Genomic DNA, 56416 nt, shown 5'->3' with positions numbered 1-56416 from the left:
CCGCCTCCTGCTGATGGCACCGCTTCAGCAGAGTCAGCCCTGCGCTGCCTCTACCCGGAGGACAACGGCCAGGTCGTCGACTTCAGTCAGCATGCAGGACTCTCTGCTGCATACATCGAGCTCAAAGCCGTGCGTCAGTCGATTGCTGAGAGGGAGAAGCGTGAGTCTGAGCTCAAGCAGATGCTGCAGCAGGCCATGGGCGATGCCAGTCGGGCAGAGTTCTCCAGCGGCTATGTCAGCTGGCGCAAGGCCAAGGACAGCATCGGTCTCGATGTCGTGCAGCTGCTCCAGGACAAGCCCTACCTGCAAGCCAAGTACCCAATGCTGAAACCGGGTGCACGTCGCTTCCTGGTCGGCTGAAACCCAGCTTTTCCAAACATTCCCTCCCCTTGGCCAGTCCATGCAGTTCGTACTGCATGGCTGGCCTTTTTTCATTTCCAGGAGACTCACCATGCTCAAAGGTCTGGCTATCACTCCGCCGGTACTCGGGCGGATTTCCATCGGCAAGGTCATCGAGAAGAACGGCAAGCGCCTGCCGGAAAAGGATGATCAGTTCACTATCACATCCCAGGTGCAAGGCAAGGACGGCTGGCTACTGCACCCGCTCAATGACGAGCTGCGTCAGGGCAAGGACGACAAGCTGCGTAGTATTCCGGTACGCCTGCTGTTCAACGAGCCGGAGCTTAATTTCCGGGCTGACTACACGCTGTTCGACCGGCATTCGGGGCGACCGGTTTGCGTCGGTAATGGCGAGACCTGCAAGCGGGTTACTCAGGACGGCATGCAGTCGATGCCATGCCCGTCACCGGATGCCTGCCCGCTGGCGAAAGGCGGTGCCTGCAAGCCCTATGGTCGACTGAATGTGGTGATTGGTGATGAGGATCCGCTGGGCAGCTTTGTGTTTCGCACCACCGGCTTCAACAGCATCCGCACCCTGGCTGCACGACTGCATTACTTCCAGGCCATCTCGGGTAACCGACTGGCCTGTCTGCCGCTGGAACTGCGCCTGCGTGGCAAGTCGACTCGGCAGAGCCATGGCACGCCGATCTTCTACGCCGACCTGACGGTACGCGGCGGCATGGACATGGCTGAAGCACTGGTGACAGCCAGTGAACTTGATTCGCGGCGGCAAGCTGCCGGCTTCAATCAGACCGCATTGGATGATGCGGCACGACGCGGATTCGGCAACGGTGCCTTCGAGGATAGCGAGGAGGATGTCGGCGCCATAGTTGAGGAGTTCTTCGCCAGCCCGGACCCGGCATCCGAGAGTCAGAGCGGCACCGCATCGCCTGCCCCCAGCTCACTGGCAGGCAAGCTGGAAGTACTCGCTACCCATACCCACTAACCCTGTGCCTGCCCACTCCGGGCAGGCCTTCGGAGAGCCCAAATGACACTACTGAGATTCTTGCTGTGCCTATTCACCTTCATCGGCGCGCTGGCTGCCGCAGGTGCGCTGGTTATCTGCGTTCTACTGATGCTGCGTTTTCCACCACTGCTGGTCGCTGTGGTCCTGGCCTGCTGGATCCTCTGCAAGCTGCTGAAAGCCTTTCGCAAGCCTGCCCAGCCAGAGCCGCCAGTCCTTCGGGACAGTGAAGCCTGACGCCGGGGGACTGCTAGAAACAGCCAGGCATGAGATTACTGATCGCTACTGGCGCTCATCGTGGCTCCCGAAGCAGCGAGCTAGGCTTTCATCAAGGCTGAAGGGTGGAGTCCATCCAAGCAGTGCGGTCGTGCTGCTCATGTCAACTTGCAGCGAACCGGTAAGACGTCTGGCCATGCTTTTTTTTCCTGCAAGACCAGCGACAGCACGCAACACCGTTGTAGGGACGGGAACAAGGCGGGCGGGTTTGCCCATCGCTCGTGCAACGCGGCGCAGCAAATCTGAAGTGGAAACATCCTCCCCATCGGAGGCCAGCAGTACCTTGCCTGCTGCACTGGGGTGATCGAGGCAAACCAAGATGAGGTCAACGAGGTTGTCGACGCTGATCAGTGATCGCCGGTTATCGACAGCCCCGAGGGGCAGAGGTATACCGCTGGAAATCCAGCCCACCATTCGGGCGAAATTGCCTGGAGCCTCCCGCCCGTAGATCAGCGGTGGGCGAATGATGACTAGCTCGATGTCACAAGCTTGGCATAGATTCTCCAGGCCACGCTCCGCTTCGATCTTGGAAATCGCGTATGGTTCCTCCGGTGCGGGGACGTCGTCTACGGTGAACGGCCGGTCGCTGGTAATGCCATGAACGCCAATTGAGCTGATGTAGATGAAGCGTTTCACCTGACGCTGAGCGCATTGCCGGGCCAGGTTGAGCGTGAAATCCACGTTGACCTTCCGGTACTCGGCCAGCGGATCGGCGGCGGTCTCATTCAAGATGTGGGCTCGGGCTGCGGTATGGACAACAACATCAACACCGCTGATAAGGTCGAAGAAATTCGCAGTAGAGAAGCACTGATTGAGGGTGCTGGAATCCAGAACGTCAGGGAGTTCCTTTTTCCTGGAGAGTGTGACGACCTGGAGTCCTTGCGTTGCGCGGAGCCTAGTCAACAACGAGCGGGCCATGAATCCTGATGCACCTGTTACCAATACCTTCACGACTACCCCTCATACCCTGTCATTGTTGGGGTGCTCAAGCCCCCTCAGCTTGCGCATGACTCTTCTCGCAGATTTGGCGATGTCTGGCGAGACTGCGGTCAACAAGATCGAGGCCAGTGCGATCCACCAGGCCACACGGCCGAAGTTGAAGACGTACTTGTTGAGCCAGATTTTTCGGTATCGGGCTTTCCTTGCAGCAGGACCAAGGCTCCCGGCAGCGGCTAATTCTGAAGCCTTGTAGATCGTCTTCAGTGAATAGCCGGTCCTGCGGAACCGCTCCGGAAAATCAATTTGACTTGCTTCCCAGTCGAGCACAGTGAAGTTTTCGGAGAGCAGGCGTTCAGATAGCGCCACAAGTTCAGGGGAAATATCCCCTGGCGTCTTTAGCGTGATGTCATAACCCTTCTTACGCATGAAGCCGAGCATCAAGCACTGCTCCGGAGTCATCCGCATTGCGCTGTACCCAACGAAATTCCCGATGGGATTTTTGTAGGGAGAAGGGGCGAAAACTTCTTCCTGGAGCCTAAGCTTCTGGTCCCAGAACCCAAGCATATCTTCGCGGGTGCCGAACTGAACCAAGTCTGAAAGGTGGAACAGAAGCGGAACCTTTACCGGGTTGCGGATGAAGAGCGTGGTGACGGTAATCGGCTGACAAAGCAGACGCGCAGTCGGCGGAATGCGCGGGTCATAGGATCCCATTACAGCGATATTGGAGCCTGTAAGGATGTGATCGGATCGGAGCTTGAGGATGTGCGAGCGTGAGGCTGCGCGAATACCGGCCAGTGTCGAAGCTAGCTGGCGATTGGTGTTGTGCCGGTTGCCGTTGAAGTCCCGAAGAACACCGGGATCAGCCGCTGTTATGACAACATCGGCATCGATCCCAGACAGATCCTCATCGGCCCAGCTTGAGACGATGACTTCCGCGTGTGACAGATGCCTGCGCACGGCCGCAACGCAAGCGTCAATTCCCCTGGCAGGGGCCAGTGCTCGATAGAGGGGGCCCTGGATAACAACGCTTATGTTGCGTGAATCCACCTTTGCCAGCCATTGATTCATCTCAGTCAACCGACGTTGTAAGTGATTCATTGGCCTCGGCATTAAGCTTCTCAGCCAGCATCAGGCTGGTGGCAACCACTGTGACGGTAGGGTTTCGTGACCCACAGCGAGGAAAAAGAGATGAGCCGGCGATACGTACATTGCTAGTGCCCTTGAGCTTGAAGTTCGCGTCAACGACAGCGCGGGGGCCATCCCCCATAGAAAGCATCCCGACCAGGTGGTGGGTGCCGAAAGCATTCATGTAATGCTTCTGTTCCGCATTGCGAAGGGGTTTTACTCCCAGCGCGTCCATCTTGCGGTAGATGGCATCGATCACGCCGTTATAGCGAACCTTGTTCTTGTGGTACCCGGCTGTGTCCATTGAGACTTTCCCGTCCGAGTACGAGAGCGAAATATCCCACTCTGGAGGTATCTCCAGCAGGACGTACAGGCTCAGCACTGAGCTCATGTCCTTAATCGCGCCTTCAAGATCCCATGCGTTAATTTGCCCCACGTCCAGCGCAGCGGCAACGGCCGATTCATTCGGTGGCGTCATCAAGGCCAGAGTCGTGAACTCAATTCCATCGACCTCACCGGAGAGCTCAGGAATAACAACTTGCGCAGCCGTGCTTACCTGCAGGAACGGGATTGCCGAGCCGGGCAGTTGGCACGCCAGCTCAGCCACTGCATGGTCTTGATAGTGGTGCCCCAGTAGATGGTCCGGGGTAGCGCTGGGGAGATTGCTCTTCCAGAGTATTTTCAGCGACTCGACGCCATGAGCGGCGATAATCACCCGGTTGAAACCGATCACCAACGGCCCATCTTCAGTGATGCAGATAGCTTCGACTGCCTTGCCTTCTTCAAAGCGCAGCCTATCGACCATTACGCCGTTGAGGACGCGGGTATTGGCCCTTACATGCAGCGACCGAGTTTTTGCATCCATCGGGCACAGCTCACAGTCGCCAGCGCCAAGACACTGGCCTTGGCCATCAGACGTATCGGCAGAAAGGTTGTGAGCCTGGGCGCCGATGTAGGCATCCGGGAAATACGGCCCAAGTGCTTGATGCCATTTCTCAACCCCTTTGATCGCAGCGCGGGAGGTTCGACCCTCTGGGTCTTTTGGGTCTGCACTGATGCGCAGCAGTGATTCGGCACGGCTGTAGTAAGGCTGTATGGCCTGATAGTTGAATGGCCAAGGGAAATCTCCCCCCTGATTTGCGAACACACCCTCGCTCAGGCGAAAGCTCAGGCCGCCCCAGTGGTTCGAGCACCCACCATCGACCAGGATGTATTCAGAGGCACAGTCCTTGGGCATTTGCTCCGGGACGTTGAATGCATGCCTGGACTCATAGGAGCGACGAATCAGCGCGTCATGGCGATTCGTCTTGTCCATATAAAGGAACCGCTGGCGGCGCTCGAAGATGTTGAACGTCTCGCCGCGCTCTACGATGAGGGACTCACCTTGCAGGGTGCTGGCGACTGTCCGGCCGGCAAAGCCGTTGCCGATGATCAGGGTGTCAATAAACATAGGTCAGCCAGCCACTCTGTAGAATCCGGGATTGCCGTGCTGCCGGTCATAGGCGTTGGCTACGAAAAGGTTTCGGTTGTGGTTTACGACCTCGCGAACAACGCGGTTCCGGTCATCTTCCGATACAGCCCGGGCGTACAGATCCAGAAGCAGCTCATGCGAGACGTACTGCAGGCGCACGCCGGCCATGGCCTCAGCAAAGTCGGCCGGGCTGGAAGCAGGAGCAGCGCCGAGATACAGCCGCTTAGTCGCCAGGTGCCCGGCTAAGGCGCCCCCGGCAACCAGCGCACCTGACAGGAAAATTCTTCGTTTCATTGATCCATTACCCCGATACGGCCGGCTGCTTAGGCTGATTTGACAAAGCGGTCGTAGACGAACATCAACAAGCGATTGAGCCTGATCAACGGCGCGGTCAGCAGCGGCAATCCAACGAACACACGCTCCACCTTAGTGGACAGCATCAACATCCCAACTTGGCCAGACTTGGCTACGGCCAAATCCCCAACCGCCAAGTTGTTAAAGGATTCATTGAGGGTGCGTGCGAAGTAGCCGAGGTACATGCTGGGCACAGAAAAGATGACGCACGTGTCGCGCAGGGTGGGCGTCATGTAGTTGTAACGGGCAAGCTTACGAACGAAGTCGATGCAGGTTTGTTGGTCGTTTTGCCCGAACTCAAACAGCACCCACTCTGTATCCAGAGAGGAAAGCTTGGTGGCGATCTGGTTGGCATCGACGAGCATGACGCCATCGGCAACGCTGCCTTTCTCGTGCAGGAAGTCGTCCAGGTGAAACGCCGTGTTTGGGATGTCCGCGTCTTTGACGAGCGCCTGGCTGAGCTCATAGCGCTCGTCTACTACAGCGACCGGCGTTGCCTTGGTGGTCTGCAGGTTGATGCGGGCCAACTGCTTAACCAGTTGATCGGCTGTATCACTGAAGTCATTGGAAGCGACGTAAATTCTCACTTGGACTTCTCCGTGTACGAGCCGAATGGCGTTGAGTTGTAGATCCCTTTAACGGCGCCCCATAGGCTCTCGAAATAGAAGATGTGACCGTTTCTCGCGTATTCGCGCACGGCTGAGATGAGGATGCCGGGCACCGATAGGAAATCGCGGTGGAAATAATCGCCCAGGTTCCGATAAAACCAGCTCTGGAAAGGCCGCTGGTACAGCATGTTGCGAATCTCGCTGCTGTTCGTGATCAGCGTTTGTTTGGCAGAGGCAGGATCGAGCAAAAAGGCATGCGTAATCCCCTCCTGCTGGGTATTCGGCAACTGATCGAGCAGAACAAATTTCTCGAAGTCGGCAATGTATCGGCGAACCGAACCGATGTCGTTGCCGAAGGTGGACTGTTGGACAACCATATTCACGAGCTCAACCCAGTCACGGGCCGGCATTTGCTTGGCACCGGTGGGGATGCTGAAACCCTCGTGATTAGCCACATACTTGTTGGCGAAGGTGCGCAGCTTGGCTAGGGCGGCGGGCGTTGAGATTTTGAACAGCGGCTTTTTAGGCAGCTGGGAGAAATAATACGGGCCGGTATAGCCAAGCTTCCCTGTAACCATCTCTACCGGCGAGCGAACGCCAAGCAAAGCACGCGAGGTCACAGACTGCGTGATGCCGAAGGGGTTTACGCGGGTAGGCACGCCGGCCTTGGCTGCCCGGATACCCTGCTCAATGTCCTCAAACTCAACCCAGAACAGCGACTCATCCAGCGGATAGGCGTTCCAGACCTCTTTGCGGCAGATGTAAAGACTGCCGGTGGGGTAGCTCATGTCCTTGCTGAAACGCATGGGGCTGCCAAAGCAGAAACCGGTGCGCTCAATCTCAGTGAAGATCGCCGGAGCAATGTGGGTGGCGTCATTGCGCGAGCGATGCAGACCCTGCAAGCCTTGGGCGATTTCGCCCATGGCCAACCCGTAGTCGGAGTAACGACGCGGGTGCAGGGAGACGCGGTTATCAAAAAACATGCTCTGCAGCGTCATCAGCGGATAGCGCGGCCCGAAGCGCCGTACCATTTCACCGAAGTGCTTGGGCAGGAAAACCCGGTCATGCAGGATCACCAGGTTGTTATGCGTGGCCTCTTCTGAGAGGCGATTCTTTTTCTTGCAAATCTGCACGGGCGGCGCGGTGATGTCCTCACCGATGATGCGTACCTGGTCGAAGTAGGCGAAGTTCTTGCCGGGCGTGCCGCACAGGATGATTTCCTTGTTCGGGATATCGATTTCAAGGATGCGCTTGACCACTGCGTTGAGCACGGTGGCATCTTCAGGGCCGACCGGAATGCCGAAGGTCCAGCTATCGAGATTGTCATCGCCCTCGGCCGGCAGCTTGGCCGTCTTCTCGTATACGATCTTGGTCGATGTGCGCTCAATGGCCACAAGGCCTGAGCGGAAATATTCTCTGTCGAGATAGCAGGCTTGCTGCGTATCTTCGATCACGGTCAGCTGCTGCCCAACCAGGAGGAAATGGGCGGCATCCCACATGAGCAGGGGCGCGAGCGGTGAATCGCTCTGCAGCCCGTAAAGAACGTAAGACCCTTCCCCGAACATGCTCAGGGGCCGCATGGCGGCGTGCACCCGCTTGATGACCTCAGTGGCCTTGGCTTTGCCGGCCCGGAAGGTGATCAGGTTGGATGTGTTGGCCGGCAGCTCAAGGTCTGCCGGCAGCTCTACGAGATCCTTGGTTTTTAGATAGCCCAAGGATTTGTGGTGCTTCAGAAGGGTCGTCTTCATCGGTTATTCGCCAACAACGTACTTATCATCAAGAGCGCCAGGCACCTTTACGACCACAGTCGTTGCATCGCTGATGGCCTCGAACGCCGTAATGTCACCCGGTTCGAGGACGATAATGTCTCCCTCGCTCCAGGTCTGGCCGCGCATAGACACAGTGCCCGACAGGACCAGCGTTATCTCTGTTGCGATCTTGTGATAATGGGCAGTTTCGTTGTCGCCTGCCTTATAGGCTTTGACACCAACCTCGCAGGCCTCCGTGCTGAACGCTGTTGGTTTGAAGCCTCCAACAAACCAGCCTTTGACCATATCGCCCAGCTTGGCAGAATTCATACGCGGCTCCCCTGTGTTTCATAGGCGTGGATTTGAGACTGGTTTTTGAGCGGCCGGTACTGGTTTGGCTCAACGCGATAGGAGCCGATTTTCTTGTGAAGAAGGATCAACTCATTGAGCGCCGGCGCGATGTAGAAGGAGTCGTTGACCTTGGCATCCTTACGGATCATGTTCTTCACCGACTCGACGAACATTGCACCGCTCTTAAACCAGTACATGCCGGCGACAGCATTCGGACTGATCGGATTCTTCTCGGCTGCCTCTACAACATCGCCTGCATCAGTGAGACGAACGAAGGCGTATCGTGGGTGCAGCGACTTGAAAATAACAACACCAGCGTCTCGGCTCTGAGTGCGGAATTGATTGACGATCGTCTCGAAGGAGACATCCAGAATCTCGTTGGCGCTTAGGATTACGAGCTCGCAATCTGAGTCGATAATTTCGCTGGCGAGCAGTGCTGTACAGGCAGCGCCTTTGGTGGCGTCATGAACCGGATGCGCAACAGCTGCAGGGTGCATCTGCGCAACCATGTTGCGCAGGTGATACTTGTCCATGTCTGCATTGGGCAGCATGCAGATGATTTTGGTGGGGTTGAGGTTGGCGCATTTTTCCACGAGCGACTGGATGAGCGGGACGCCATCGAACTCGCTCAAGTAATGCGGAAATTCGCTCTCCGGGCGAGCGTCGTCGGCCTTGGTCCCAGCCAGGATGATGATGTTACGGGTAGCGTTCACTGGACGATCTCCTTAGCGGCCTGCTGGGCGTTGATTTCGGCGATCTTGTTGAGGATGTTGTCGAGGTTGACATCAGATGTCTCCGCGACTTCCAGGACGTGGGCACCCGAAGCGCGGGCAGCACGAATGCCGTTCTCGTTGTCTTCGACAATCAGGCATTGGTGTGGCAGCAGGCCGAGATCCTGAATGGCCTTGATGTAGATATCCGGCGAGGGCTTGCCTTTGGCAACATCCTGGTTGGATAGCTTCAGATCCAGGTACTGATCCAGGCACGATTTCTCCATCATGACCTCAACCGTATTGCGGATGGAGTTGGAGGCCACGGCCAGCTTGTAGCCCTGGTTTTTCAGGGAGGACAGCGCGTACTGATGAACGAAAGTGGGCTTGCATTGGGCATATACGATTTCCATCGTGTAGGCCTGCTTCATCTCGTTGATGAAGGGGTGCAGTGCTTTCGGGAGGCCGCGCTCAACGCTCAGCATTTCCAGCTTGTGAGCAGTCGGCAAGCCGTCATAACTGGTCAGATGGTCATGGCGGCTGATGTTGTAGCCAAACAGATTCAGTGCCTTGTTAAGGGCGTCGTAGTGCCAGTCTTTGGCTTCGATGAGGACGCCATCCATATCGAAAATAACAGCTTTAATCATCGTTTAATCCCTTACGAATGGCCGCTTAACGAGCCTTATTGAAAAACGCATCCGCCTGCTCTGGCCTGTCGGTGCAAAGCGTAAGTCCAGGTAAATCATTGAGCAGATGTAGGGAATCCCAAGCGTGGGTCACATCGCGGCCATGCAGTTCAGGTGAAACCACGCAGACTTTTTTCCCTTGATTCAGGTGCTTCACGATTTCACGATTTGGGTGGTAACCCGACTCAAAATGATCAAGCCAGACACCGACGCACTGCTCCAACCACGCTGGCGAGGGCTCTACATCACTGTATCGCGTGTAGGTGCTGACGCCCTCAGCGAGATAGCTGCGCATGTCCGGCACTGCCATGTCGAAAACAAACCAGTTGGTATGGCCTCTTTCGGTGAACTTGGCTGCAATAGCCTTGGCCAGGCCGTCTGCCTTGATGTTGATCGCAAGCGGCAAATTCCGATCCCCCATGATGTCCAGGAGGTCATCCAGGGTCATTTCATCGCCTGTAGGCATGTCATGGGAGATCAGAAGGCGTCCAGCGCAGTCACGAACATCGGTTTCAGTACCAAACCCCAAGTCGAATGAACGATGGAAAGCGACGGGCTGATTCCGTTCATGCAGTTCAAGCCAGTAGCCCCGATGGCTAATGATTTCCATATCAGCAAGCCTTCCCAGCAGTTGCCTGCAGGCTGATAGGTTGAGCGAGGAAGTAATCGAGGTCTGCCGGGATGCCAAGGCCGTACATGCCATGACCTTCAGAACCTACGGTGTAGTGAATAACGCGGGCGCCTTGATCGATAATTTCGTTGTAGGCCGGGGCGACATAGAACTCGCCATTGACGCGCAACTCTTTCTCGAACATTCGCTCGATGGCCGAAATCAGCTGGCGACCTGAGCGAAAGTTGTAAATGCCAACGGTGGCTTCGTCGGAGATAACTTCTTTCTCGACTACGCGATTGATGGCGCCCATTTCATTGAAGCCGACGAAGGACCACTTAGGGTCATCTGCCTTCATCGTCATAATGATGCCGTCCGCGGCAGCAGCGTCCATGGCGGCAAGGTAGTCGTCGATATCAAGATCCACAAACTGGTCGCTATTGGCGATCATTACCGGATGCTCGTTGTCGATTAGAGACTTGGCTGCATGAACGGTGCGGGCTGCACCATCGGTCACGCCGTTGAGTTCTACGATCTCGCAGCCGGGGGCCCAGGTGCCGAGCTTCTCGCGCAGACCATATGCATCAACATGCGCCGCCTGACAGATGAAAATAAATTTGTGAGGACGTTGGGGGGTCAGATTGTCGATAACAACCTTTATCATCGGCACGCCATGCACCGGGATAAGCGGCTTGGGGTCTTTATAGCCTGCTACAGCGAAACGGCTGCCGGCTCCAGCCATAGGAACGATAATTTGGAGCATTGAGTCACCTCTAGTTGGTCTATGTGTTTGCCAGGTGCCGTGTCTGTGTCGCGTCGGTCGACTACTGAGCGCTAGAAGCGGCCCTCGTCGATAGCGCGCCCCTTTTCAAGATGCAGATACCGCTGGCAGAACCGCTGACCCTGCTCTTTCGAGTGGGTCACCAGAATCAAAGCCATGCCGTCTTCCTGCATATGGCGAATGCGCTGATAGCACTTGTCCTGGAAGTCCTGGTCGCCTACCGCCAGAACCTCATCAGCAAGCAGAATCTGTGGGGCAACATGTACGGCCACAGAGAAGCCCAGGCGCATGTACATGCCTGACGAGTAGTTTTTGACGGGCGTATCAATGAAGTCTCCAAGTCCGGAGAAATCAGCGATGTCGTTGAAGCGAGCGCGGGTTTCTTTGTTTCTCAAGCCATAGAGGCTGGCATTCAGGTAGATGTTTTCCTCTCCGGTCAGCTCCGGGTGGAAGCCAACCCCAAGCTCGATCAAGGGTGCGACTCGACCGAAGGCCTGAACAGAACCACTACTCGGCAGGAGAATCCCACTGACCAACTGGAGCAGCGTGCTTTTCCCGGAACCGTTGTGGCCAATAAGCGAAAGGGATTCGCCCTTGCATAGAGTGAAGGAGACATCGTTTACGGCGCGGAGTGTTTCGATGCGCTCCTGGAAGCGAGGATTAAATAGCCCGGCAAGCTTGTGCTTCATGCCGCCGTGGTTGTGGCGGATGGTGAAATCCTTGACCAGGCTTTCAACCTTGAGGATGACCTTGCTCATAAAAGTTCGACCACCTTGTCTGCACGCTTAAACACCAGTAGCCCGGCGATGACTGAGGCCAACCCGATCCCCCAGCACAGGGCGAGGTCTCGCAAGGACGGCTGCACGCTCTCGTGCAAAATCGCCGTGAAGCCATTGAAGAATGGTGCAAGCGGGTTGAATGAAACGATCTGAGCGATATCGTGCGGCAGTGCCGCGGTAACCCAAACGATGGGGGTGAGCCAGAACAGAAGAGGGACAAACACCTCGGTGAGGTGCTTGATATCGCGCCAAGTGATTTGCAAAACACTAATGGCCAGAGCAAGGCCCATAATCATTAGGACATATGGGATTAGCACCAGGGGATACCACAACAACGCACTACCCGGGTAGCCTCCGAGGAGAGTGTAGAGAGCTGCATAGACAGCAATAGCCACCAACCAGAACACGCCGACAGTCAGGGCCCCAGACAGTGGTAGCAGCCCCCGAGGAAAGCTTAGCTTGCGGATCAAGCCATTATTGCCGATTAGCCAATCACTACTTTGCAGGATGATCTGACTGAAGAGCATCCAGTGGACAACCCCGGTCACAAGATGCAAGGCGAACCTGTCCTGATTACTAGGCAGTATGTAGGTAAACACCATGTAGTACGTGAGAGTGACGACGAGTGGGTTACCCAGTGACCATGCAAAGCCCAGTGCAGCCCCCATATAGCGGATCTTGATTTCCTTCGCGACAAGATTGAACACGAGGTCTCGCCACTTGAGTAAATCAATAAATTTATGAATTGGCATAATGCGATAAGTCTTAAGAGCTCCCGGAAATAGCCGGCCGTTGAAAAAATGCGCTCCTGCAACTCTGTGCGTTACATGGCGACTTCACGAAATGGGGAATTTTTCAGACATTTACTAGCCGAGCCATATACAAGCGGCACGAATTTTAACTTCTAGGCCATTTTGCCAAATACACTGACGATGTAACCGAGGTATATTGCTGCGAGACGGGTCATACCTAAGCTCGATTGAGAGGCGCGTCACAAATTGCAGGGCGAAATCATACGTACCTGCAGTCGAAATTAGTATCTGGAGTGTGACTATTTGCTACTGGCAGCTGAAACCAGAGCCGGCCTCAGTTCTTGATCTCCAAGCTGGTTGAACTTGAAAGCGGAAAGCTCGCCCAGCAACATACAGACCACAACAGCTACACCACCCCACGACTGATCCATTCTAGACCTAGCTCCCGAGAGCGCGCTGAGCTGCTGCTTGCAATGGCAAAGCGTCATGCTCACCGATCCATTGACGGCCTAGCTTTGCCCGGACGCAATGATAACAGAGACTCCAGATGTAACCAGCCCCCGTGCAAAACCATAACCTCAAGCCTGATAAGCATAAGGTTCAGAGCGCAACACCACCAATGATAATCCATACACCCCACTAGGCAGAAGCAATTCATACTGGAGCTGATTCCCCGCATAGCAATCCTGCTGCTTGGTCTCACAACCATAGCAAACGCAGGTGCTGATACGTCCAGCCATTACGCCATCGCTGCAGCTGATGCTAGGACCTATTGCCTTACTCTCGCGCACAAAGGCCCTGGTCGTTATGCGATTCAAGACTCTGCGATGCGCAGCCATTGCCTGGCCGAGGTAAGGCAATCACTCAGGGTGACATCAGAGCGCTGCCGCTTGACCTGCAGAGCCTCGCCCTAGAGACAGAACAAACCGAGCAGGTGATTCTACGCAAAGCCCAGGAGCGTCTGGAGCAATTGCCTGAGACGCCATCCAGCGAAGCTGAAAGGCGTCTGCTTCGAGGCGTGATAAACCCGCGGAAGCGAAAAATCAGATCGAGTAGGCCTCCGCCAGGGCGCATGAATGCGCCATGCAATATGCAATAATAGATGTTCATTGCGCGCAGCCTTCCTGGCTCAGCCGCAACGAATCATCGCCTCCGAACACGCCCCAGAGCCCCCTTACGCAGGCAGCGTGCCCCTGGAGGCTTCAAGCGCAGGTGCTGATCGTCCTTGACCAGGTACTTCATTGCCTTGTGCACATGGGCCCGCTTCGACTGATCCTCCCGCTGGATCAGGCCGATACCGCACTCGTCACCGTACCGCTCCTTGTCATGGTTGCAGCTATGGGCATAGCCCTGACCACGCGTGACCTCCTCCCATAGCTCGCTGATCTCCATCGCCTTCCAGACATCACGGCAGACCTGGTTGCCATTGAAGTAGTAGGCTGCATGGATGTGGTAGCCCCTCCCGTCATTGCGATCTCCTTGCTCGACTGAATAGGTGTAGCCAATCAGATGCTCGAAAGTCCGGTGACGACTGTGTTTATCGATCAGATCATCCAGGTGATCAAAGACATGCTCGACGCGCAGTCTGGCCTGAGCTTCAGGGCGGTAGTAAAGGTTCAACCTGATGATCGTAGTGCGTGAGTAAAGGCTCCTCACTGCATCCGAATAGGCTGTGATCTCCTTCGCCTGCTGCTTGGCCAGTTCTCGGCGATCTCCAGGCCTACGTCGATACCACCGCTGACGAGTCAACTCACGGATCCGGTCGGCGAGGACGTTCATGCTCTCTGGATGACTGAGCCAGTACGACCCCCTGTCGTTCCGGCAGACAGGACCAGCAGGTGATGGTTCAAGACCAATGTCTTCCCAGGCCTCCCTGAACGCTTGCAGGTGCTCGCTGTAGTCGCACGGCACACGATCATCGAACAGGTTGTACATCTGCTGCATGTTAGTGAAGTATCTGGAGAGTCTGGTCTCTTCGACACGCATGTAGCCTGACCGTTTGTGTGTGATCCGGAATGCGGGTGTATCGCTGTGTTCGATAGCCTGGACGAGTGATTCGATCTGAAGGGCTATCGCGGACTGGGAGAGGTGGGTGTTGAGCTTGCGGTTGTTCATGGATGGGTACCTGGTTGGTTGTTCACATACCAGAACCCGGAGTAGTTCTTAGAAATGAACCCCCCATACATGAGTCGGGGTGGTAAGCGGTGTGTAGGTCTAGTGCTTGCTGGTGTAGGGTGGACTGGGTAGCAATGGGTGCTATTGGATAGGCAGAGCAGATGGTTGATAGCTATATAGCTATATCAATAGATGCAGCCCTGCCCACCACCAACCCTCGCGACCAGGCTTGGCAATGGGGAGCAACATTGCCAAGCCTGTCGAGAGATTTTCCGTACCGAGCGCTGGGGGAGTTAGCTGAGAGCAGAGCCCTACCAAAACGGCATAAGCGCCATGACCAGCCGAAGCCGATCATGGCGCAGGTGGCGATTCTAGCTGGCCATGCTCAGATGGCCGATGGGACGTGTGGACGCTCCCTCAGCTTGGTCACGCTCCTCGATCCGGGCTAGTATCCATTCGTGCACCTCGCTGTCGACCCAGCCGACGCAGCGGTCGCCCAGCGATACCGGTTTCGGGAAGGTGCCTTCCGAGATGTACTTGTACAGGGTCGACCTAGAAAGGCCAGTAGCAGTTATCACGTCTTGCAAGCGGAAAATTCGCATGAGCAGGCTCCTCTGTGGCTCAGAGGATCTGCAAGAGCAATATTTTTTTACTGGCTAGCTGCAGCCCTTGCCCTCCCCGGCGGCAATGCAAGCAGACCAAAACCTACGCGATCTTTAAGTGACAAATCGGATTCAGCCTTGACGCTCTGAAGCTCAACCTCACCAGGCCGACTCTCTAGGAGCACAGAACAACTGCCTAACTCTGGAGGGGCTGGTCGCAACATGATTGTGAGCACTTTGTAGCCAAGGTCATCCGCTGCGGGAAGGATACGAATCCGCGCCAGATCAAACCCCACCCAATTTGCCTGACCAAACCTTGTCCTGTACTCACGCGCCACCTCTGTAGCCTGCCGATAGAAATGATCGCAGACCAGTTCGAAGTCACTACAAGCGCCCCCATCAAGCTCATTGGCAACCTCGGAGCCAGGCCACCTAAAGTCAGCCCTGATCGACTTCCTCAACTCAGCATCGTCAATCGGATCCTGCGAGGCCAACTTATGCCAATAGCAGGAAAGCAGGCGAGAGGCATAGCGGTAGAGCAGGTGCTGAAACAGCATAACAACAGCCCTTCGCTGTTTCGCAAAGAAATGATGCACGGCAACACGAGCAGCCTCCGAGCTATAGCTCAGCAGGTCGCCCCGCCCCTTGATCTCCGCCCAAAGACTATCGGCGTGAGTGAATAACTTCGCCTCTCCGTAATAGGCCATGTGAACAGCAACTCCCCCTTCAGCCGCAAGAGCGTCCACGTTAAGAAAATAGGTACTGCTGACCCTCCCTTTCGCGAAAATTGAGCTCGAAAGGCCAGGCACATGACTCCGGATCAGCCCAACAGCCATCAGACGATGCAGCCGATTTTTTACCTGCTCCGGTCGCATCCCCGTGAGCTCCCCAAGCTCAGAAATGCTGATTTGAGTCTCCCCAAACAGGTCCGCACGGGACAGCAGCGCAGCAAAAAGCAGACGATTTCGGATGCTAAGCCGCCCACGGCCGCCAGGAGGTTGCCACTTGCCCTCCTTCTCCTTGACGACTTTAACCGCTGCTTGCTCATGCCAGATCACAGGAAAAGCCATGTCCTCCCCAGAAAAAAGGGCACGCAAGAAATCTGAATGATGAAGGCGTGAAAGCATCTCCATATCTGGTAGACGGCAAGCCTCGGAGCACAGCTTATAGCTGACAGCCGCTCGCCCTCCACGCCCCACACGCTGCTCAACAAAACGCTTCATCAGGCCTACAGCCACAAGCTCGTTGAGAGCATCGGATACGACGCACTCCTCTAAATGAAGACACTTCGCTAGCGTCTTAACACTGACCTCGCTCATGGGAGCGAATGCTTGCAAGGATCCTGTCGCAATGACTTCTAGCATGAAGCGCGCATCTGGGCCGCAGAGCGAATCAGCACCATGCAAGATCTCAATAAAAATAGGCATGCAGAAATCCATAAACTCCAACGCAAGGATTATACACCCTGTTTTTATCTTTATTTTGTTAACAGTAACATGCACACGTCACACTTTTATTAGGCTAGACTCTTTCCGAAAATACCGCAGCGAGAACTGCACCTAAATAAGTTGGAGTGATGCGATAGTGAGTGCCTCAAGCAAGCTACGCTGGCTCAGGAAGGAAGGCTCCGAGTGGCAATGGGCTTACGACTACATGGCCCGCAATGCAGACGAAGGAATAGGAATAAGAATTGGTTATGCTCAAAAAAACAGACAGCCAAACCATGATGTACTAACAGAAATAATCAATTACCTGATGCAAACCGAAGACGGTCGTGAGTTCGTAAAGAAACTCAGAAACAGCCTCCGACGGCGCAGACAGCGCTACTCAGACAAAGACAGAAAAGTCTGCACATTTACCTTGCCCGCGAAGACCAAGGAGCAACTCAGCTGCAGCGCTGAAAAACTGAAAATCAGTGAGAGCAGCATCGTTGTAGCAGCCCTAGGCCAGGCTGAAAAACTGATCGAGGAGTACCGCAAGCGGGAACAGAAAATTGAAAATGCGCGTGAGATTGAACGCAATGAAGCGAAGCAACGCATCGACCTATTGAGAGCGAAGCATCATGAGGCTATGAGACAAATTCAGAAGCTAGCCACACGCCTTTCCATCTGGGAACTCGCTCTGGAAGCCGAACACCCTGGCATCGTTGTCGATCAAGCACTACTAGATAGCACGGCAAAAGCAAAAACCAAAGCCATCTCGAAAGCAATAAAACTGGCGACCGCGCAGTGGGCATCCCTTCTACCAAGAATCTGATTGCCTGCGGCCAACCGTTTCGTCATGAAACCGCCCCGCCGCCAAGCTAGCCTGCCCAGGCATTGAAAGCACGAATAGAACACACATCGCCATAACCGGGTACGAAACCGGGTATGAAAATTACGAAATTCACCAAGACACCTTTGATAGCTGGGCCTAAGCAGATAATTTACCAGCTAACGTCTAAGCGTTTGAAAGCGCGCAGATTTTTCGCAGACGGGGTTGACACGAAAAACCGATGCGGGGAAAATGCGCGCCATCGATGGCAACGTAGCTCAGTTGGTTAGAGCACGGCATTCATAATGCTGGGGTCGGTGGTTCAAGTCCACTCGTTGCTACCATACAAAACAAAGGCTTACCTTCGGGTAGGCCTTTGTGCTTTCTGGGGTAGTGACTACGAAGTGACTACACCCTGCCTACAGCCCCACCCGAAATGAAAACGGCCTCTTTCGAGGCCGCCATGCGTTACTACCGCAGCTATCAAGCTTGTTCCAACTCTGGGCGTTCGACAGCCTCATGCACCAGCTTAGGCTCTGAATCACAGCCGAACACTGGCCATTCGTGAGGTGCATTTAATCGAGCACTCAGCGTTTCCGCATATTGAATGGCTTCTTGCTCAGTCCCGAAAGGAACGCAAATACTGCAGGTGCAGACAAGCCAGGACTGCTTGCCTTGATCTTCATGCCTCAGAACTTCCACTTTCACGGCTTATTCCTCCACTCAATCAAGATCCCAAAGCAGCTACAGCGATATGCCACAAGGGCATTTCGAAGCAAAAAAAAAGCCGACGCAGGGGGCGCGATCGGCCTAGGAGAGTAGTTGGTGTAGTCAGTGTCTCGGAGACGCCGTGACAAATCTGTCTTACGCCAACCTCATTACAGCCTTGTGACAGCCTACACGACCTTGTAAAAACAGACATTGGGCCAGATCAACGGCACGACCTTATGCCCGCTTCAGCCCCTCAAACGAAGAATCACGAACAGAACGAAGCGCCTGGGCATCCAGATTCATCTGCTGGATGACGCGATGCAGCTTCTGGCGCAAGAGTTCATCCCCAGTTCGCTCTGCAGCATTCATGACTGCTATGGCCGCCATTTCATTATTTGAGGCCACCTGATCAAGGGTCTTACGCAACAACTTCTGACTGCTCACTTTCACATACTCCGGTTCAGACGGCGTGAAAGGTACGGCCAGAGCGTTACGGTCCCGTGACAATTGAATTGGGCCGACAAGCGGCGAAATGAAGATCAAAAAGCTGAAGACTCAGCTCAGTGGCGAAGGCCTTTGTGATTTCTGGGGTAGCAACTACGAAGAGACTACACCCTGCCTACCAGCGGAAAAGCGGGCACGATCAGCCTCGATCTTATCTGCCAACCAAGTAAAACCCTCTCGGCGCAAACCAGTATCCAAGTCAGCCTGCATTCGCTCCTTCCAGGCAGGATCACCCGTGAGGCCTCGCCAAAGAATATCCTCAGGATGCCAAGGCTTAAACAGCTCCCCTCGCCATAGATCAGGGATGAAGCCGACACCCTGATCAAGCCGAATGAGGCACGCAGGCTTCATAGTGCGCCCCCAGACTTTGATCCCGTAGTGATGAGCAAACGCTACCACGTGCATCAAATTCAGCATGCAGTGAAAAGGGCCAAACTCTAAGCCCTCTGAAAGGTAGTAGAACCGCTGATACGGAACATCGTCGACCTCTTCACAGGTCTCTTCTAGAACGATGACCATAGGGCCTTCGCTACGATCAAACGGCAGAGCATCCTGCTTAAAGACATGAATGGAAAATCTATTCATGTCAGCTGACTCGTGCTCCTTCTGCTGCAAGAACTCGGCAAGGGTAAGCAAGTCCTTATACGAGCAAACTCGCTTATGCGGGACATTACTACGCCCCTTTAACCAAGCCGGCTCTAAGCACAGGGTCGCCTGAGCCCATGGGGATACCTTAGCCAGATGCCTCTTTAGAGACTGAGCGTTCTCGAACTCGGAGGGATCATCGAGCATTCCTTCTGGAAGGATGCGCATGACTTCATTGGGCGGAATATCGTGAGCATTGAAAGCATCGATAATTCGCTGTGCCTCCTTACGGAAAGAGTCAGCTTGATCTCGACGAATTTCCTGCACATCACGGCGAAGCTTGATTAGCGAGTTGATCCATTCAATTGGATTTACCATCGGGTGAAGTCCTTTCACACACCAAAATTTAGACTTAGCCGACTGCTCGCAGTGGCTCAATTTCGTGCTCGATCTCTTCACCAGCCTCGGCATAGGTAGTCGCGAGGGCATACTCAGTCTGCAGGTTCATCCAGAACTGGGCCGAGGTATCGAAGTAACGCCCCAGCCGAATAGCCGTATCTGCAGTGATACCACGACGCTCGCGAACGAGGTCGTTAATGGTCGGAGCCGACACATGCAGGGCGCGAGCAAGCGCAGTCGGGGTAATGCCCAGCGGCTCTAAGAACTCTTCACGCAGCACTTCACCGGGGTGAACGGGGCGCATGCCGTTTGTTGCCATGGTGCCACCTCCTCAGTGGTAATCGACGATTTCAACGTTAGTGGGGCCCGCCTCTGTCCAAACGAAGCAGACACGCCACTGATCATTGATCCTGATGCTGTGTTGCCCTGCCCTATCGCCATGAAGCTGCTCCAGGCGATTACCCGGCGGAGAGCGTAGGTCTCGCAGCTCTACCGCTGCATTGAGCATCGCCAGCTTGCGCGTTGCCACGTTCAGAACGTTAGCCCAGCGTCTGGAACTACCCGACTCAAACAGAGCCTGGGTTTCTTCACATCTGAAACTCAGGATCACGCTTTAATCCTTAACGTTAAGCGTTAAAATCATAATATGCCATTCGGTACGGGAGTCAATCACTCGTTGCCCCCTGCACTGAAAGCGCCGGTCTGGGCCAAAGGGGAAAGCCTTAGTGCCGACTCCAGATGCTCCGGTGACAGGTGCGAATAGCGCATGGTCATGGTGATGGAGGAATGCCCGAGGATGCGCTGCAGGGTGAGAATGTCGCCGCCGCCCATCATGTAGTGACTGGCAAACGAGTGCCGCAGGATATGGGTCAGTTGGCCTGGGGTATTGAAGCCGCAGCGCTCATAGGCTTTGCGGAATGCCGCCTTGCAGGACACGAACAGCCGCCCATTCCCCGGCATGGCCACCTCCAGCGCGGCCTTTTCTACCTCTGGCGGGATCGGCACCGATCTCGACTTCCCGTTTTTGGTGCGATGGAAATGCACCTTGCCGCCGAACAGCGATGCCCGTGGCAGCGACTCCGCTTCATTCCAGCGCGCTCCCGTGGCAAGGCAGATCAGTGCCACCGGGTAGGTATGGTTGTTCGTCGACTTGCGGCACTGTTCAAGCAGCTGCTCGATCTGCGCCAGAGTCAGGAATGACAGCTCGGTCTGATCGGTCTTGATCTGGCGAACCTGGGCCAAGGGGTTCTTACCCGACCAGGCGCCGAGGCGTATCAGCTCAGAAAAGACCGCCGACAGATAGCGCTGCTCATGGTTGACCGTGTGCGGCGTAACGTCTTTGAGGCGGGTTTGCCGATAGCGAGCCCAGGCCAAGGCATCAAACTCGCTGGCGCGTGGATTGCCCAGGCGTTCAACTACGGCTAGGGTGCGAGCCAGCCGGTGCTTGGAGTCCTTGAGTGAACAGCCATGCAGGGAATGCCAGACGTTCACCAGATCAGACAGGCGATCATCCAGCGGGCGGCCAGTCTGATCGAGAGAGGCGAAAAAGTCTGACTCATAGCGCTGGGCTGCAGCCTTGGTGAGAAAGCCTTTCTTGCGGATGCGCCGACCGCTTCGGCCGTTTTCGTAGAAGTCAGCCGTCCACGTCTTGCCGTCTTTGCGCGCAGTCATACTGCCCTACCCCACCGGACATTACGTTCTTCGAGCAGTGCCTTGATGTGCTTGTAGAGCGCCCTTTCGTTCATATCCTTGGCGGCGTAATGGTCGCGAATCACTGGCCAGCACTCCCACTGGCGCAGCCGATCAAATGCGGTTTGTGCGCCTACCCGCTCCCTTGCCAGCAGGCTTACGAAGTTTCCCAGGAACAGTTCCACATTCTTGCCGGAGAAGCCTTTGCTGGTCTTGTAGTAGCGCTTGTACTCAGTCTCATCGAGCAGGGAATCAGCCGCCACATCGACGCGAACATCATCGTGAATCAGCGTCCACAGCGGGTCGAAGTAACCCGGCCTCGCCTGCAGGCGGAACTGTTCCAGGCCATAGCGCCACAGGCCGTCGAGGTGCGCGGAGAAGTCAGCAAACGAGCGGGTTTCAATCGCGGCGCCGGTCTGGGTGCAGCAGGAGCCGCTGGCGAATTGCTGAATGACTGAGTGGTGATAGCGCAGCTCGATACGCCAGACGTCCTGATCGGCGCTGTAGTTGTCCGGGTCTTGATCGTCGAACGAGTCGCGACGCTTCCAGACGCTTTGCCAGTAGTCGAGCTTGTCCGTGGCGCGGGCTTGTTCGGTCTTGTTGTAAATGGCCAGCTGAATGCCCGAGGCAGAGCCGAACATGGACGTTTCGCCACGACCGTAGATGCTGGCCTTAGTGGCCCAGTTGATTTCGTTGATGCCGGAAATGTCGCGATGGGTTCGCGCACGGCAATGCATGCGCGCCACCAGATCGGCGGGCGGCGCCCAGCCCTGCAGATCCAGCGCGATATGGACGGCACACTGGTTCAGCTCCAGATGGGTCAGGACTTCGCTGGCGTAATAGTCCAGGCGCGCCTGCAGGCGCTCTGGTGACAGGTTGTCGATTGCATGAGGCGACACCTCGATTTTCAGGTGGGGGCCAATGCTGTCGATTTTGGCGTTGAAGTTTTTGATCAGGAGGATGAAGCCCAGATCGGCGTTTTGCAGTTTGTACTGGTAGCCCGAATCGCGCCCTACCCGTCCCGAATGCCAGCGCTGGCCGGCGAAATCGACGATGACGCCTGGCGTTTCGAATAACGCCATGATTTCCGGTTTGATCATGCCCCGGTAAAGCTGGCGCACGGTGTCCACGCTGCACTGGAGCAGACGAACCGATGACAGATCGACAAAGCCAATCTGCCCCGGATCGACGAACAGACGACTGTTCAGACTCGCTGCACCAGTCAGCGGATCAATTCGATGGAAGTTCTTTGTGTTTGCCATGTTTCACCCATTAATGAGGTTTAACGAGGTTTCTAAAAGCGGGTTATCTGACGTGTTACAGGGACGTCACCTGCGCGCCGGCTTTGCCGCACGGCTCGATGCTCGCCGCGCGTGCAAAGCCGGCCGAACGTAGGCGCAGGGTCACCACAAGAAGCGTTCCTTCTGGTAATCGACGACCGTGACGCGGCTGCCGGTGGGTGGCTGGCCGTTGCTCTCAGGTGGGCTGTTCTGTTGCTGCAGGCGGGGATTCATGCGGGCATTCGGGTCGGCCTCACGGTCGGCAATGGCCGGATCGAAGGCGCCGTGCTCGACCATGTTTTTGCAAAAGCCAAAGGTGGTTTTGTGCCAGGTGCCCTGCTGGGTAAAACACTCGCAGATGAACGAGCGTTCTCCGGCCTCGATGACCCGGTAGCGCCGTCTGTTCCGCTCGATGTAGTTGCCATCGCTGCTCATCACGCAGGACAGGCGTGGGTAAGTCTTGGGCTCGGTCAGCTGGTCATACAGAGGTGCTGAGCTGGGTATGTCAGGGACTCGCGGTTGCCGGAGTGCCAGATACTGTTCAGAGCTGAGTGGGGCTTTGCTGGCTTGATTGGCAGCAGGATTGATCAGGCTGCCGACGGTGCTTTTGACCTGATCCACCACCCCGGCTTCGGCTTGGGGCGCACTGCTGGCGGCCTGGGTTTCCAGCTTGCCCTGCTCGTAGCGTTCATAGGCGCGATAGACCATGAAGGACGCAGCCAAGATGACGCCAAGGGCCAAGAGAAACTTGGTCGGCACTTTGGTCTGAAAGTGGTGCTTGGCGTTCGTGCTGGTGTAGACGCCGAAGTACTTCTTATCGAGGCGCAGGGTCTTTTTGTCAGCATCCTTGAAACTGCTTTTGACCTCGACTTTTTCCACCACCACTTCGGACTCAAAGCGCAGCAGCTGCTGGGATTTGAAGACGCGCCAATAGTGAATATGGCCGTTGCACAGTCTTCTGAGGTGCACATCGAGGTAACGCGGGTCTTGCGTGACGAGGTGCACCTCATGGCCCTGGTGGCGCATGGTTTCGAAGCGGGTGATGTGCTCCGGTGGTCTTGCCCGTGGATCTCGCGCACCAAACCAGCCTTGGGCCTCATCGACCACGATGATGGCGTCTTGCGGCAGCTCAAACCATTTCTCGGGTTCATCGAACTTGAACCATGAAGCCTTGAGCTGTTCCGGTTTCAGGCCGTTGATGTTGTGGAAGTAGACCACCCGGCCTTCGCTTGCGGCCTTCTGATCCACTTCGCGGATGGTGTTGAGGGTCTTGCCGTGTCCGGGCTTACCGGTGCGGATATAGAGCATGGCCGGCCTCCCTTACGCGTCGATGTAATCGCGGCCGGGTGGGTTCCAGACCTGACTGCGTTTCTTGTCGGTGGCCTTGTTGATGCCGGCGATGATGAAGCGCGTAGTGACTGCCGCCAGCATGATGTTGATGGCGATATCGATCTTGGCGAGTCCCAAGATTTGCTGAATGGCGGTGCCGGCCTGGCCCATGTTGCTGATCATGTAGTCCTGAGCGACGGTGATCAGCGCGTTGAAGCCGAAGTAGGTAACGAAGCCGAGGCCGATGACGCGGAAGACCAAGCGGATCAGCGGGCCGATGATCATGAAGACCAGTTGAGCGATGTAGAGGTATTGCATTACTCACCTCCCGCGGCGCGGCCGACGTAGATGGCGTAGAAGATCGAGGCCGCAACGACGATGAGATAGCCAAGGTCGGTGGCTAGCTGGCACAGCGGGTCGTAGCTGATTTCAAAGGCGCGGCCGCCGTTGGTAATCAGGGACAGGCTTTTCGGCGGTGGGCAGGCAGCCGGGAGAAAGCGGGTGCCCCGGTTGAACAGTTCGCCCACGTTGATTTCGGTATCGGGCTCAGGCGCGAACTGGGGATCACCGATCAGTTGCTTGAGGGCATCTTTCTGCGCGGGGAAGTCGCTGCCTTCCTGGGTGCGGCAGCTGAAGTCTTTTTGAATGCGGGCAATGGCGCAGCCGACGGCATCGCCGCTGCAGCTCAGGGACGTACCGCAATCGGTGCCAGAGGCTGCGCCGGTATCGCCACCCGAGTCACCGCCACCGGTATCACCACCGCCAGTGTCGCCACCCCCGGTATCCCCGCCGCCAGTGTCACCACCGCCTGTATCTCCGCCTCCCGTGTCGCCGCCTCCGGTATCTCCCCCGCCAGTGTCACCGCCACCGGTATCGCCTCCACCTGTGTCACCGCCGCCCGTATCACCACCACCTGGGCAGCCTTCTGCCTGGGGGTTGGCTTCGCAGGGATCGGGTGGGGTTTCAGTGACACAGCCGGAGCCTTGGGCAACGGTGCCGGTCGGGCAGTTGGTGGTATCAGGAGGCGTGGGTTCGTCCGAGGTGGCGCAGGTTTCCCCGGTGAGCTTTCCGGGAAAGTCGCAGAAGGTGAACGGTGAAGAACCGTCTTCGAAGGTGTAGCAATCACCGGGCGCTGTGTTGCCCAGATCGACCCGGCAGCCATCGGCACAGGTCGGAGAGGTCGGCAAATTCGCATCACCCAGGATATCGCCGGGGTTGTTGGCATCGGTGGGGCCAATGGGCCAAGTAATAGTGCTGGGCGCGTTGGCCGTGCAGCTATGGGTATCGACAATGCACGGCTGGCCACTTTCCAGGCAGCGCAAACCCTGTGCATTGAAGACCCGGCTATCGGAGATACGCACCACATCGAACACACAAGTACCGCTGCCGGCACTCCAGATGGCGCGGGTGATGTTCAGGTTCGGTGAGAGCGCGGCAGCTTCGGCAATGGTGGAGTCGCAGGCAGCCTGGCCGGTGACGTAGTAATCATCGGGCCGGTGGCGAACCTGATAGCCCACATCGGCCACGGCCGCCGTGCTGGCGATCAGCAGAATCAGGGCGATGAGGTGGCGGGTCATGGTGGCCGGCCTCAGATACGGCCGAAGAACACGAGGTACAGCGCCACTGTCGTGATGAGCAGGACGAAGAGTTCGTAGTTCATGGCGGGAGTCCGAAAGGAAAGTCCCGCCGGAGCGGGACTTGATGCACAGGCAAAGCGCTTACAGGGCGCGACGCATGTACTTGAAGGCCACCGCCGCGATGATCACGGCGAACACAGCCCAGCCGATGGTGCCAACGTCGGTCTTGGCGGTATCGAGGGCGGTGGTGGCATCAGCCGGGACAGCGGCATAGGCCTGTTGGATGGACAGCACGCCAATGGCAGCAGCGGCGCCGAGGGAGCGTTTCAGGTTGTGCAGTTGGTTTTTCATGGTGAGTTTCCTCATTTCAAAAGTTTTTTCAGGACGAGGAACCCGAACACGATGGCGAATAAGGTGATTGCTTCGCCCTGGAGTTCGGCCACGTCGTCCCAGCTCATGGCAGAGCTGGTGAGGCTCTGCATTTCCTCAGTGGTCAGGCTGGTGAGCGTGCCCAGGCAGACAGGAGTCCCTTCTGCCGTGGCCTGCCACGCGCCATCGCAGGCGAGGAAATTCATTGGGGGCTCCGGCAGAACGGGCAGGCTTTAATCAGCAGCCAGTAGCGCTCAGGGGCGCTGTGCTGGCAGTGATTGCAGAAGACCCAGACCATCGGAGCCGCCCGTTAATCAGGCTTTGGGCTGTTCGGGTTTGGCCGGTTCAGCAGGCTTGCTGGCTGGCGCTACCGGTTGCTGGGTAGTGGCGCGGGTGTTCACCGCTTCGATGTGCAGGGCGAGATTCTTGCCCTTGTTCTGGCCGCCACGGGCGACGTCGAAGGTGATCCGCACCAGCTGCAGGGGTTCGAAGTTGGCGCCGGCAGCGAAGATTTCATCGGCCACTTCGTCAGCGGCCGGAATCCCCACAATGGACAGGCCGTGTTCGGTCTTGCCGTCCGGCTCATCGCCGTAGAAAACCTTCACGTACTTGGTGCCATCGACTTCGGTTTTTTGCGTGCCGAGAAATGCGACTTCCATGGTTGAACGTGCCATCGGTATTACCTCACTTGAGTTGCGCGTTAGTGCGCGGTTTTGCCTTTCAGCAGGCCGAGCGAACCCGAGCGGGTGAACTGTGAAGTTCGAAATCCGCTGGCGTGTCCGGCATGCCGGGGGGTTAAAACGTGTGCGTTACGCAGTGGGCCAAGGCGGCAGCCTGGGCAGAACGGTCAGCGCCGTCGTCGTCGGAACGGACCGGGGAATGCGGCGAAGGGCTCAGCGCCGTGCTGGGTGAGACAGATACCCACCGGCATAGCCCGTGGATATCTGTCAGCCCTCGACCCCGTAACCGGGGCCCCACTCGGGCCAGACGAGCCAGAGCGGTTTGGTTCTTTGAGTTGAACAACAAAAGGCGCGGCCGGCTTGGTGAACCAGCAGGCCAGCCAGTTGTGCCAGAAGTAGCGCAGCAGGTTATTGGCCAGGATGTAGAGACCGGGCAGACAGATACCCAGCACGAGGTAGGTTTCAGTGGTCATGCTCGGGCTCCCGAAATGGCAGATAGGGAGTCGGCTTGCCCGAGTCGAAGACCGTGTGCCAGTAGTTCGCGGGGCGCTGGCGAGGTGAATGCCGGTCGCAGTACGAGGCCGGCTGGGAGTACCAGTGGCCAGACACCTGATAGAGCTGCGCGGGGCGGCATTGGGTGCAGGGTGCAGACGGGCTGGGTACGCTCGCCGGCAGGTGATGGGACGCGCATACAGAGCAGCTGCAGTCCGGGGCATGTGATAGCCGCAGGTAGCTGTGAAATGACTTCATAGGCGACGTCCTTATTCATCGGAGTAGTCGCCCTGGCAGAAGATGGTTTTGCCACGGTCGAGGTCGCAGCGGATACGGTGCAGATTAATGACACGACGGCGGCCGATCTTGATGGTGGGGAGCGTGTTCGTCTCGACCCAGCCACGCACGACGTCAGGGGTGATCAGCTCAGAGCCGATCATGTCCACCAGCACCTGCTGAGAGCAGAACGGTGCAGAGCGAAAGTCAGTGACACGCTCCGCATTGCCTGCGACGTTAAGCCCCACTACACCAGACTGTTCCATGTTCTTTGACCTATAATCATCAAACCATCACCTAAGTAATATTTACTAGCCAAGGCAATAGTAAGCCATAGGCTACTAAGTACAAGCTACTAAGTAGAACTTTTTGGAATGATCAGAGACCGGCTTATAAGCCTTTTCGATAGCAAAAGAACCAGCGTATGGTTTGAGAAACAAACAGGGATAGACCGCTATCGATGGGGAAACATCAGAAACGGTAAGGCGAGACTGTCAGATGCCGAGATAGACGCTGTTGTGAAATTGTTCCCACATTATGCGTTATGGCTAGTCAGCGGAAATACTGCGCCTGAGTGTGGACAAATAAGCCCAAAAGACGAATTGATTTAAACTAGGTATGTATTTCTGACAAATGGCAAGCACCCTTTAAAAGGGAAACTTTCCATTCGCCATGCCACGGATAAGAAAGAATAGCACTAATAATACCAGGGCTATTCTTAACAACACGAATCTCCGGAGCAAGATTCTTAATCAACTTCTCAACGTCACGCTCTCTAGCCAAGCGCTTAGGCGTTAGGGAGATTTTTTGAGAAGCGAATGAATTATTAGAGCGACCTAATATCCTATATACATCTGTGCTCTGAGGAAGTTTTCGCCCTCGATTATAAGGCGTAAGCAAGCAAAGCGGAGACTCAATCAACATATTAGACCAAACCTGGTCATGATGAGCATTCTTAGAGCCATGATGTGGAACTTTAAATACAGCAGCTTTATGCCTATGCGCCATATGCTCATTAACAATATGAGTCCACGCACCTCTTGACTCTTCCAAATCAGAACCAAGAAGAATTGATACATCTCCGATGGAAACCCATAACACAACAGATGTATCATTTTCAGTTATTCTTGGCGCTCGATATTTGGTCTGGCCCACCTGCGGCATATACTTAGCCAAGGACAAAAGAAAACGCTCTAAAGCATGATCAGAGGGAGACAAGCTTCGAACAACAACATCACTTTTATGTGCCATTTGCTCAGCGGGAATTTCAACCAACACCCTATCAGAAAGAGCTTTCTTAGGGCGATTACCTGCTTTAGACCTAATTGCAATCTCATCAAAAACAGAACTAATCTCACTAGTACCGCTTGAAACCTTATCACCAGCAAGTTTCTTTTGATGAGAAGCTACAAACTGACAGAATTCTGGATTAGTCAGAGCAGAGCTTACGCAGAAAACAGCATTCGAGCAAAGCTTCAATAAACTTGATAGCCCTCGAATATGATCGTCATGCCAATGAGTTGCAACTATCAGAATAACGTCTAAAGGGCCGGCACCACGATCTGCGAGATACTCAATAGCGGCAGGTTCACCGGCATTACTACCTAAGCAGGAGTCAACGACGATCCACTTATTCGAGCCCACATGGATGAGCGTACACTCACCAAAACCAGGGCCTATTGTTGCGATTTCAATCGAATCAGGGTCAATCATCATCCCACTCAATGGACTCCATAAGCGTCCTTGCTTCTTGCTGACTCTCAGCTATTTCACGTCGAGTCCATGCAGGAAGGCGCCGAAAAACAAGACGAGCCCCTCGAGATCTACCGCCTGTAGAGGTTCGGTAATACCCAAGAGACCATCTAAATATTGCACCCTCTTTCAACAAAGGAATCTCGTAGTCAGAAATATCCCTAACGGAGAACTCGGCCTCTTCAAAAATATCACGCGGTTGCTCGCAAGTAAGATCATGTAGTCGGGCGACAAAAGCATCGTCACAAAGCTCAACAACCTCCCCCTCCCACTCTTGCTCAGCAACAAAAGCAGTAGCTGCTCTCGAGTTACGCGCAGAAAAATCGACAGTTTCTGAAGCGCGAGATGCATCACCACTGTTTAAAAAGTTAGCAGTAGCTCGGGAACTCACCACCCCAGAAGAGTCAGCCCCTCCCTCTAAAGCAGCTTTTTGCCAAAAATTTCTATGAGAGCCAACACGCGCACTCTGACTGGCACGATCAAATTCGGATGAGTCAAACTCAGTATAGGATTCAACCGCACTAGCTGCAGGATACATTTCGCAACTCCAAAACTATTGAATTTGCTCAACTATGCCAGACGCAATTTGCTCTGACCTACGAATACTGGCATCAAATCCAACCCTGATAATTTCAGAGGCCCGAAAAGAGTCAAATATCTTATCCGACTCACCAATACTATAATGGTCATTAACATGTATATTTAGAGCACTACCCTTCACAACAGAAGATGACTCAATCCTAACTTCTATATGACCAGATTCGCGATCATGCAAATCGCGCCCTTGCCTCATAGTAACAGAAACTAGACCAGAGCTTTTATCAGCATCATGGTTAAAGGTATTCTTCCCCCAATCTCCCCAAAGCTCACGGGGAGATAGCCTTTCACCAAAGCGGTCTCTGGCTTCAAGATCAACACGATAATGCTGAGAAAGATTAATACCAACAGCCCAAACAGGAGTGGAGTGAAGCAACTCAGCAAGCAACTTAGCAGCAAAGTCGCCAATCTCAACAAATGGAGACTGATTCGTTTTAACCTGCAATCTGTTGCTATCAACAAAAAGAGTTAGAGCCCCAAATGAGAACTGTGAAACCTCAGGGTGCGATATAGAGACCTCTGCTTCTTTAGCTTGCTCTAGAGATATCAAACCATAATTGGCAAGCCAGCCAGGCGTAATAAGCGTAGGACTGAATTTCCCTACAAGAACTAGTACCGCTTCAGAGACATCGAGAGTAGGTTTCACGTTGATTCTCAGCTTAGTGCTTCATTTCCATTAACCCAATCCACGAGCCGCTATATCCTTCGCGACGGGGTGATTATCCAGTCAACACGGGCCACCCGCTGACAGTAGCTAACCGTGCCAAGCGAAGCCCTACCACAGACAGACCCAATAACCATGAACATCCGACAGACTAACCAGAGACAAGCTCTAGGTAAAGCATTCGAGCAAGGACAGCATAGGCTAAATTCTGAACAGAATTATAGGCGTCCATAGAGTGAAGCTAAACAGATAGGGCACTGAGCAGGTAAAGATCAGCTGTGACTACACAGACTTTTTTTTCTGAAACAGTACGCTTTGGTGAGGGCGACAGAACAGCTAAGCCCCCTTTTCATGGGGCTCTGGGGGCCTGCGGGGGGCAACAAATCGGATTCATAATGCTGGGGTCGGTGGTTCAAGTCCACTCGTTGCTACCATATTGAAAAGGGGTTCAGCGCAAGCTGAACCCCTTTTTCTTTGCCTCGCATTTACAGACGCTGCAACACACCCTGGGCGATCTGCCGGGTCGTCTCGCAGCCATAGTCGATACCGCCCTCCTCCTGCAGAAAACGCTCGACAGCACTCTCCAGGCGCACAGCCAGCTCAGGCAATTTCCAGTGGTGACGCACCAGGAGTGCCGCACTGAGCATGGCTGCCAGCGGATTGGCGCGGCCGCTTCCGGCGATGTCCGGTGCACTGCCGTGTACGGGCTCGGCCAATGCCAGACCACCGCCCCAGTTGAGCGAAGGCGCAAGCCCCAGGCCCCCGCCCCAGTGGCAGGCCAGGTCGGAGAGGATGTCGCCGAACAGGTTGCTGGTAACGATCAGGTCGAACGCCTCGGGCTGCTGCACCAGCTGCAGGGCTGCCACGTCGACCAGACGCTCATCCACCCGCTCGCCAAGGCCAGCTGCCTGCAGCACCTCCCGGCAGCTGTCACGAAACAGCCCGCAGGTCAGCGGCAGCACGTTGGCCTTGTGGACCAGAGTGATTCGTCGCGCCTGGCGTTGTTGCGCCACTACGACCGCACACTCGGCCAGACGCGAGCTGGCGGCGCGACTGATGACCCGCTCGGCGATTGCCACACCATCGGATTCCCAGTGCTCGCGACCGCTGTACAACCCCTCGCTGTTCTCGCGCAGGATCAGCAGATCAATGCCAGGTTTGGGTGAAACCTGCGGCCAGCTGCGCACCGGGCGCAGGTTGACGTTGAGCCCCAACTGCTGGCGCAGAGAGAGGATGGCGCTGCGATACCCCTCCACCTTGCGACTGGGCGACGAGACAGCGCCAAAAAGACCGGCACCGCACTCGCGCATGCGGTCGAGAGTGGCTTCCGGCACCGAAACGCCGCGTTTCTGGAAGCACTCCCAGCCGGCCTCGGCCTCGACCACGCGCAACCCGGGCAGCAGCTTTTCCAGCACGGCGACGGCGGGCGGCACCACTTCGCGGCCGATACCATCACCCGCCATGACGCATAACGAGTAACTCATGTCGTTTGCTCCTGCACCCGCCCTGCCAGCAGCAGGCCAGCCAGAATCAGACCTCCGCCAATCCAGTGATACAGCTGCAGCGATTCATCCAGCAGCCACCAGCCCAATAGCGCGGTAAATACCGGCATCAGGTAATTGCTCATGGCCGTGCGAGCCGCCCCCAGCTCAACCACCCCCAGATTCCACAGGTGATAGGCCAGCACCGAGGCCAGGGCTGCGGTGTAGAGAATGGCCAGGGCATTGGGCAGGTTGAGCTCGAAGGTCGCCCCCCGGTACAGATCCCAGGCATACAGCGGCGTCAGCATCAGGGTGCCCAGCAGCACCAGCGCCCCCAGCAGGACCAATGGCGGCAGCTGGAAATAGCCCTGCCAGCGACGCAACAGCAGTGAATACAGCGCCCAGTCGAGCGTGGCCAGCAGCATCAGCAGGTCGCCTTGGGCAAAATCCAGGCCCAGCAACAGCCCGAGCTGTCCCTTGGCGATCAGATAGAGCAGCCCCAGCATGGCGACGATCAGGCCCAGCCAGGCGCGCCGGGAAGGCCACTCGCCGAGCAGCACACCTGCGCCGATAAAGGTCGCCAGCGGCAGGCAGGTGCTGACCAGCGTGATATTGATCGCCGGCGTGGTAAGCGCCGCCGTATAGAGAAAACAGTTGTACAGGCTGATGGCGAGCAAAGCGGCGACCCACAGGCGCCAACCGGCGCGGAGCAGGATATGACGTGCCTGCCACAGCGGCCGCGCGACCAGCGGCAGAATGATCACCAGAGCGACGGCCCAGCGCCAGAAGGCCAGGCTCAGTGGCGGAATGGTGCCGGAGAAGGCCCGCGCCACCAGCGCATTACCTGCCCAGATCAGGCTGGCCAGCGCCAGCCCGAGCCAGGCCAGCGTGGCACGGGACGGCATCAGGATTGCCCGAGGGGGCGCAGGCGATACTGCGGCGGCAACTGTTCAAGGCTGCTGACGGTGACATTGAGGTTCTTCCAGCGACCGTCCTTGATGCCGTAGATACAGCCATGCACGGACAGATCCTGGCCGCGGTGCCAGGCGTTCTGCACGATGGTGGTATGGCTGACGTTGGCCACCTGATGGATCACGTTGAGCTCGCACAGGCGATCAACACGTTCTTCCTCGGTCTCGAACTGGGCGATGTGCTCACGCTGCTCGTAGTAGAGGTCGCGAATAGTGCGCAGCCAGCCATCGATCAGGCCGAACTGGGTATCCTGCATGGCCGCCCGCACGCCACCACAGCCATAGTGGCCGGTCACCAGGATGTGTTTGACCTTGAGCACATCCACCGCGTACTGGATCACCGAGAGGCAATTGAGGTCGGTGTGCAGCACCACGTTGGCCACGTTGCGGTGCACGAACAGATCGCCGGGCAGCAGGCCGACAATCTCGTTGGCCGGCACCCGTGCATCGGAGCAGCCAATCCACAGGTATTCCGGCAACTGCTGCTTGGCCAGCTTCTCGAAGAAATCCGGCTCTTCTTCCTTGATCGCTTCCGCCCAGCGGGCGTTGTTGTCGAACAGTTGCTGCAGATCGCTCATGCTTACTCCGTCAGATTGCCCTGGCCTTGCTCCAGCCCCATACCACCAGACCGGACCGGCAGTTTACAGGGGCACACAAGGCATGCCGAGCCTGATCTGCGACCGGGCAGGGCCGCAGCAGCTCGCCCTGTTGGACCGCCCAGCCTGGGCGACAGGTCACAACCGGGCGTTGCGCCGCCACCAGCGCGGCAGCGATAACGACCCGCTCTGAGCCTCGCCATGCCAGCGGGAATGCCAGGCCTGCGCATACTGCTGATCCAGCGCGGCAAATGCGCCGGACCACAACGCTGCCTCCACCTCATCGCGCGAGCGGCGCAATGCCTGGCGAAACTCAGGATCGGCCAGCGCCCGCCGGTACACCGTTTCGAAGCGCCACCACAGGCTGCACTCGACGGGCGCGTCTTCCGGCGAGATCAGGGCGCTGTCCGCAACCGAGGTGAAATCCAGCGGCTGAAAGAGGCCAAGACAGGGCGCCGAAGTTGCCGTCACTGCCAGCTGCGGCGACGCCTCCAGGCGCGCCACGAGGCTGCCGGTGGTCTGCGACGGCCGCCAGAGGCTGCCGGCGTGCATGCACACCTGGCGGTTGTTGTGCCGTGACCAGTGATCGCCAGCAGCACCATGCTCACGCAACGCCGCAAACAGATCGCGCCAGCCCACACTGTCGGCCCGCCCGAGCCAGGCCTGATTGCACGCCCGGCGCTGGTGGGCACCACCGATCCACGGCAGCAAGCGGGTATCGAAGGCGCGGGCGAAGTGAAAATCGCCCCGGCCATCCCAGCAACCGGCAGCCCTGGCCTGCTGCGGCAGATCGGCGCTGCACAGATCGAACTCGTGGCCCAGGGTCAGCGCATTGGAAATCGCCCAGCGCTCCACACGTTTGGCCGCCCACAGCTGTCCGGCGGTCTCCAGTACCCAGCACTCCTGCGGATCGGCGATGAGAAAACTGGAGTCGTAGCGAAACTGTTTGTTGCGGTAGCCCGCTGCGCCTGCCTGACCAAAGCGCTCCAGGTGTTCAGTGATCACCGCCAGCGCCTCTCGGGCGCTGGCGCCACGTTCAAGTCCCAGGCGCAGCAGGTCCATGCCCAGCAGCGCCTCGCCGTGCCGGCGGGTGAGCTTGGTGAAGACCGCTTCGTTGCCGATGGCCACCCCATGCTGATTGACGCCCATCTCGCCGCCCCACATCCAGCAGGGCTGACTGAGCAGCACGGCATGGCGCGCCGCACGCTGCGGGATATCCAGATAGGTCGTCCGTACCGTCCGCGCCGTATCACCGGAAACCGCCGGGTAATAGCGCCACAACTGCGGCTCGGCCGGCTCGCGGTCACTGTTCTTGGCCAGCCAGCTCACGCCATCCTGACGCAGCACCAGGGTGTCGCACATTCGCGGTACTCCCTCAGCTTCTCAGCCCCTCAGGCTCTCAGCACCTCAGCCACTGCCCGCTCGGCCGCCTCGATGGCCCCATCGAAGTAGCCCATCCAGCGTGTGGCGGTCTCTGTGCCGGCAAAATGCAGACGCCCGACCGGCTCGCGCAAACGCGCCGCACCGCCAGTCCACACTCCCGGCGCAAAGAGTGCGGCGTAACAACCGCGGGCATAGGGCTCATCGGCCCAGCACTTGTCGACATACTCGCGCGGCGCCAGCGCCTGCTCGCCGAAGTAGCGGGCAAAGCAGTCCAGCACCACGGCGCGGCGCTCGGCCTCGGTGCAGGCCGCCCAATGGCGGGCTTCCTCGCCTTCGATAAAGCCCATCAGGATGCCGTGGGGCGAATCCGGCAGGCTGTTGTCGAAGGTCAGGCGCACCGGGCCGTGCTCGCTGGTAGCCTGTCCGGAAAGCCCCTGCTCGCGCCAGAACGGCCGCTCGTAGAGCGCCATGCACTTGATCACGCAGCCCTGCGGCTGGCGCTGCAAGAGCTGGTCGCGCCAGCCTGGCAGCAGGGGCTCGATCTGCAGGCGCAGCAGCATCGTCGGTGGGATGGCGAAGATCACCCGGCGCGCACGGAAGCTGTCGGTATCGGTGAACAGCTGCACGCCTTGATCGTCCTGCACCACACGGCGAACCGCCTGCCCGCAGCGCAGGGCATCGCCCAGACGCTCGGCCAGACACAGGCTGATCAGCTGTGAGCCACCGACGATGCGGTCCTGCTGGGCACCGCCCTCGACCGCGAGAATGGTGTCGAAGTCGGTCCCGCTCTTCACGTAGAACAGCGCATGGAGCAGGGAAAACTCATGGGGACTGGCAGCAAACACGGCCCCGGCCATCAGCTCGAAGACCTTGCGCCCATGGGCGGTTTTCAGCGTGCGGCGAATCCATTCGGCGAACGTCATGCGGTCCCAGTCACCGGCTCGCGGATGCTGCGCCGGGTCTTCCAGGGGAATCTGCCGGGAGAGCCGTTCAAAGCGCAATTGCGCCTGCAGCACGTCCAGCAGCACATGGGGAGCAAAGCGCGGAATGGTGCCGCGATAGGGTTTGAGCTTGCCGCCGAACAGGGTGAGGTTGTCGCCGCGGTTCCACAGCGGAAAGGTCGGCAGTGCCAACTCGCGAAGCAGCGCCAGCACGCGGTCCTGGGTCGGGCCGACCCACTGGCCGCCGACCTCCACCACATCACCAGCAGCGAACTGATGATTGAGCGTGCGCCCGCCCACCCGTGCATTGGCTTCCAGCACCCGCACACTGCACCCGGCCTGCTGCAGGCGCCAGGCTGCCGTCAGCCCGGAAATGCCGGCGCCGACCACCACGACATCAAGCGTTTCCATGCCCACTCCTGTTTGTTGTTATGAGGCACATCGTACGGAAGTACCACAAACACAACAAAGGCCGGAATGGTCAAATTCACCGACTAAATCGGACAGCCCGACAGGCAGCTCAGTCCAACAGCGTACAGGCCATCACCAGGGCATCTTCCCGGCCATTGGCCGCCGGGTAGTAATCGCGGCGCCGGCCGATCTCGTTGAAGCCGAAGCGCTCGTACAGGCGGTAGGCCGACTGGTTGCTGGCACGCACTTCGAGGAAACACTCGCGACCACCCTGACGGCCGGCCTCGGCCATCAGGTGTTCAAGCAATTGCAGACCAAAGCCCTGTCCCTGACTCTGTGGACGGACAGTGATATTGAGCAGATGCGCTTCGTCGAGGATCATCTGGATCACGCCATGGCCGATCTGCACACCATCGGCGCACATCACCCAGCACTGGTAGCTGGAGAGCCCTTCCTGAAACAACTTGCGCGTCCACGGATGACTGAAGGCCGCCTGCTCGATGGCCACCACGGCATCGAGGTCCGCCTCGACCATGGGGCGGAAAGTAACCTGACTCATGACGTCTCCCAACGGCTGCGTACCCGACACATGGCACGCCACAGCGGGGCCTTGCGCTCGGGTTCATCCATCAGCAGCTCCAGCCCCGGCAGGGCCCAGGCCGAACCGATGCCGTCGATGGACAGCTCATTTTCATAGCTGTCGGCCTCGGCTTCGCCGGCAAAGCGCAGCGCCGGCAAACCGATGAGCCAGATGCTGGCCGGTGCTTGCTCCTGCTCCTCCACACGGGCCATGACATAGCCCTGAACGAACTCGCGGGCGGCCTGTGGTCCCTGATCGAGATTGCCACGCGCCAGCAACGGCCAGCGCACAGGTTCACCGAGCAGCTGCGGCGCATCAGGCAGGCCAGCGGCGCGCAGCAGATCCTTGAGCAGCAGGTAGGCCGGATCGCGGCTCTGGAAAGGTTCGCCGGTCGGCAACTCGACCAGCAGCAGGCAATTACCGGCGCGGTACAGCTGCAGAGCAAAACGCGGCACCGGTAGTTTGGCCAGAGCAGGCTCTGCAGGTTCCTGAGCATCGCTGACCGGCGACACTGGCGGCTCTGCGCGCACCGGCTTGATCTGCACCCGAGGCAGGCTGGGCGCCGGCGCGGCCGGCTCAGTTACCCGCGCAGTCGGTGCGGTTGCCGGCACAGGCGCCACAACAGCCACCTCCTCAACCGGCAGCGGCTGCAGCAGTTCTGCCCGCGAGGGCGCGGCAAACGGCAGCTCGGTGCGCGGCAGCCAGCTGACCACCTGCATGGCAGTCAGGTAGGCACGGCGACGCAACTCGCCCATCAAACGTCAGCCACCTGCGGGTGCGCTTTCGGTGTGCCGGCCTGCATCAGGTTGAGGGCATTGATATAGGCCTTGGCCGACGCCACTAGGATATCGGTGTCGGCGCCGTTGCCGTTGACGATACGGCCACCCTTCTCCAGCCGCACGGTCACCTCGCCCTGGGAGTCGGTGCCCTGGGTGATGGCATTGACCGAATACAGCTGCAGGCTGGCCTCGGAGTGCGCCACCGACTCGATGGCCTTGAAGGTGGCATCCACCGGGCCGGAGCCGTTGGCATCGGCCTTGACCTCTTGCCCCGCGACGCTGAGGACCAGCTTGGCTTCCGGCACTTCGCCAGTCTTGCTAGCCACTTCCAGGGTCACCAGCTTGAAGTGCTCGGGCACTTCTTCACCCTGGGTGTCGGAGACCAGCGCCTGCAGGTCTTCGTCGAAAATCTCGTGCTTCTTGTCGGCCAGTTCCTTGAAACGGGCGAAAGCGGCATTCAGCTCGGCCTCACCGGCCAGGGCAATACCCAGCTCCTCCAGGCGCGAGCGGAACGCCGCCCGCCCGGAGTGCTTGCCCATCACCATCTTGTTGGTGTTCCAGCCCACCGACTGCGCCGACATGATCTCGTAGGTTTCGCGGTGCTTGAGCACGCCGTCCTGATGGATACCCGACTCGTGGGCAAAGGCGTTGGCGCCGACAATGGCCTTGTTCGGCTGCACCGGAAAACCGGTGATGCCGGAGACCAGGCGCGACGCGGAAAGAATATGCTCGGTCTCGATACGGGTGTGCACATTGAGCAGGTCGCCGCGGGTCTTGATCGCCATGACGATTTCTTCCAGCGCGGCGTTGCCAGCGCGCTCGCCCAAGCCGTTGATGGTGCACTCCACCTGGCGCGCCCCGGCGACCACGGCGGCCAGCGAGTTGGCCACGGCCAGACCGAGATCGTTGTGGCAGTGCACGGAAAACACCGCCTTGTCGGCATTGGGGATACGTTCGAGCAACTGGCGGATGGTGTCGGCGTACTGGTGCGGGATGGCGTAGCCGACGGTGTCCGGGATATTGATGGTGCGCGCGCCGGCGTCGATGGCCGCCTCGATGATGCGGCAGAGGAAATCGATCTCCGAACGGCCGGCATCCTCGCAGGAGAACTCCACGTCGCCACACAGGCTGCGCGCCTTCTTCACGGCCTTGACCGCCTGCTCGACCACCTGATCCGGCTGCATGCGCAGCTTGTACTGCATGTGGATCGGGCTGGTGGCGATAAAGGTGTGGATGCGCCCGGAGTTGGCCCCGCGCAGCGCTTCGGCGGCACGCTCGATATCGGCATCCACTGCGCGCGACAGGCTGCACACGGTGCTGTCCTTGATGCTGTCGGCGATCAGTTTGACCGCCTCGAAGTCACCGGGGCTGGCAATGGCGAAGCCGGCCTCGATCACATCCACACGCAGGCGCTCCAGCGCCTTGGCGATGCGCAGCTTCTCGTCCTTGGTCATGGACGCGCCCGGGCTCTGCTCACCGTCACGCAGGGTGGTATCGAAAATGATGACGCGATCGTTGCTGCTCATAGGAACTCCTCACGGCTGTCGCCAAGGCCCGCACGGGAGCCTGCGTAATAGCGCAATTGTCGCGTGAAATGCCCGGGGCGGGAAGCACGAAGGCCCGGTTCGCATGAACCGGGCCTTCGTGCTGACTACGCCTCACTGACGCGGGCTGGATGCCCGCTCAACTGACGGTTCAGGCGTTCCAGGGACGATCGCCCTGCTCGTCCTTGATCCGGGTCGGCAGCCCCATCTGGTCGAGCAGTTCGAGGAACGGCTCAGGTGCCAGCTGTTCGACGTTGACCATCTTGCCGGCATCCCAGTCGCCACGCGCCACCAGCAGCGCAGCCGCCACCGGCGGCACGCCAGCGGTGTAGGAGATGCCCTGGCTGTCGGTTTCGGCATAGGCTTCGGCGTGGTCGGCGACGTTGTAGATCAGCACCTCACGCTCCTGACCATCCTTGCGGCCTTTGACCAGATCAGCGATGCAGGTCTTGCCGCTGTAGCCCGGCGCCAGCGAAGCCGGATCGGGCAGCACGGCCTTGACCACCTTGAGCGGCACCACGTCGACACCCTCGGCGGTTTTCACCGGCTTTTCGGAGAGCAGACCGAGGTTCTTCAGCACAGTGAAGACGTTGATGTAGTGATCACCGAAGCTCATCCAGAAACGGATGTTCGGCACATCGAGGTGCTTGGACAGCGAGTGCACTTCGTCGTGGCCGGTCATGTAAAGGTTCTGCAGGCCAACCACCGGCAGGTCGTCGGTACGCTTGACCTCGAACATGCTGTTGCTGGTCCACTGACGGTTCTGCCAGCTCCACACCTGACCGGTGAACTCGCGGAAGTTGATCTCCGGGTCGAAGTTGGTGGCGAAGTACTTGCCGTGGGAACCGGCATTGACGTCGAGAATGTCGATCGAGTCGATCTGATCGAAATGCTGCTTGGCCGCCAGGGCCGCCCAGGCGTTGACTACGCCCGGATCGAAGCCCACGCCGAGAATGGCGGTGACGCCCTTCTCCTGGCATTCGGCCAGGTGCTTCCACTCGTAGTTGCCGTACCACGGCGGGGTCTCGCAGATTTTCCCCGGTTCTTCGTGGATGGCGGTATCGAGATACGCCGCACCGGTATCCATGCAGGCGCGCAGCACCGACATGTTGAGGAAGGCCGAGCCGACATTGATCACGATCTGCGAGCGGGTCTCGCGGATCAGCGTCTTGGTCGCCTCGATATCCAGCGCATTCAGGGCATAGGCCTTGATCTCGGCCGGGACTTTCAGACTGCCCTTGGCCTTGACGCTGTCGATGATGACCTGGCATTTGCCGACACTGCGCGAGGCAATGGCGATCTCGCCAAGTTCATCATTGTGTTGAGCACACTTATGGGCCACAACCTTGGCCACACCTCCGGCACCGATGATCAGAACGTTTTTCTTCAATCTAGCTCCCCCAATCGCAGGCCGTCTCAGGACAGGCTCTGCAGGTAGTCGTCAAAACCAAACTCGCGAACCACCTCGACGCTACCGTCGAGCTGGCGCACAGCGATCGCCGGCATCTTGAGTCCGTTAAACCAGTTTTTCTTGACCATGGTGTACCCCGCCGCATCGATGAAGGACAGGCGATCGCCGATGGCCAGCGGACGATCGAATTGGTACTCGCCGAAGATGTCGCCCGCCAGGCAGGACTTGCCGCACACCATGTAGGTGTGTTCGCCGTCGCAGGGCGCCATCTTTGCATTCAGTCGGTAGATCAGCAGATCGAGCATATGCGCTTCAATCGAGCTGTCGACCACGGCCAGGTGCTTGCCGTTGTAGAGGGTGTCGAGCACGGTCACTTCCAGCGAGGCGCTGTTGGTGATCGCCGCTTCGCCAGGTTCCAGGTAGATCTGCACACCGTACTGCTCGGAGAAGGCCTTGAGGCGGGCGCAGAACTGCTCCAGCGGGTAGTCCTCACCGGTGAAGTGAATGCCGCCGCCCAGGCTCACCCACTCGACCTTGTGCAGCAGATGACCGAAGCGCTCTTCGATCACCCCGAGCATCTCGTCGAACAGGGCGAAATTGGCGTTCTCGCAGTTGTTGTGGAACATGAAGCCGGAGATCTTGTCGATCACCTGCTCGACCTTCACCGGGTCCCACTCGCCCAGGCGGCTGAAGGGACGCGCCGGGTCGGCCAGCAGGTAGTCGGAACTGCTCACCTGCGGATTGACACGCAGACCGCGGATCGCCCCGGCGGTGGCCGCCTCGAAGCGCTCCAGCTGGCTGATGGTGTTGAAGATGATCTTGTCGCAGTTCTCCAGCATCTCGGGAATTTCATCGTCGGCCCAGGCCACGCTGTAGGCATGGGTCTCGCCGGCGAATTTCTGCCTGCCGAGCTTGAGCTCGTACAGCGAGCTGGAGGTGGTGCCGTCCATATACTCCTGCATCAGATCGAACACCGACCAGGTGGCAAAGCACTTCAATGCCAGCAGCGCCTTGGCCCCAGACAGCTCGCGCACGCGCGCGATCTTCTGCATGTTGACCAGCAGTTTCTGTTTGTCGATGAGGTAGTACGGCGTCTTGATCATGAGGTGCCCCTGCAGCGTCAGCCCAGCGAGAGCCAACGGCCCCCGAAATGCGGAGGCGAATTGTGCCGATAAGCACAGATTACCGAAAGGGTTATTACGGTCATTTGTCTGATCAGTCAGACCCGGCAGTTTTTACACCCACTCAAATGACCACACAGAAACGACCAGGCCCGCCGAAGCGGGCCTGGCTGGCAAGGCGATGCCTCAGTTGATCGGCGTCGCCGTCAGGTTGGCGCGCACATCGGCGTTCTGCAGCTTGATGCCATACATGGCCGTCACCGCGCCGCCGGTTGGGTGCACATTCTGCAGGCGATCGATATTGATCTCCTTGAAGTGCACTCGGCCGTTGACGGCAAAGCCCAGCGGATCAGGGGAGACCTGAGTACCCGCATTCGGCCCGGACTTGATCTTCACCTTGGTCGGCGCCACGTCCAGGCTCAGGTCGGCATTGACGCCATAAGTATTGGCATTCGGATCAACAGGGTTGCCATCGGAGGTGTACACGTTGTCGACCACGATCTGGCTGCCGCTGCCATTGATCGGCTTGCCGTTGCCATCGAGTGTACGGTCGGTCTCATAAATCAGCTGGTTACGCTTTTCGTCGGTAACCACGCCATTGCTGGTGCCTTCGATGCTGCCATCCTTGGCCAGGATGGCTTTCAGCTTGACCGATACCCCTTCGTTGCCGCGATCTTCCCAGCGCCCGCCATTGGCAGTACAGGCACTGGACGAGGCGCCACTGGCACCCACGCACAGCGCGCCGGAACCACCGGAGCTGAGCGCCAGTGTGGAGCCCTGCTCGTAGCGTTTGAGCACCAGACGCCCAAGACTGGTGCCGGTATCCTTGTTGCCCCAGCGCACATCGGACACATCCAGCTTGGACCAGTAGGTGCCCTTCTTCAGCTCAACGCCGTTGTTGGTGACATCCAGCGAACCGTCACGAAAGTGCATTTCATAGGTAGTGCCGGACAACCAGAGTCCTTTGCCGGCCTCGTCGACAGTGATCGCGGCCTTGCCATTGGTCACCATGAAGTCGGCGTTGTAGCGCAGCCCGTCGCCGCTGCTGCCACCCGGCATCAGCGTGATCTGACCATTCATGATGAAGTCGTAGGCCGGGAATATCTCCATCAGCACCAGCAGTTCAGTGCCCCCCTGCAGCGGCGAACTGGCGCTACCCACGCGCAGCCCGTCGAAGCTGTAACTGCCCTGGACGTTCTTCATGCCCAGACGAATGCCGTTGAAGTGACCGTCATAGTTACTCGAGGCCGGGTTGGTGCTGACACTGCCGGCATAGCAACCGGTCGCGAAGCCATCACTGCAACCTTTGGTCACATCGAGGGTGAACTGGCCGGTGCCATTGGTTTTCAGGCCGCTGAACCACATGCTGTTGCCGTTATCGGTAACCGACAGCGAGCTGTTGGCCATGTTCCAGCTGACATCGGCAGTCAGACCCTTGAGTCCGGAACTGGGATCACCACCCGGACGCAGCTTGAGCCAGTTCTGCTTGCTGCCGTCATTAATGAAATTCAGGTCCAGCGCCAGACTGCCCAGCTTCTGGTTGGTCGGATTGCCCATGACCAGACCACCGAGCGTGGCATTAAGATTCAAATCGGCGAAGGCCAGCCGGGCATAGCTGCCGATGCCGTCCTGCTCCAGGTCCACCGTGATGCCAGAGGTGCTGCGCAGAGTGCCGGCGAAGTTCTCGGCCCTGAGAACCCCTTCATCCTGATACTGGAAAAGGCTGTTGCTGAAGCTGACATCGGGCTTGATCGTCAGGCCCTGCCCAGTGCTTCCACCCCCGGCAATGCTCAAGCTGCCGCCCAGGCGCAGATCCATGTTGACGCGACCGAAGCTGCGCGACGCATCCGGATGGCGCGTATCCAGACTGCCCGGCGTCACTGGCGACAGCTCGCTGTGTGCCAGATCCACCGAAATACCGCCAACCGCCCCCACGAAACGCGAGCTGCCTAGGCTCAGCTTGACTTCGCTGCCGGTTCCGCCTGACACGATGTCCAGGTAGGCATTGTTCAGGTACGTGTCGAAGGAGACACCCTTGACGATTAGGTCCAGGCCATTGTCACGATAGAAGAAGGTGGCATCGCTGATCGACAGGCGCGAGCCGTCCAGTGCAATGCCACTCACGCCACTGGCTCCGAGCCCCTTGAGGCGCAGGCTGGCGCCCAAGGTGAAGAAGGCCCGAAAAGCACCAAAGCTCTTGGTGCTGCCAGCAAACTCGAGATTGCTGACATTGAGTTCGCGCGGCGCGGCGCTGTATTCAACCTGCAGTTGCTGCCCGACAACATCGAGCGTGGCGCTATCGGTGCCGGTGCCAGCCTGCGGCTTGAGAGATAACGTCTTGGCCGACAGCGTGGTGCCGTCGGAGTTGTAGTTGATGCTGCCGGCAGTCCAGCCGCTGGTGGCATGCTCGATGGAAATCCCCGACTGGCCATTGACCTCGGCCAGACCTTCATCATCCAGCGCCTGCATGGCCTGCGCCAGCGGGGTGAGGAAGAACGGCAATAACAGCCAGCTACGACGCATCGTTCAACCTCTTCAATTCTTCGGGAAGATCAGGACGTTGCCCTGCATACGGATGGTGCCGTCGAGCTTCGCCGAAAAAATATTGGTCTGCTGGTAGGTAGTATCCGCAGCAGCAGCACCGGCCTTGTTGTTACGCCAGCCGCCCTGATTGGCCACAGCGAAGGCGAAACTGCCGTTCTTGTACTTGACCTCGTTGGGTAGCCCGAGCTCGATCACATCCTGATTGAACAACGCGCCATCGCCACCGAACCCACTGTTGATCAGGCGGGTACGCAGGGTCAGCCCTTCGAAGCTGAAGGTTCCCTTGAGGTTGTCCAGTACATACCAGCCGCCAGCCGCCTCAGAGCGAACCGCCAGCCGCATACCGCAGGCCTCGGTGGCCGTTGAGCCCGGCGCATGGCAACTGCGTTCATTGGCTGCCCAACCGGTCTGGGTAACGCTGGCCGGGGTATTCCACAGCACGCCACCCTCCTTGTTGATACTGAACTCACCGGACAGGTACACGCCGCCCTGACCGCTCTGCGCACTCAGATCAGCATCATTCAACGCCTGCAGCTCGGCCTGGGCATTGAGCGCCAGGGCCACGAGCAGCACACCACATACCTTAGAGGTCATAGCTGCTCACCTTCAGGTAGTTGAAGCTCAGTCCGCGAATTTCATTGCGCCCGAAGTTGTAGCCACCGGTTGGCAGTTGCCCGGCACCCGGCCGGGTGCCGCCAGCATTGAGGTTGTCGATTACGATATTGGTGCGCGGTGCATTGGCGTAGAAGTCCACCGCTCGCTGCTGACCGATACCGCTACGGGTATCGACGTTGGCCGTCGGATTGTTGGGGTCCTTGACCGGATTGGGCAGCTCAAGAACGAACTGCCCATTGCTGGTGACATCGAACAGCAGAGGTTGGGTCTTGCCATACCCCAGAGAGACATTGGCGTAGGAGTTGGTCAGGTAGATGGTGCGGGCAGCCTGCTCTGCGGCGGTCGCGCAATTGGTGGTACCGGCCGCGCAGCTCATCAGCTCAAAAGTCTTGGCGTAGATATTTAGCCGAGCCTCACCTACCAGCTGCGAACGAGTCGAATCGCCCCACAGGCGCAGGTAAGAGCCGTCCATTGCCAGCTCGCCAATGTCGAAATTGAGTACATCGGTGCGACCGGCTGCGACCTGAAAATCGTAGCGAATGCCCAGATCGACCTTCTCTGCCGCACGCGAGGAGCAGTTGCTGCCTGCCTCGGCGAAACCGGACACGCAGGCATTGCCGCCCGAGGTCATCAGGCTAGGGAAAGTCAGCTCCAGTACCGACAGATTACTTGGTGTGGTCTGCACCCACTGCCCATCTTCACGCAGACTGCGCAGGGCCTCCCCCTTGGCCAGATTGAGCGCGAAGGGATAGGCCAGGCGACCAACATTGGTCGGGTTCAGCGTGGTCCCCTTGTTACTGCCGGCCGCCGCCATATAGAACTCTTTCACCGAGATCGGTACGTTCTGACCGCTGCCATTGGTGATGTCATTGATGGTGATGGTCGCCTGGGTGGCATCGAAGACAATCCCATCCAGCACAAAGCCGATACCCGCCCCATCGACGGCCGACAATTCGCTGTCGTCCATTGCCTGCATTTCCGCACAAAGCGGGGCGCACACGAGAAAAAGAGCAAAAGGCCAGAGTGCGCGCATATCAACAGCCCTTGTTTGGAGTGCCGAAACAGGTGTCCTTGCGCGGAATTCCGTTAAAGGCTTCCTGGAAGGAGGTATTAATCGCAGCCGAACCATCAGCATTGCGCGGGATGTTCATGAAGGCACCCGCCAGGGCGGAGATGAACTGGCTAGCATCCTGTTGATCCCGCCACTGCACGTTTTGCGTCTGCAGCGAGAGGAATACCCCTTTCGCAGCCGAGACGAACTGATTGGACGAATTGAGTTTGCCAATCGGGAAGGTGCCGTAGTTGGCAAGCGGGAAGCAGGTCTGGGTACTCAGCAGCGAACAGTTGCTTGAGCTAAACAGCCCCAGAAGAAAGTTATCGAAGCCCGAGCCGGACGGAATGGACAGGGTCTGGCCATCGACCATACCGATCATGGTGGCACGCACCGGATCTGCGTCGCCCGAGCCGTTGACCAGTTGTGCTTGCGCGCTGAAGTCACTGTTGGCATAGGTGCCACCGACCAGACCCTTGGCGCTGGCACAGATCAGGTCATACCAGGCACAGTTCATCTGGGTTGCCAGGTAGCTGCCCTTGCCATACAGATCCACCGCGATATTGCCGGTCATCCGATTGATATCACCGGACAGATAGCCCTGGGCCTCACCAAAGCCCATGCGCACGCCGACCACCTTATTGCCCGAATAGGCCAGTTCAAGGAAGGGATTCTTGATACGAAAGGCATCGACCTGACCGGTTACATCATCCACCGCACCCAGAGCGAAGTTATTGATGTCGATATCGGCTGTGCCGGCGGCTTCGCCGCTACGGTCATACTTGCCCAGACGCAACTGACGGATATTCAGCTGTGTCTGCACATCAACACCAAAGTTGACCCGGGTGAAGTTCAGGCCATTCGCAGCGTCGGTGGTCAGATTGATAAACGCCTGCCCAGTGACATCGGACAGCTCACTATCATTCATTTCTTCCAGCTTGGCATGCGCAACGCCGCTACCGATCAAGCCGGCACAAAGCACCGCGCAAGCAGTTTTGACAGACGGGAAGGACCTGCGCATGACATTTTTCCTATAGCGTACGGTCGAGTCGGACAAACTCGCTCCTGATTCAAACTATAGGGATCAAGCCCGGGCAAGTGACCGACCCATAGTCGAGTCGATCACGCCAATCCGCCACCGCCAGAATATCGCCACTACCGCACTGTTACCCAAGTGCACAGCCCGAGTAACGCCCCACATCAGATCGTTCGAAATAGCCCGATCAGATGCTCGGCAATGGCGCCTTTGATCGACTCGATATTCAGCGCCGAGAGATGGCCCAACCTGGCCGGATTGATCCGGTGCAGGTGCAGCGACGGCATGCGCGACTCGTACTCGCGAAGATCGCCCTTGATCAGCACAGGCAGGAAACAGTCTCCCTGCTTCTGGTAACGCTGCACCAGCAGGCGCAACCCTTGATGGAATGGCAGCTCCCGCGACGGCGACAGACGGTGGACCCCAGGCACCTTGAGGATCAGCCCGGCATGACCAACCGCCTCACCGGGCATGATATGGATGCCTGTCGGCTCAACGGCCTGCGGAGGAATGTCATGAAAGGTGTCATGCCAGGCCTGCTCATTGGGCAGAATGGTGATGCTGCCCTGAGACTCTTCCGGCACGACGAAGCTGTAGTTGCTGTAGAGCTTCTCGACAAAGCCGGAATAGATGCACAGGCGATTCTCGAAGCGCCGCAAGAAGGCAATCGCCTCGCTGCGGTCAGTGATCGCATCCAGATCCCAGTCGAGATCACGACGACCCTGCAGGTCTTGCCAGCAACTGTCGAGTTGGCGTGCTTCCGCGCTCATGGCTCGTCTCATCCGTATGTTAAAGATGGATTAGCAGATTCCGGGCCAGCCTCGAAGCCATGGATTTCAGTGCACAACTTGAGACTCAAGCCGCGAACCCCGACCTAAACTGCCGTTTTTTGTCAGCAACGCCAGCAGTCCGAGAGCAATGCCGCGCCAGGCTTTTCCTGCAGTACAATCGGCCCTTTTGTGATGGATCGCCCGCCCATGATCGACCCCAAGCGCGTCCTGCGCGCCCTTGCCGAACACTGGACGTTGCTCGAGCCGCTCTGCGAGCGCTTCGATGCCGGCACCCTGGGTCTGGCCGAGTTGCGCGGCCAGTTAGCCAGCCAGTTACCCGATGGCACCCCAACCGATATCACGGCGCTGCTCGACCAGTGGATACGCCTGGACATTCTGGTGCCCGTGGCCAAGAGTCCGAACCGCTTCGAGCTCAACGCTCAGATTCACGACTTCCTCGCCTACCTGCGCCGCGAGCACCGCCTGGGCCTGTGCCTGGAAATCGAGGCTTACCTGCGTCATCTGGAGCGCCTGGCCGGCTATATTCGCGAGGCCTTCGACGCCCGTGACGGCCACGATCTGGCGCGCCAACTGCGCCTGCTCGACATGCGCGTTCGCGACGTGCTCAAGAAGCTGGCCAACGACGAGCAGGCACTGATCGGCGTGGCCGAGCGGGCCAAGACCAGCGACCGGCAGATCCCCCTGCGCCAGCGCTATGCCGAGGTACTGGCGACCTGGGACGAGTACGTCGAGCCGATGATCCAGCTGGTTGCCGCCGACGGCGCCTTCGAGCAAGGCGTGTACCGGGTCGAACAGGTGCTGCTGCGCCTGCTCGGCGAGCAGCAGCGCCTCGGCCAACTGGTCGATGACGACCTGCTCCTGCGCACCCACGCGCGGATTCTGGAGATGCAGACCACCGCCCAGCTGACCCTGCGCCGCGCCCGCGAACTGCTGCTGCCGCTGCGCGAGGAAGCACGTCGACACAATGCGGTCACCCGTGGTGCCGCGCTGGCTCTGGCAGCAATCCGCAAGAAGGGACTGGATGCCGTGCCACAGGCGGCGCTGCCACTGTTCACCCGGCCGCAAAGCAACTTCCTCGGCACGGCCAGCCAGGTGGAAAGCTACGTCTATGCCCTGGCCCGCTTCGAGCCCAAGCCGGCTCAGTTCCCCCGCGCCAGCAAGGCTCGCTCCGGGGAGGCACCTCGCCCGCCACGCACCGCCCGAGAAATGATCGAGCGCTGCGAGCAGGCCCTGCCGCTGCCGGACCTGATGCTCTGGCTGCTGGAGCAGGAGCCCAGAGGCGCGACCGACGAATTGCTCTACTGGTTCTCCCGCCTGTCGCGGGACAACCGCTTCCAGCGCGATCGCCTTGAGCGCCGCGACTACCAGACCGCCGAACATGAATTGAGCCTGTGTTCCTATGCCCTGCTATCGAGCAAGGCACAGCAGGCCGACAGCACGAGCGCCAGCCATGCATCTTGACCTCTCCCAACTGACCCAGCTGACGCCGATCTTCCGCGAGCTGTTCAAGGGCTATCACATCAGCCAGCGCGATGCCGAGCTGTACAGCCAGCTGTCCAACCTGCAGGACGCCTACCGTGCCCTGTTCCGCGCAATGGGCTTCGAGCTGGTGTGCGACAGCCGCGGTTTCTACTACTTCGTCCCCGAACAGATGGGCGCTCAGGTCAACAAGACCGCCCAGCGTCTGGCGCTGTTCACCTTCATTCTCGTCGAGCACCTTGCCGATCAGGGGCGCGACCCGCTGGCCGTGCTGGATGGCGGCACCCTCGGTCGTGATGAGCTGCCGGCCCTGCTGGACAAGTACCGCGACCTGTTCGTGCAGGCCGAGGTACAAACCCAGGAGGACTTGGAAGAAAAGGTTATGCGCCGTCTGACCCAGCTCGGTTTTGCCCAGGAAGACAACGGTATCTACCGCTTCCTGCCGCCGATGCACCGTTTCCTCGATGTCTGCCTGGCCGTACAGCAGGACCGCGACCTGGCTGCTGTCCTGCACAGCGACCTGCCGCTCCCGGCGCCCACGCTGAGCGAAGAGCCTGAAGAAGAGCCCATCATCAGCCTCACCGATGACAGCGCCGATAACGAAGAAGCGGCTCTGGCCCGCGCCATTGCCGAAGAACGAATTGCCGAAGAACAGGAGGCGCAAGCATGAGCGATAACCGTTATGGCATCCGCCGCTTTGCCCTGCTCAACACCGCTGGCTACAGCCTGGGCATCTTCCCGCTGGAAAACCCGCTGTCGGTGTATGGCGCCAACAACCTCGGCAAGTCGGCCTCGATCAACGCGCTGCAGTTCCCGATCCTCGCCCGCATGTCGGACATGAGCTTCGGCAAGTACAGCCTGGAGCAGTCACGCAAGTTCTACTTCGCCAGTGACACCAGCTACATCCTGGTCGAGGTCAACCTGCCCCACGGTAGCCATGTGATCGGCGTGGCCGGTCGTGGACCGGGCGGCGGCTTTGGCCACCAGTTCTTCGTGTATCAGGGTGAACTGGATCTGGCCCACTACCAGAAGAACGGCACCTGTCTGCGTCAACGCGAGCTGTTCGCCAACCTGGAGCGAGAGGGCATCAAGGCCTACGAGGCCAAACCCGAGGAGCTCCGGCGCCTGCTGGTTGGTGGCTATACCTCCATCCCGCTGGACCTGACCCTGATCCCGCTGCGTTCGACCAGCGAGCAGAGCCTGAAGACCTTCCGTGCCCTGTTTATCAACCTGCTGCATATGCGCGAAATTACGGCAGCGAAGTTGAAGCAGCTGTTCCTCGATGCCTTCGAGCACAGCCTGCGCTCGGGCAGCGTCGACTATATCGCCGCCACCGAAGAAGCCTTCCGCGATGTGCGCCGCATGGAGCAGGACTACCAGGCGCTGGTCACCGCCGGCCCGTTGGTCGAGGCCCTGGCCAGTGGCGTCAACCAGCGCGAACTGCTGCGCGGCAAGCTGCATCGACTGTCACCGCTGCTGGACAACCTGCTCGGTGCCTGGCACGACTACGCCGATGCCCGCAAAGGCGAGCTACTGGAGCAGCATGAGCACTACCGCGCTGAGCAGGACGGCCTGCAGCACGAGCAGCGGGGCGGCACTCAGGAACTGATGCGCCTGGAGCGCGAGATCAGCGAGCTGCAGCGCTGGCTCGGCGAACTTTCCGTGCTGAAGAATCGCTTTGCCCTGGTCACAGACGCCAAAGTACTGGAGGAGCAACTGCTGGCGGCCAAGGACGCCCACGACGAACTGGCCGGCGCCCTGGCGCAATCGCGCCAGTTCTCTGCCGAAGACCTCGACGAGCGCCTGCGCGATCTGGAGAAGCGCCTGAAATCGGTCAAGCAGCAGCTCGATCATGCCGACAACAACAGCTACTCGCGCCTGCGCGAGGAGTTCAGCCAGGCCGACGTCGACCGTCTGATGCGCCTGTTCAACGGTCAGCTGTTTAGCCTGCCGCTGGGCGAGAAAGGCATCCAGGCCGAGGGCGACGACTGGGTCAAGGCCGTCGAGGCCGTGCTGGACCGTTTCAAGGGCGATACCTTCGCCGTACCGGGCCTGTCCATCGACCTTTCGCACATCGAGCCACCAGCCCTGCAGGCGCTGGCCGACCGCGCCGCCCTGCGCGACCAGAAAGACCGCCTGGAGCGCGAACTCAAGCAGCTCAAGACCCAACAGGCGGTCGCCGCTGACCGCGCCGCGAGCAAGGCCCAGGCCGAGCAGCTCTACCAGGCGGTGCTGGACGCCCAGAAAGCCCTGGAAGATTTCCGCCGCAGCCAGACCCTGAGCGCCGAAGAGCCCGAGAAACTCGAACAGCTCGCGCGACTGGAAGCCGCACAGGATGAGCTCAAGCGCGCCAGCGATGCCTTCGCCGAGCGCGTGCAGCAGCTCTCCGCCAAGCTGCAGTTGGTCGGCCGCCAACTGGCCGATCTGGAAGCCAAAGAGCGCACGCTGGAGGACGCCCTGCGCCGTCGCCAGCTGCTGCCGACCAATCTGCCCTTCGGCACGCCATTCATGGAGCCCGTGGACGACAGCCTGGACAACCTGCTGCCGCTGCTCAACGACTACCAGGACAGCTGGCAGGCTTTGCAGCGTATCGATGGGCAGATCGACGCACTCTATGCCCAGGTCCGCCTCAAGGGCGTGGCCAAGTTCGACAGCGAAGAAGATCCCGAGCGTCGCCTGCACCTGCTGATCAACGCCTACGCCCATCGCCAGGATGAAGCCCTGACCCTGGCCAAGGCACGCCGTGCGGCGGTGACCGACATCGCCCGCACGCTGCGCAATATCCGCAGTGACTACGACAACCTCGAACATCAGCTTGCGCTGTTCAACCGCGAGATAAACCGGCGCCAGGTCTCCAACCTGGAGAGCTTCCGTATCGTGCTGGCACCGAACAAGGACGCCCTGCGCCATATCGACCAGATCATCCACAGCGCCGGGCAGTATGAAGAAGGCGAAACCCTCTCGGTGTTCGACCTGACCCAGTCCAGCGACCAGGATGCGCGCAATGAGGAAGCCAAGGAGTATCTGGCTCGTCTGGTTGCCGCCAATGGCAACCAGCTTGGCCTCAAGGACCTGTTCGAGCTGGCCTTCGAAATCACCAAGGTGGGCGGGCAACCGATCATCCACACCGACATCGATGGTGCGGCCAGTAACGGCACAACCATGACCATCAAGGCGCTGACCAACATGTACCTGTTGCTGCACCTGATGGATCGTGAGCAGGCCGGCAAGGTTCGCCTGCCGTACTACCTGGATGAGGCGGCGGACATCGACGAGCGCAATCAGCAGGCGCTGATCGAAACCAGCTTGCAGCTGGGCTTTGTGCCCATCCTCGCCTCGGTCAAACCGCAGGTCTCTGCTCATGTCGCCATCGACCTGGAGGGTGGAAGCGGCCCGAATGGCATCTACATCGACGAAGCCGACTGGAAGTTCATCAAACGCAGGGAAAGCCTAACCAGCAATGCTGTCGAGCCTGCCTGACCGGCAGAAACAACAAGGGCCGCATCTGCGGCCCTTGTCCATTACGCACTACGCTTACTTGCCGAGGTTGATCTTCGGCGCCCACTTGAGCCAGTCATCCTGTGGGTCGTCAAACAGTACGAAGGTCTGCCCTGCATAAGCCGGCCCGCCCATCTGCGGATTGTCTGGCGTGGCAAAGGCTATGCCTCCCTCCAGCATCGACTCGAGCGATTCAGTGCGCACCTTGACCCCTTTGAACAGCCCGGCGTCCACACCAATGCCACTGGTATTCCAGAAGCGCGTGCCACTCCGCACCAGCGGTGCATAGCGCGACTCGATCAACAGCTCGATCAGCACGCGATCTGAGTTAGGGCCCAACTTGAAGCTGGTGACCTTGCCTACAGGGATCTCGCGATAACTGACCTCGACACCCGGCTTGAGTGAACCCCGCTGCGGGGCACTGAGCACCACGCGCAAACCCTTCTCGCCGTTGGCCGTATTCAGCGGGGCCGACTCACGCGCGATAAAGCTGGTCTTCACCGCACCGGGGCGCGCTGCCGGGGCAACCTCCAAGTACTTGCCACTCACCAGCGTATCCAGGTTGGCGGTACGAACCAGGCCCAGTTCAGGTTTGACCACCCAGAACTCCGTACCAGCCACGGCGATGCGCTGTTCAGCCTGCACAACACGGGCCTTGAGGACGACACCCGACAGATCGGGCAGCAACTCGATGGCCTCGATCTCACCCACTTCCAGTCCTTTGAAACGCACCGGCGTACCGACGTTGAGGCCATCGGCAGACGGCACCCGGATATCCAGCATGACGCCCCGGGCCGAAGCCTTGTCCTCGCTGTCATACAGCACAAACGCTGTCTTGCGGCGCGACTTGTTCAGGTCCGGCGTATCGAACGAGATACCGCCCATGATCAGGCTCTCCAGTGACTCGCTCTTGACCTCGACACCACTTAGCCCGCCCTTCAGGGTTACGCCGCTGGCATTCCAGAAGCGCGTCGAATCATTGATCAGGTTGCTGAACTCCGGCGGGATATGCACGGTAAAGGTGACGCTGCGCTTGTCACTGCTCAGTTGCGTGTTCTGTACGGTACCGACCCGCATCTGCCGGTACAGCACCGGGCTACCGGCCTGCAGGGAGCCAACACGCTCACTGGTCAGACTCAAGTGCAGACCCGGAGCGTTTTCCTTGAGCGGCGGGGCTTTCTCACGCACCACGAACTCACGCGTCGGCGCCCCTTCCTTGGAAAAACGCACCTCAATGTAGTTACCCTTGACCAGCGCCTCCAGTCCGGTGATACCGGCCAGCGAGATACTGGGCTTGACCGTCCAGAACTCGGTCCCCTCGACCAGCAGCTCTTCAGTGCGGGGATCCATGGTCAGCTCGGCCGTGGCCTGACTGAAGTCCTTGCCCATATCCATGGACTTCAAAGTACCGACCTGCACGCCGTTGTAGATCACCGGAGTCTTGCCCGGCTCCAGAGCGTCCACACTCTTCAGGCGCAGCAGCACCTTCAACCCGGATTGCGCCGCATCGAAGTCCTCGTACAGGCGGAACGGGATACTGGCATCAGTGGGAGGACTGTCGCGACGGTGCTCAGGCGTAGCAAAGGCAATACCGCCAGCCGCGATGCTGACCAGTGACTCGGTACGCACCTTGAAACCCGACAGGCCGCCACTGATGGTTACCCCGCTGGCATTCCAGAAGCGCGTATGCTTGCGCACCAGATGGGCATATTCAGGCTCGATGAAGACCTTGATATCAACACCGCGCTGGTCCTCCGCCAGTTGGTAGCTTTTGATCTGGCCAACCTGGATCTGCTGGTAATAGATTGGAGAGCCCGCCTCCAGCGACCCCAGTCGATCGGCCTTCAGGGTCAGGTGCAAACCGGCAATGGCATCAGAGATGGCCGGCGGTTCCTTCAATGCGACAAAATTTCTCTCAGGCTCACCCAGGGCAGGATCAATGGCGATGTAATTGCCCGACATCAGAGTTTCAAGACCGGTTACCCCCGCCATGCTGACGCGCGGCTTGACCAGCCAGAAACGGCTGTTCTTGCTCAGGTAGGGGGCCGCCTCCTTACGAACCTCGATGCTGGCATCGACGGCGGAGACATCCGGCGTCACATGCAGGTCGACTACCTTACCTACCGAGATGCCCTTGTAGATCAACTCGGTCTTGTTGACCTGGATACCCTCGCCGCTGTCGAAGCGCACCTTGATAACGACGCCAGCCGAATCATAGGCACGCCACCCCAGCCATACACCGATCATCAAAGCGATAATGGGCAGTATCCAAATGGCAGACCAACTGCTGGTCTTCTTAACATCAGGCACAGGCAGGTCAGCCATTTTCATCTTCCGTTTTCGCGTTGTCCCAAATCAGCCGGGGATCAAAGGTATGGGCGGCCAGCATGGTCAGTACCACCACACTGCAGAATGCGGCGGCGGCAGGTCCCGCCTCAATCGTGGTGAGGTTACCAAAGCTGACCAGTGCCACCAGGATGGCAATGACAAAGATATCCAGCATTGACCAGCGGCCAATCCACTCGATAAATCGATACATCAGGATGCGCTGTTTAGCCGACAACGGCTGATGGCTTTGCACCGAATACAGGAGCATGCCAATACCGATCAACTTGAATGTTGGCACCACGATACTGGCGAAAAACACCACGAAAGCGATCGGCAGCATATCGGCATGAATCAACTCGATCACCCCACCCATAATGGTCGACGGCGCAGGATTGCCAAACAGGTTGATCGTCATGATATCCAGCACGTTGGCGGGGATGTAGAGAATGGTTGCCGTCAGCAACAACGCCCAGGTGCGTCTCAGGCTATCAGGCTGACGCGCATGCAGCACGGCACCGCAGCGGCGGCAATGCTGCTCTTCTGCGGTTAAGCCCTGTCGATTGAGCTGGTGGCAATCACCACACACCAGAATGCCGGCATCAATCGCGCGCATCGACATCCCCATCCAGTGCATCCCATACCTGATGTGGCGACATAGTAGCCTCCAGCCAAACCTGAGCCAGCAGCAAACCAACAAAACAGGCCAGACCAATGCCGATATGCAACTCAGCCAGACTGACCAGCTTCACAATCGAAACCAGAATGCCCATCAGGTAAACCTCCAACATCCCCCATTCACGCAGGTGTTGATAGGTTCGGTAGAGCGCGCGAGCTTGGGACAACCCCTGCCTTGTGCGGATGCTGATCAGCACAAATAACTGACAGAGCAACTTGCACAGAGGAATCACCATACTGGACAGCAGAACCACCAGCGCGACGTGCCACATTCCTGTTGCATATAGCGCATGAACTCCTGTCCAAACCGTGTCCTGGCTAGTTTGCCCCAAGAGGGTCAAGTGCATGATCGGCAGAAAATTGGCCGGTATGAATAGCAAAAGTGCCGTCACAACCAGAGCAAGGCTGCGACGCTCCATCGCGACACGATGAACGATCAGAGAAAAGCCACAACGTGGACAAGAAGCTTTCTGCCCATGCCCCACATGCGGCTTGAGCATGAGCAGATCGCACTCATGACAGGCGATCAACTGGTCGAGTTCAACATTTTTCAAGTCAGGCGCTGCATTCATCAGGCTATCCCTCACCGGCGCTGCATCTAACCACAACAGTCCAGGCTCAGCCAGTCAGGTGGGAGCTCGGTAAACCAACTTAATAACGCGCAAAGACAAACCCCCGAGTCTCTTGCGAGGCTCAGGGGTTTGGGATAGGAGCTTGACGATGACCTACTCTCACATGGGGAGACCCCACACTA

At 58.3% G+C, this 56416-nt stretch carries 60 protein-coding genes and 1 tRNA gene (1 of these 61 cut by a window edge); 8 read left to right on the top strand and 53 right to left on the bottom strand.

Annotated features, from left to right (window positions below; all coding sequences use genetic code 11):
• The 3 genes from HNP49_RS17155 to HNP49_RS18765 all read left to right on the top strand — a co-directional run.
• A protein-coding gene (locus HNP49_RS17155) for a YqaJ viral recombinase family protein (RefSeq protein WP_184685304.1) crosses the window boundary here: on the top strand, positions 1 to 360 show its final stretch. Its footprint begins 645 nt before the window's first position; the window shows 360 of its 1005 coding nt (coding positions 646-1005); its start codon lies beyond the left edge, outside the window; the stop codon is at positions 358 to 360.
• A gap of 91 nt (positions 361 to 451) precedes the next feature.
• Positions 452 to 1345, top strand: a complete 894-nt coding sequence (locus HNP49_RS17150; RefSeq protein ID WP_184685302.1) for a hydrolase or metal-binding protein — start codon at positions 452 to 454, stop codon at positions 1343 to 1345.
• Between the two features lie 42 nt (positions 1346 to 1387).
• The gene (locus HNP49_RS18765) at positions 1388 to 1600 is read left to right on the top strand and encodes a hypothetical protein (protein ID WP_260407237.1); all 213 of its coding nucleotides are present in this window, start codon (positions 1388 to 1390) and stop codon (positions 1598 to 1600) included.
• A gap of 45 nt (positions 1601 to 1645) precedes the next feature.
• On the opposite strand, the gene HNP49_RS17145 is transcribed toward HNP49_RS18765, so the two are convergent.
• The 16 genes from HNP49_RS17145 to HNP49_RS17070 form a co-directional block, all read right to left on the bottom strand.
• On the bottom strand, positions 1646 to 2590 hold the full coding sequence (locus HNP49_RS17145) for an NAD-dependent epimerase/dehydratase family protein (RefSeq protein WP_311772133.1): 945 nt from the start codon (positions 2588 to 2590) through the stop codon (positions 1646 to 1648).
• A 9-nt stretch (positions 2591 to 2599) separates the two neighbouring features.
• On the bottom strand, positions 2600 to 3646 hold the full coding sequence (locus HNP49_RS17140; RefSeq protein ID WP_184685300.1) for a WavE lipopolysaccharide synthesis family protein: 1047 nt from the start codon (positions 3644 to 3646) through the stop codon (positions 2600 to 2602).
• Position 3647: 1 nt separating this feature from the next.
• Positions 3648 to 5153: a GMC oxidoreductase gene (locus tag HNP49_RS17135; protein ID WP_184685298.1), complete on the bottom strand. Its 1506-nt coding sequence runs from the start codon at positions 5151 to 5153 to the stop codon at positions 3648 to 3650.
• Positions 5154 to 5156: 3 nt separating this feature from the next.
• Positions 5157 to 5468, bottom strand: a complete 312-nt coding sequence (locus HNP49_RS17130) for a hypothetical protein (RefSeq protein ID WP_184685296.1) — start codon at positions 5466 to 5468, stop codon at positions 5157 to 5159.
• Positions 5469 to 5497: 29 nt separating this feature from the next.
• Positions 5498 to 6115, bottom strand: coding sequence for a hypothetical protein (locus tag HNP49_RS17125; protein ID WP_184685294.1), 618 nt, complete (start codon positions 6113 to 6115; stop codon positions 5498 to 5500).
• Positions 6112 to 7884 (bottom strand): hypothetical protein, encoded by a 1773-nt coding sequence (locus tag HNP49_RS17120; RefSeq protein ID WP_184685292.1) that lies wholly within the window; start codon positions 7882 to 7884, stop codon positions 6112 to 6114. Before HNP49_RS17120 ends, HNP49_RS17125 begins: the two co-directional genes overlap by 4 nt.
• A 3-nt stretch (positions 7885 to 7887) precedes the next feature.
• Complete coding sequence (locus HNP49_RS17115) at positions 7888 to 8214, bottom strand: hypothetical protein (protein ID WP_184685290.1); 327 nt, start codon at positions 8212 to 8214, stop codon at positions 7888 to 7890.
• Positions 8211 to 8948, bottom strand: coding sequence for a glycosyltransferase family 2 protein (locus tag HNP49_RS17110; protein WP_184685288.1), 738 nt, complete (start codon positions 8946 to 8948; stop codon positions 8211 to 8213). Before HNP49_RS17110 ends, HNP49_RS17115 begins: the two co-directional genes overlap by 4 nt.
• Positions 8945 to 9592, bottom strand: a complete 648-nt coding sequence (locus HNP49_RS17105) for an HAD family phosphatase (RefSeq protein ID WP_184685287.1) — start codon at positions 9590 to 9592, stop codon at positions 8945 to 8947. Before HNP49_RS17105 ends, HNP49_RS17110 begins: the two co-directional genes overlap by 4 nt.
• Before the next feature lie 25 nt (positions 9593 to 9617).
• A complete protein-coding gene (locus HNP49_RS17100) occupies positions 9618 to 10241 on the bottom strand; it encodes a phosphodiesterase (protein WP_184685285.1) in 624 nt (207 codons plus the stop codon).
• Position 10242: 1 nt separating this feature from the next.
• Positions 10243 to 11004 carry a glycosyltransferase family 2 protein gene (locus HNP49_RS17095; RefSeq protein WP_184685283.1) on the bottom strand — a complete coding sequence of 254 codons (762 nt, stop codon included), beginning with the start codon at positions 11002 to 11004 and terminating at the stop codon, positions 10243 to 10245.
• A 71-nt stretch (positions 11005 to 11075) separates the two neighbouring features.
• A complete protein-coding gene (locus HNP49_RS17090) occupies positions 11076 to 11780 on the bottom strand; it encodes an ABC transporter ATP-binding protein (protein ID WP_184685281.1) in 705 nt (234 codons plus the stop codon).
• Complete coding sequence (locus tag HNP49_RS17085) at positions 11777 to 12553, bottom strand: ABC transporter permease (protein WP_184685279.1); 777 nt, start codon at positions 12551 to 12553, stop codon at positions 11777 to 11779. The genes HNP49_RS17090 and HNP49_RS17085 overlap by 4 nt, the downstream gene beginning before the upstream one ends.
• Positions 12554 to 13696: 1143 nt before the next feature.
• The gene (locus HNP49_RS17080) at positions 13697 to 14668 is read right to left on the bottom strand and encodes an inovirus-type Gp2 protein (RefSeq protein WP_184685277.1); all 972 of its coding nucleotides are present in this window, start codon (positions 14666 to 14668) and stop codon (positions 13697 to 13699) included.
• Positions 14669 to 15039: 371 nt separating this feature from the next.
• Positions 15040 to 15270 (bottom strand): AlpA family transcriptional regulator, encoded by a 231-nt coding sequence (locus HNP49_RS17075; RefSeq protein WP_184685274.1) that lies wholly within the window; start codon positions 15268 to 15270, stop codon positions 15040 to 15042.
• Positions 15271 to 15317: 47 nt separating this feature from the next.
• Positions 15318 to 16697 carry a hypothetical protein gene (locus HNP49_RS17070; RefSeq protein WP_184685272.1) on the bottom strand — a complete coding sequence of 460 codons (1380 nt, stop codon included), beginning with the start codon at positions 16695 to 16697 and terminating at the stop codon, positions 15318 to 15320.
• Positions 16698 to 16854: 157 nt separating this feature from the next.
• Between HNP49_RS17070 and HNP49_RS17065 the strand changes: the two genes are divergently transcribed.
• Positions 16855 to 17526, top strand: coding sequence for a hypothetical protein (locus HNP49_RS17065; protein WP_184685270.1), 672 nt, complete (start codon positions 16855 to 16857; stop codon positions 17524 to 17526).
• A 264-nt stretch (positions 17527 to 17790) separates the two neighbouring features.
• A tRNA-Met gene (locus HNP49_RS17060) sits at positions 17791 to 17867 on the top strand.
• Positions 17868 to 18006: 139 nt separating this feature from the next.
• On the opposite strand, the gene HNP49_RS17055 is transcribed toward HNP49_RS17060, so the two are convergent.
• The 34 genes from HNP49_RS17055 to HNP49_RS16890 form a co-directional block, all read right to left on the bottom strand.
• A complete protein-coding gene (locus HNP49_RS17055) occupies positions 18007 to 18231 on the bottom strand; it encodes a hypothetical protein (protein ID WP_184685269.1) in 225 nt (74 codons plus the stop codon).
• A gap of 237 nt (positions 18232 to 18468) precedes the next feature.
• Complete coding sequence (locus tag HNP49_RS17050; RefSeq protein ID WP_184685429.1) at positions 18469 to 18678, bottom strand: hypothetical protein; 210 nt, start codon at positions 18676 to 18678, stop codon at positions 18469 to 18471.
• Positions 18679 to 18831: 153 nt separating this feature from the next.
• Positions 18832 to 19701: a hypothetical protein gene (locus tag HNP49_RS17045; protein ID WP_184685267.1), complete on the bottom strand. Its 870-nt coding sequence runs from the start codon at positions 19699 to 19701 to the stop codon at positions 18832 to 18834.
• A gap of 34 nt (positions 19702 to 19735) precedes the next feature.
• Complete coding sequence (locus tag HNP49_RS17040; RefSeq protein WP_184685265.1) at positions 19736 to 20041, bottom strand: HigA family addiction module antitoxin; 306 nt, start codon at positions 20039 to 20041, stop codon at positions 19736 to 19738.
• A gap of 12 nt (positions 20042 to 20053) precedes the next feature.
• On the bottom strand, positions 20054 to 20332 hold the full coding sequence (locus HNP49_RS17035) for a type II toxin-antitoxin system RelE/ParE family toxin (protein WP_184685263.1): 279 nt from the start codon (positions 20330 to 20332) through the stop codon (positions 20054 to 20056).
• 59 nt (positions 20333 to 20391) lie between these two features.
• Positions 20392 to 21393, bottom strand: coding sequence for a tyrosine-type recombinase/integrase (locus HNP49_RS17030; protein ID WP_184685261.1), 1002 nt, complete (start codon positions 21391 to 21393; stop codon positions 20392 to 20394).
• The gene (locus HNP49_RS17025) at positions 21390 to 22673 is read right to left on the bottom strand and encodes a hypothetical protein (protein ID WP_184685259.1); all 1284 of its coding nucleotides are present in this window, start codon (positions 22671 to 22673) and stop codon (positions 21390 to 21392) included. The genes HNP49_RS17030 and HNP49_RS17025 overlap by 4 nt, the downstream gene beginning before the upstream one ends.
• A gap of 141 nt (positions 22674 to 22814) precedes the next feature.
• Positions 22815 to 23999 (bottom strand): zonular occludens toxin domain-containing protein, encoded by a 1185-nt coding sequence (locus HNP49_RS17020; protein ID WP_184685257.1) that lies wholly within the window; start codon positions 23997 to 23999, stop codon positions 22815 to 22817.
• 12 nt (positions 24000 to 24011) lie between these two features.
• Positions 24012 to 24338, bottom strand: a complete 327-nt coding sequence (locus HNP49_RS17015) for a DUF2523 domain-containing protein (protein WP_184683256.1) — start codon at positions 24336 to 24338, stop codon at positions 24012 to 24014.
• The gene (locus HNP49_RS17010; protein WP_184685255.1) at positions 24338 to 25597 is read right to left on the bottom strand and encodes a virulence factor TspB C-terminal domain-related protein; all 1260 of its coding nucleotides are present in this window, start codon (positions 25595 to 25597) and stop codon (positions 24338 to 24340) included. Before HNP49_RS17010 ends, HNP49_RS17015 begins: the two co-directional genes overlap by 1 nt.
• A 141-nt stretch (positions 25598 to 25738) precedes the next feature.
• A complete protein-coding gene (locus HNP49_RS17005; RefSeq protein WP_260407236.1) occupies positions 25739 to 25948 on the bottom strand; it encodes a major capsid protein in 210 nt (69 codons plus the stop codon).
• 11 nt (positions 25949 to 25959) lie between these two features.
• Positions 25960 to 26172 (bottom strand): hypothetical protein, encoded by a 213-nt coding sequence (locus HNP49_RS17000; RefSeq protein WP_184685251.1) that lies wholly within the window; start codon positions 26170 to 26172, stop codon positions 25960 to 25962.
• A gap of 108 nt (positions 26173 to 26280) precedes the next feature.
• Entirely contained in the window at positions 26281 to 26640 is a 360-nt protein-coding gene (locus HNP49_RS16995) for a hypothetical protein (protein ID WP_184685250.1), read from the bottom strand.
• Positions 26641 to 26813: 173 nt separating this feature from the next.
• Positions 26814 to 27119 (bottom strand): hypothetical protein, encoded by a 306-nt coding sequence (locus HNP49_RS16990; protein WP_184685248.1) that lies wholly within the window; start codon positions 27117 to 27119, stop codon positions 26814 to 26816.
• Entirely contained in the window at positions 27109 to 27396 is a 288-nt protein-coding gene (gene pflM / locus HNP49_RS16985) for a lysogeny maintenance protein PflM (protein WP_184685247.1), read from the bottom strand. The genes HNP49_RS16990 and pflM overlap by 11 nt, the downstream gene beginning before the upstream one ends.
• An 11-nt stretch (positions 27397 to 27407) precedes the next feature.
• On the bottom strand, positions 27408 to 27680 hold the full coding sequence (locus HNP49_RS16980; RefSeq protein WP_184685245.1) for a DNA-binding protein: 273 nt from the start codon (positions 27678 to 27680) through the stop codon (positions 27408 to 27410).
• Between the two features lie 346 nt (positions 27681 to 28026).
• Complete coding sequence (locus HNP49_RS16975) at positions 28027 to 29130, bottom strand: MBL fold metallo-hydrolase (protein WP_184685244.1); 1104 nt, start codon at positions 29128 to 29130, stop codon at positions 28027 to 28029.
• Positions 29120 to 29704 (bottom strand): hypothetical protein, encoded by a 585-nt coding sequence (locus HNP49_RS16970; RefSeq protein ID WP_184685240.1) that lies wholly within the window; start codon positions 29702 to 29704, stop codon positions 29120 to 29122. The genes HNP49_RS16975 and HNP49_RS16970 overlap by 11 nt, the downstream gene beginning before the upstream one ends.
• 15 nt (positions 29705 to 29719) lie before the next feature.
• A complete protein-coding gene (locus tag HNP49_RS16965) occupies positions 29720 to 30409 on the bottom strand; it encodes a hypothetical protein (RefSeq protein ID WP_184685239.1) in 690 nt (229 codons plus the stop codon).
• Between the two features lie 503 nt (positions 30410 to 30912).
• Positions 30913 to 31911 (bottom strand): isocitrate/isopropylmalate dehydrogenase family protein, encoded by a 999-nt coding sequence (locus tag HNP49_RS16960; protein ID WP_184685238.1) that lies wholly within the window; start codon positions 31909 to 31911, stop codon positions 30913 to 30915.
• Entirely contained in the window at positions 31908 to 32813 is a 906-nt protein-coding gene (locus HNP49_RS16955) for a DMT family transporter (protein ID WP_184685236.1), read from the bottom strand. The genes HNP49_RS16960 and HNP49_RS16955 overlap by 4 nt, the downstream gene beginning before the upstream one ends.
• Positions 32813 to 33457: a carbonate dehydratase gene (can, locus tag HNP49_RS16950; protein WP_184685235.1), complete on the bottom strand. Its 645-nt coding sequence runs from the start codon at positions 33455 to 33457 to the stop codon at positions 32813 to 32815. The genes HNP49_RS16955 and can overlap by 1 nt, the downstream gene beginning before the upstream one ends.
• Positions 33458 to 33613: 156 nt before the next feature.
• Entirely contained in the window at positions 33614 to 34837 is a 1224-nt protein-coding gene (locus HNP49_RS16945) for a C69 family dipeptidase (protein ID WP_184685233.1), read from the bottom strand.
• Between the two features lie 29 nt (positions 34838 to 34866).
• The gene (locus HNP49_RS16940) at positions 34867 to 36210 is read right to left on the bottom strand and encodes a flavin monoamine oxidase family protein (protein ID WP_184685232.1); all 1344 of its coding nucleotides are present in this window, start codon (positions 36208 to 36210) and stop codon (positions 34867 to 34869) included.
• Between the two features lie 109 nt (positions 36211 to 36319).
• The gene (gene rimI / locus HNP49_RS16935; protein WP_184685231.1) at positions 36320 to 36769 is read right to left on the bottom strand and encodes a ribosomal protein S18-alanine N-acetyltransferase; all 450 of its coding nucleotides are present in this window, start codon (positions 36767 to 36769) and stop codon (positions 36320 to 36322) included.
• Complete coding sequence (locus HNP49_RS16930) at positions 36766 to 37548, bottom strand: energy transducer TonB (RefSeq protein WP_184685229.1); 783 nt, start codon at positions 37546 to 37548, stop codon at positions 36766 to 36768. The genes rimI and HNP49_RS16930 overlap by 4 nt, the downstream gene beginning before the upstream one ends.
• Positions 37545 to 39095 carry a 2-isopropylmalate synthase gene (locus tag HNP49_RS16925; protein WP_184685227.1) on the bottom strand — a complete coding sequence of 517 codons (1551 nt, stop codon included), beginning with the start codon at positions 39093 to 39095 and terminating at the stop codon, positions 37545 to 37547. Before HNP49_RS16925 ends, HNP49_RS16930 begins: the two co-directional genes overlap by 4 nt.
• Positions 39096 to 39264: 169 nt before the next feature.
• On the bottom strand, positions 39265 to 40503 hold the full coding sequence (locus tag HNP49_RS16920; RefSeq protein WP_184685225.1) for a saccharopine dehydrogenase family protein: 1239 nt from the start codon (positions 40501 to 40503) through the stop codon (positions 39265 to 39267).
• Between the two features lie 26 nt (positions 40504 to 40529).
• Positions 40530 to 41627, bottom strand: coding sequence for a carboxynorspermidine decarboxylase (locus HNP49_RS16915; protein ID WP_184685223.1), 1098 nt, complete (start codon positions 41625 to 41627; stop codon positions 40530 to 40532).
• Positions 41628 to 41831: 204 nt separating this feature from the next.
• Positions 41832 to 44168, bottom strand: a complete 2337-nt coding sequence (locus HNP49_RS16910) for a DUF6160 family protein (protein WP_184685221.1) — start codon at positions 44166 to 44168, stop codon at positions 41832 to 41834.
• A 12-nt stretch (positions 44169 to 44180) separates the two neighbouring features.
• Positions 44181 to 44783 carry a DUF6160 family protein gene (locus tag HNP49_RS16905; protein ID WP_184685219.1) on the bottom strand — a complete coding sequence of 201 codons (603 nt, stop codon included), beginning with the start codon at positions 44781 to 44783 and terminating at the stop codon, positions 44181 to 44183.
• Positions 44773 to 45771, bottom strand: a complete 999-nt coding sequence (locus HNP49_RS16900; RefSeq protein ID WP_409372561.1) for a hypothetical protein — start codon at positions 45769 to 45771, stop codon at positions 44773 to 44775. Before HNP49_RS16900 ends, HNP49_RS16905 begins: the two co-directional genes overlap by 11 nt.
• Before the next feature lie 67 nt (positions 45772 to 45838).
• Positions 45839 to 46876: a DUF6160 family protein gene (locus tag HNP49_RS16895; RefSeq protein WP_184685215.1), complete on the bottom strand. Its 1038-nt coding sequence runs from the start codon at positions 46874 to 46876 to the stop codon at positions 45839 to 45841.
• Between the two features lie 179 nt (positions 46877 to 47055).
• Entirely contained in the window at positions 47056 to 47673 is a 618-nt protein-coding gene (locus HNP49_RS16890) for a hypothetical protein (protein WP_409372560.1), read from the bottom strand.
• Positions 47674 to 47868: 195 nt separating this feature from the next.
• Between HNP49_RS16890 and mksB the strand changes: the two genes are divergently transcribed.
• Genes mksB through mksF form a run of 3 tightly spaced genes read left to right on the top strand, consistent with a single transcriptional unit; the run spans position 47869 to position 52641 of the window.
• Positions 47869 to 49143, top strand: a complete 1275-nt coding sequence (gene mksB, locus HNP49_RS16885) for an Mks condensin complex protein MksB (protein ID WP_184685211.1) — start codon at positions 47869 to 47871, stop codon at positions 49141 to 49143.
• Positions 49133 to 49831 (top strand): Mks condensin complex protein MksE, encoded by a 699-nt coding sequence (gene mksE, locus HNP49_RS16880; protein ID WP_184685209.1) that lies wholly within the window; start codon positions 49133 to 49135, stop codon positions 49829 to 49831. Before mksB ends, mksE begins: the two co-directional genes overlap by 11 nt.
• A complete protein-coding gene (mksF, locus tag HNP49_RS16875; protein WP_184685207.1) occupies positions 49828 to 52641 on the top strand; it encodes an Mks condensin complex protein MksF in 2814 nt (937 codons plus the stop codon). The genes mksE and mksF overlap by 4 nt, the downstream gene beginning before the upstream one ends.
• A gap of 54 nt (positions 52642 to 52695) precedes the next feature.
• On the opposite strand, the gene HNP49_RS16870 is transcribed toward mksF, so the two are convergent.
• The 3 genes from HNP49_RS16870 to HNP49_RS16860 are packed head-to-tail and all read right to left on the bottom strand — an operon-like array spanning position 52696 to position 56234.
• Positions 52696 to 54984 carry a PqiB family protein gene (locus HNP49_RS16870; RefSeq protein ID WP_184685205.1) on the bottom strand — a complete coding sequence of 763 codons (2289 nt, stop codon included), beginning with the start codon at positions 54982 to 54984 and terminating at the stop codon, positions 52696 to 52698.
• Positions 54977 to 55600 carry a paraquat-inducible protein A gene (locus HNP49_RS16865; protein WP_184685203.1) on the bottom strand — a complete coding sequence of 208 codons (624 nt, stop codon included), beginning with the start codon at positions 55598 to 55600 and terminating at the stop codon, positions 54977 to 54979. Before HNP49_RS16865 ends, HNP49_RS16870 begins: the two co-directional genes overlap by 8 nt.
• Positions 55587 to 56234, bottom strand: coding sequence for a paraquat-inducible protein A (locus tag HNP49_RS16860; protein ID WP_184685201.1), 648 nt, complete (start codon positions 56232 to 56234; stop codon positions 55587 to 55589). Before HNP49_RS16860 ends, HNP49_RS16865 begins: the two co-directional genes overlap by 14 nt.
• Positions 56235 to 56416 lie beyond the last annotated feature (182 nt).

It is taken from the genome of Pseudomonas fluvialis (genome assembly GCF_014207935.1).
Lineage (GTDB): Bacteria > Pseudomonadota > Gammaproteobacteria > Pseudomonadales > Pseudomonadaceae > Aquipseudomonas > Aquipseudomonas fluvialis_A.
The sequence above is the reverse complement of the archived record's forward strand: the minus strand, read 5'-3'. Positions and strand labels throughout refer to the sequence as shown.

Coding starts and splice junctions, on each gene's coding strand:
- HNP49_RS17150 (WP_184685302.1), top strand. CDS start 452: ATGCTCAAAGGTCTGGCTATCACTCCGCCGGTACTCGGGCGGATTTCC.
- HNP49_RS18765 (WP_260407237.1), top strand. CDS start 1,388: ATGACACTACTGAGATTCTTGCTGTGCCTATTCACCTTCATCGGCGCG.
- HNP49_RS17140 (WP_184685300.1), bottom strand. CDS start 3,646: ATGAATCAATGGCTGGCAAAGGTGGATTCACGCAACATAAGCGTTGTT.
- HNP49_RS17135 (WP_184685298.1), bottom strand. CDS start 5,153: ATGTTTATTGACACCCTGATCATCGGCAACGGCTTTGCCGGCCGGACA.
- HNP49_RS17130 (WP_184685296.1), bottom strand. CDS start 5,468: ATGAAACGAAGAATTTTCCTGTCAGGTGCGCTGGTTGCCGGGGGCGCC.
- HNP49_RS17120 (WP_184685292.1), bottom strand. CDS start 7,884: ATGAAGACGACCCTTCTGAAGCACCACAAATCCTTGGGCTATCTAAAA.
- HNP49_RS17115 (WP_184685290.1), bottom strand. CDS start 8,214: ATGAATTCTGCCAAGCTGGGCGATATGGTCAAAGGCTGGTTTGTTGGA.
- HNP49_RS17105 (WP_184685287.1), bottom strand. CDS start 9,592: ATGATTAAAGCTGTTATTTTCGATATGGATGGCGTCCTCATCGAAGCC.
- HNP49_RS17100 (WP_184685285.1), bottom strand. CDS start 10,241: ATGGAAATCATTAGCCATCGGGGCTACTGGCTTGAACTGCATGAACGG.
- HNP49_RS17095 (WP_184685283.1), bottom strand. CDS start 11,004: ATGCTCCAAATTATCGTTCCTATGGCTGGAGCCGGCAGCCGTTTCGCT.
- HNP49_RS17090 (WP_184685281.1), bottom strand. CDS start 11,780: ATGAGCAAGGTCATCCTCAAGGTTGAAAGCCTGGTCAAGGATTTCACC.
- HNP49_RS17085 (WP_184685279.1), bottom strand. CDS start 12,553: ATGCCAATTCATAAATTTATTGATTTACTCAAGTGGCGAGACCTCGTG.
- HNP49_RS17080 (WP_184685277.1), bottom strand. CDS start 14,668: ATGAACAACCGCAAGCTCAACACCCACCTCTCCCAGTCCGCGATAGCC.
- HNP49_RS17075 (WP_184685274.1), bottom strand. CDS start 15,270: ATGCGAATTTTCCGCTTGCAAGACGTGATAACTGCTACTGGCCTTTCT.
- HNP49_RS17070 (WP_184685272.1), bottom strand. CDS start 16,697: ATGCCTATTTTTATTGAGATCTTGCATGGTGCTGATTCGCTCTGCGGC.
- HNP49_RS17045 (WP_184685267.1), bottom strand. CDS start 19,701: ATGGTAAATCCAATTGAATGGATCAACTCGCTAATCAAGCTTCGCCGT.
- HNP49_RS17040 (WP_184685265.1), bottom strand. CDS start 20,041: ATGGCAACAAACGGCATGCGCCCCGTTCACCCCGGTGAAGTGCTGCGT.
- HNP49_RS17030 (WP_184685261.1), bottom strand. CDS start 21,393: ATGACTGCGCGCAAAGACGGCAAGACGTGGACGGCTGACTTCTACGAA.
- HNP49_RS17025 (WP_184685259.1), bottom strand. CDS start 22,673: ATGGCAAACACAAAGAACTTCCATCGAATTGATCCGCTGACTGGTGCA.
- HNP49_RS17020 (WP_184685257.1), bottom strand. CDS start 23,999: ATGCTCTATATCCGCACCGGTAAGCCCGGACACGGCAAGACCCTCAAC.
- HNP49_RS17015 (WP_184683256.1), bottom strand. CDS start 24,338: ATGCAATACCTCTACATCGCTCAACTGGTCTTCATGATCATCGGCCCG.
- HNP49_RS17010 (WP_184685255.1), bottom strand. CDS start 25,597: ATGACCCGCCACCTCATCGCCCTGATTCTGCTGATCGCCAGCACGGCG.
- HNP49_RS17005 (WP_260407236.1), bottom strand. CDS start 25,948: ATGAAAAACCAACTGCACAACCTGAAACGCTCCCTCGGCGCCGCTGCT.
- HNP49_RS17000 (WP_184685251.1), bottom strand. CDS start 26,172: ATGAATTTCCTCGCCTGCGATGGCGCGTGGCAGGCCACGGCAGAAGGG.
- HNP49_RS16995 (WP_184685250.1), bottom strand. CDS start 26,640: ATGGCACGTTCAACCATGGAAGTCGCATTTCTCGGCACGCAAAAAACC.
- HNP49_RS16990 (WP_184685248.1), bottom strand. CDS start 27,119: ATGACCACTGAAACCTACCTCGTGCTGGGTATCTGTCTGCCCGGTCTC.
- pflM (WP_184685247.1), bottom strand. CDS start 27,396: ATGAAGTCATTTCACAGCTACCTGCGGCTATCACATGCCCCGGACTGC.
- HNP49_RS16980 (WP_184685245.1), bottom strand. CDS start 27,680: ATGGAACAGTCTGGTGTAGTGGGGCTTAACGTCGCAGGCAATGCGGAG.
- HNP49_RS16975 (WP_184685244.1), bottom strand. CDS start 29,130: ATGATGATTGACCCTGATTCGATTGAAATCGCAACAATAGGCCCTGGT.
- HNP49_RS16970 (WP_184685240.1), bottom strand. CDS start 29,704: ATGTATCCTGCAGCTAGTGCGGTTGAATCCTATACTGAGTTTGACTCA.
- HNP49_RS16960 (WP_184685238.1), bottom strand. CDS start 31,911: ATGAGTTACTCGTTATGCGTCATGGCGGGTGATGGTATCGGCCGCGAA.
- HNP49_RS16955 (WP_184685236.1), bottom strand. CDS start 32,813: ATGCCGTCCCGTGCCACGCTGGCCTGGCTCGGGCTGGCGCTGGCCAGC.
- can (WP_184685235.1), bottom strand. CDS start 33,457: ATGAGCGATCTGCAGCAACTGTTCGACAACAACGCCCGCTGGGCGGAA.
- HNP49_RS16945 (WP_184685233.1), bottom strand. CDS start 34,837: ATGTGCGACACCCTGGTGCTGCGTCAGGATGGCGTGAGCTGGCTGGCC.
- HNP49_RS16940 (WP_184685232.1), bottom strand. CDS start 36,210: ATGGAAACGCTTGATGTCGTGGTGGTCGGCGCCGGCATTTCCGGGCTG.
- rimI (WP_184685231.1), bottom strand. CDS start 36,769: ATGAGTCAGGTTACTTTCCGCCCCATGGTCGAGGCGGACCTCGATGCC.
- HNP49_RS16925 (WP_184685227.1), bottom strand. CDS start 39,095: ATGAGCAGCAACGATCGCGTCATCATTTTCGATACCACCCTGCGTGAC.
- HNP49_RS16915 (WP_184685223.1), bottom strand. CDS start 41,627: ATGATCAAGACGCCGTACTACCTCATCGACAAACAGAAACTGCTGGTC.
- HNP49_RS16910 (WP_184685221.1), bottom strand. CDS start 44,168: ATGCGTCGTAGCTGGCTGTTATTGCCGTTCTTCCTCACCCCGCTGGCG.
- HNP49_RS16905 (WP_184685219.1), bottom strand. CDS start 44,783: ATGACCTCTAAGGTATGTGGTGTGCTGCTCGTGGCCCTGGCGCTCAAT.
- HNP49_RS16900 (WP_409372561.1), bottom strand. CDS start 45,771: ATGGACGACAGCGAATTGTCGGCCGTCGATGGGGCGGGTATCGGCTTT.
- HNP49_RS16895 (WP_184685215.1), bottom strand. CDS start 46,876: ATGCGCAGGTCCTTCCCGTCTGTCAAAACTGCTTGCGCGGTGCTTTGT.
- HNP49_RS16890 (WP_409372560.1), bottom strand. CDS start 47,673: ATGAGACGAGCCATGAGCGCGGAAGCACGCCAACTCGACAGTTGCTGG.
- mksB (WP_184685211.1), top strand. CDS start 47,869: ATGATCGACCCCAAGCGCGTCCTGCGCGCCCTTGCCGAACACTGGACG.
- mksE (WP_184685209.1), top strand. CDS start 49,133: ATGCATCTTGACCTCTCCCAACTGACCCAGCTGACGCCGATCTTCCGC.
- mksF (WP_184685207.1), top strand. CDS start 49,828: ATGAGCGATAACCGTTATGGCATCCGCCGCTTTGCCCTGCTCAACACC.
- HNP49_RS16870 (WP_184685205.1), bottom strand. CDS start 54,984: ATGGCTGACCTGCCTGTGCCTGATGTTAAGAAGACCAGCAGTTGGTCT.
- HNP49_RS16865 (WP_184685203.1), bottom strand. CDS start 55,600: ATGCGCGCGATTGATGCCGGCATTCTGGTGTGTGGTGATTGCCACCAG.
- HNP49_RS16860 (WP_184685201.1), bottom strand. CDS start 56,234: ATGAATGCAGCGCCTGACTTGAAAAATGTTGAACTCGACCAGTTGATC.